At 47.3% G+C, this 56,990-nt stretch carries 62 protein-coding genes and 1 tRNA gene (1 of these 63 running past the window's edge); 40 read left to right on the forward strand and 23 right to left on the reverse strand.

Annotated elements, in window-relative coordinates; all coding sequences use genetic code 11:
• On the forward strand, positions 1-251 hold a 251-nt coding region (locus tag CDA54_RS19740; protein ID WP_218962407.1), incomplete at its 5' end, for a hypothetical protein.
• 3 nt (positions 252-254) lie between these two features.
• A complete protein-coding gene (locus tag CDA54_RS12755; RefSeq protein WP_099035410.1) occupies positions 255-782 on the forward strand; it encodes a gamma carbonic anhydrase family protein in 528 nt (175 codons plus the stop codon).
• A gap of 1 nt (position 783) precedes the next feature.
• On the opposite strand, the gene aroE is transcribed toward CDA54_RS12755, so the two are convergent.
• Positions 784-1,602, reverse strand: coding sequence for a shikimate dehydrogenase (gene aroE / locus CDA54_RS12760; protein WP_099035411.1), 819 nt, complete (start codon positions 1,600-1,602; stop codon positions 784-786).
• Between aroE and CDA54_RS12765 the strand changes: the two genes are divergently transcribed.
• Positions 1,601-2,038 carry a group II truncated hemoglobin gene (locus CDA54_RS12765; protein WP_099035412.1) on the forward strand — a complete coding sequence of 146 codons (438 nt, stop codon included), beginning with the start codon at positions 1,601-1,603 and terminating at the stop codon, positions 2,036-2,038. The two genes, aroE and CDA54_RS12765, sit on opposite strands and share 2 nt — an antisense overlap.
• A gap of 52 nt (positions 2,039-2,090) precedes the next feature.
• Here CDA54_RS12765 and hemF read toward each other — a convergent pair whose 3' ends face one another.
• The 6 genes from hemF to CDA54_RS12795 form a co-directional block, all read right to left on the reverse strand.
• On the reverse strand, positions 2,091-2,999 hold the full coding sequence (hemF, locus tag CDA54_RS12770) for an oxygen-dependent coproporphyrinogen oxidase (RefSeq protein WP_099035413.1): 909 nt from the start codon (positions 2,997-2,999) through the stop codon (positions 2,091-2,093).
• Between the two features lie 6 nt (positions 3,000-3,005).
• Positions 3,006-3,578: an L-threonylcarbamoyladenylate synthase type 1 TsaC gene (gene tsaC, locus CDA54_RS12775; protein WP_099035541.1), complete on the reverse strand. Its 573-nt coding sequence runs from the start codon at positions 3,576-3,578 to the stop codon at positions 3,006-3,008.
• A 63-nt stretch (positions 3,579-3,641) separates the two neighbouring features.
• Positions 3,642-4,208, reverse strand: coding sequence for a topoisomerase DNA-binding C4 zinc finger domain-containing protein (locus tag CDA54_RS12780; RefSeq protein WP_099035414.1), 567 nt, complete (start codon positions 4,206-4,208; stop codon positions 3,642-3,644).
• 71 nt (positions 4,209-4,279) lie between these two features.
• The gene (locus CDA54_RS12785) at positions 4,280-4,756 is read right to left on the reverse strand and encodes a DUF494 family protein (protein ID WP_099035415.1); all 477 of its coding nucleotides are present in this window, start codon (positions 4,754-4,756) and stop codon (positions 4,280-4,282) included.
• Position 4,757: 1 nt separating this feature from the next.
• Complete coding sequence (gene dprA / locus CDA54_RS12790) at positions 4,758-5,876, reverse strand: DNA-processing protein DprA (RefSeq protein WP_099035416.1); 1,119 nt, start codon at positions 5,874-5,876, stop codon at positions 4,758-4,760.
• A 30-nt stretch (positions 5,877-5,906) separates the two neighbouring features.
• The gene (locus CDA54_RS12795) at positions 5,907-6,971 is read right to left on the reverse strand and encodes a LysM peptidoglycan-binding domain-containing protein (RefSeq protein WP_099035417.1); all 1,065 of its coding nucleotides are present in this window, start codon (positions 6,969-6,971) and stop codon (positions 5,907-5,909) included.
• A 269-nt stretch (positions 6,972-7,240) separates the two neighbouring features.
• On the opposite strand from CDA54_RS12795, the gene def reads away from it, so the two are divergent.
• The 5 genes from def (at position 7,241) to CDA54_RS12820 (ending at position 12,110) form a co-directional block, all read left to right on the forward strand.
• Complete coding sequence (gene def / locus CDA54_RS12800) at positions 7,241-7,750, forward strand: peptide deformylase (protein WP_099035542.1); 510 nt, start codon at positions 7,241-7,243, stop codon at positions 7,748-7,750.
• A 9-nt stretch (positions 7,751-7,759) separates the two neighbouring features.
• Positions 7,760-8,695: a methionyl-tRNA formyltransferase gene (gene fmt / locus CDA54_RS12805; protein ID WP_099035418.1), complete on the forward strand. Its 936-nt coding sequence runs from the start codon at positions 7,760-7,762 to the stop codon at positions 8,693-8,695.
• On the forward strand, positions 8,692-9,990 hold the full coding sequence (rsmB, locus tag CDA54_RS12810) for a 16S rRNA (cytosine(967)-C(5))-methyltransferase RsmB (RefSeq protein ID WP_099035419.1): 1,299 nt from the start codon (positions 8,692-8,694) through the stop codon (positions 9,988-9,990). The genes fmt and rsmB overlap by 4 nt, the downstream gene beginning before the upstream one ends.
• Before the next feature lie 85 nt (positions 9,991-10,075).
• Entirely contained in the window at positions 10,076-11,455 is a 1,380-nt protein-coding gene (gene trkA / locus CDA54_RS12815; RefSeq protein ID WP_099035420.1) for a Trk system potassium transporter TrkA, read from the forward strand.
• A gap of 103 nt (positions 11,456-11,558) precedes the next feature.
• Positions 11,559-12,110, forward strand: a complete 552-nt coding sequence (locus CDA54_RS12820) for a DUF2780 domain-containing protein (RefSeq protein ID WP_099035421.1) — start codon at positions 11,559-11,561, stop codon at positions 12,108-12,110.
• Between the two features lie 53 nt (positions 12,111-12,163).
• Here CDA54_RS12820 and CDA54_RS12825 read toward each other — a convergent pair.
• From CDA54_RS12825 to elbB, 5 genes are all read right to left on the reverse strand, one after another.
• Positions 12,164-12,250: transfer RNA gene (locus tag CDA54_RS12825), tRNA-Leu, on the reverse strand.
• Between the two features lie 72 nt (positions 12,251-12,322).
• Entirely contained in the window at positions 12,323-13,570 is a 1,248-nt protein-coding gene (locus tag CDA54_RS12830) for an EAL and HDOD domain-containing protein (protein WP_099035422.1), read from the reverse strand.
• Positions 13,571-13,683: 113 nt separating this feature from the next.
• Positions 13,684-15,135, reverse strand: a complete 1,452-nt coding sequence (locus tag CDA54_RS12835; RefSeq protein ID WP_099035423.1) for a TrkH family potassium uptake protein — start codon at positions 15,133-15,135, stop codon at positions 13,684-13,686.
• Entirely contained in the window at positions 15,136-15,573 is a 438-nt protein-coding gene (locus CDA54_RS12840) for a YtoQ family protein (protein ID WP_143452293.1), read from the reverse strand.
• A 189-nt stretch (positions 15,574-15,762) separates the two neighbouring features.
• Positions 15,763-16,416 carry an isoprenoid biosynthesis glyoxalase ElbB gene (gene elbB, locus CDA54_RS12845; protein ID WP_218962411.1) on the reverse strand — a complete coding sequence of 218 codons (654 nt, stop codon included), beginning with the start codon at positions 16,414-16,416 and terminating at the stop codon, positions 15,763-15,765.
• A 469-nt stretch (positions 16,417-16,885) separates the two neighbouring features.
• On the opposite strand from elbB, the gene polA reads away from it, so the two are divergent.
• The gene (polA, locus tag CDA54_RS12850; protein WP_099035426.1) at positions 16,886-19,621 is read left to right on the forward strand and encodes a DNA polymerase I; all 2,736 of its coding nucleotides are present in this window, start codon (positions 16,886-16,888) and stop codon (positions 19,619-19,621) included.
• 295 nt (positions 19,622-19,916) lie between these two features.
• Here the strand turns inward: polA and yihA are convergent, their stop codons facing one another.
• Positions 19,917-20,537 (reverse strand): ribosome biogenesis GTP-binding protein YihA/YsxC, encoded by a 621-nt coding sequence (gene yihA, locus CDA54_RS12855; RefSeq protein WP_099035427.1) that lies wholly within the window; start codon positions 20,535-20,537, stop codon positions 19,917-19,919.
• A gap of 209 nt (positions 20,538-20,746) precedes the next feature.
• On the opposite strand from yihA, the gene CDA54_RS12860 reads away from it, so the two are divergent.
• From CDA54_RS12860 to CDA54_RS12875, 4 genes are all read left to right on the forward strand, one after another.
• Positions 20,747-21,364 (forward strand): c-type cytochrome, encoded by a 618-nt coding sequence (locus CDA54_RS12860; protein WP_099035428.1) that lies wholly within the window; start codon positions 20,747-20,749, stop codon positions 21,362-21,364.
• Positions 21,365-21,769: 405 nt separating this feature from the next.
• The gene (locus CDA54_RS12865) at positions 21,770-22,405 is read left to right on the forward strand and encodes a methyltransferase domain-containing protein (RefSeq protein ID WP_099035429.1); all 636 of its coding nucleotides are present in this window, start codon (positions 21,770-21,772) and stop codon (positions 22,403-22,405) included.
• Between the two features lie 59 nt (positions 22,406-22,464).
• Positions 22,465-22,971: a Der GTPase-activating protein YihI gene (yihI, locus tag CDA54_RS12870; protein ID WP_099035430.1), complete on the forward strand. Its 507-nt coding sequence runs from the start codon at positions 22,465-22,467 to the stop codon at positions 22,969-22,971.
• Complete coding sequence (locus CDA54_RS12875; protein ID WP_099035431.1) at positions 22,968-23,435, forward strand: DUF2489 domain-containing protein; 468 nt, start codon at positions 22,968-22,970, stop codon at positions 23,433-23,435. Before yihI ends, CDA54_RS12875 begins: the two co-directional genes overlap by 4 nt.
• Here the strand turns inward: CDA54_RS12875 and CDA54_RS12880 are convergent.
• The gene (locus tag CDA54_RS12880) at positions 23,405-23,986 is read right to left on the reverse strand and encodes a DNA-3-methyladenine glycosylase I (protein WP_099035432.1); all 582 of its coding nucleotides are present in this window, start codon (positions 23,984-23,986) and stop codon (positions 23,405-23,407) included. The genes CDA54_RS12875 and CDA54_RS12880 overlap by 31 nt on opposite strands.
• Positions 23,987-24,103: 117 nt before the next feature.
• Here CDA54_RS12880 and glyQ point away from each other — a divergent pair, with 117 nt between their 5' ends.
• Genes glyQ through CDA54_RS12895 form a run of 3 tightly spaced genes read left to right on the forward strand, consistent with a single transcriptional unit; the run spans position 24,104 to position 27,574 of the window.
• Positions 24,104-25,012 (forward strand): glycine--tRNA ligase subunit alpha, encoded by a 909-nt coding sequence (gene glyQ / locus CDA54_RS12885; protein ID WP_099035433.1) that lies wholly within the window; start codon positions 24,104-24,106, stop codon positions 25,010-25,012.
• Positions 25,012-27,078, forward strand: a complete 2,067-nt coding sequence (gene glyS / locus CDA54_RS12890) for a glycine--tRNA ligase subunit beta (RefSeq protein ID WP_099035434.1) — start codon at positions 25,012-25,014, stop codon at positions 27,076-27,078. The genes glyQ and glyS overlap by 1 nt, the downstream gene beginning before the upstream one ends.
• 52 nt (positions 27,079-27,130) lie before the next feature.
• Complete coding sequence (locus tag CDA54_RS12895; RefSeq protein ID WP_099035435.1) at positions 27,131-27,574, forward strand: early set domain-containing protein; 444 nt, start codon at positions 27,131-27,133, stop codon at positions 27,572-27,574.
• Between the two features lie 82 nt (positions 27,575-27,656).
• On the opposite strand, the gene CDA54_RS12900 is transcribed toward CDA54_RS12895, so the two are convergent.
• The 5 genes from CDA54_RS12900 to dnaA all read right to left on the reverse strand — a co-directional run bounded on the left by CDA54_RS12900 (position 27,657) and on the right by dnaA (position 34,518).
• Positions 27,657-28,142 (reverse strand): hypothetical protein, encoded by a 486-nt coding sequence (locus CDA54_RS12900; protein WP_099035436.1) that lies wholly within the window; start codon positions 28,140-28,142, stop codon positions 27,657-27,659.
• A 300-nt stretch (positions 28,143-28,442) separates the two neighbouring features.
• Positions 28,443-30,860, reverse strand: coding sequence for a DNA topoisomerase (ATP-hydrolyzing) subunit B (gene gyrB, locus CDA54_RS12905; RefSeq protein ID WP_099035437.1), 2,418 nt, complete (start codon positions 30,858-30,860; stop codon positions 28,443-28,445).
• 7 nt (positions 30,861-30,867) lie between these two features.
• Positions 30,868-31,956: a DNA replication/repair protein RecF gene (gene recF, locus CDA54_RS12910; RefSeq protein ID WP_099035438.1), complete on the reverse strand. Its 1,089-nt coding sequence runs from the start codon at positions 31,954-31,956 to the stop codon at positions 30,868-30,870.
• Positions 31,957-31,978: 22 nt separating this feature from the next.
• Positions 31,979-33,082, reverse strand: coding sequence for a DNA polymerase III subunit beta (gene dnaN, locus CDA54_RS12915; RefSeq protein WP_099035439.1), 1,104 nt, complete (start codon positions 33,080-33,082; stop codon positions 31,979-31,981).
• Positions 33,083-33,102: 20 nt separating this feature from the next.
• Positions 33,103-34,518, reverse strand: coding sequence for a chromosomal replication initiator protein DnaA (dnaA, locus tag CDA54_RS12920; protein ID WP_425319651.1), 1,416 nt, complete (start codon positions 34,516-34,518; stop codon positions 33,103-33,105).
• 464 nt (positions 34,519-34,982) lie between these two features.
• On the opposite strand from dnaA, the gene rpmH reads away from it, so the two are divergent.
• The 6 genes from rpmH to mnmE all read left to right on the forward strand — a co-directional run bounded on the left by rpmH (position 34,983) and on the right by mnmE (position 39,314).
• The gene (rpmH, locus tag CDA54_RS12925; protein ID WP_082633349.1) at positions 34,983-35,117 is read left to right on the forward strand and encodes a 50S ribosomal protein L34; all 135 of its coding nucleotides are present in this window, start codon (positions 34,983-34,985) and stop codon (positions 35,115-35,117) included.
• Between the two features lie 14 nt (positions 35,118-35,131).
• Complete coding sequence (gene rnpA, locus CDA54_RS12930) at positions 35,132-35,488, forward strand: ribonuclease P protein component (protein ID WP_099035440.1); 357 nt, start codon at positions 35,132-35,134, stop codon at positions 35,486-35,488.
• On the forward strand, positions 35,455-35,706 hold the full coding sequence (yidD, locus tag CDA54_RS12935) for a membrane protein insertion efficiency factor YidD (protein WP_099035441.1): 252 nt from the start codon (positions 35,455-35,457) through the stop codon (positions 35,704-35,706). The genes rnpA and yidD overlap by 34 nt, the downstream gene beginning before the upstream one ends.
• A 6-nt stretch (positions 35,707-35,712) precedes the next feature.
• Positions 35,713-37,350 (forward strand): membrane protein insertase YidC, encoded by a 1,638-nt coding sequence (gene yidC, locus CDA54_RS12940; RefSeq protein WP_099035442.1) that lies wholly within the window; start codon positions 35,713-35,715, stop codon positions 37,348-37,350.
• 108 nt (positions 37,351-37,458) lie between these two features.
• Entirely contained in the window at positions 37,459-37,941 is a 483-nt protein-coding gene (locus CDA54_RS12945; RefSeq protein ID WP_099035443.1) for a YajQ family cyclic di-GMP-binding protein, read from the forward strand.
• A gap of 8 nt (positions 37,942-37,949) precedes the next feature.
• The gene (gene mnmE, locus CDA54_RS12950) at positions 37,950-39,314 is read left to right on the forward strand and encodes a tRNA uridine-5-carboxymethylaminomethyl(34) synthesis GTPase MnmE (protein WP_099035544.1); all 1,365 of its coding nucleotides are present in this window, start codon (positions 37,950-37,952) and stop codon (positions 39,312-39,314) included.
• Between the two features lie 7 nt (positions 39,315-39,321).
• Here the strand turns inward: mnmE and CDA54_RS12955 are convergent, their stop codons facing one another.
• A complete protein-coding gene (locus CDA54_RS12955; protein WP_099035444.1) occupies positions 39,322-39,834 on the reverse strand; it encodes an STAS domain-containing protein in 513 nt (170 codons plus the stop codon).
• Positions 39,835-39,849: 15 nt separating this feature from the next.
• Positions 39,850-41,157, reverse strand: a complete 1,308-nt coding sequence (locus tag CDA54_RS12960; RefSeq protein WP_099035445.1) for a PP2C family protein-serine/threonine phosphatase — start codon at positions 41,155-41,157, stop codon at positions 39,850-39,852.
• Between the two features lie 180 nt (positions 41,158-41,337).
• On the opposite strand from CDA54_RS12960, the gene mioC reads away from it, so the two are divergent.
• The 16 genes from mioC to CDA54_RS13040 all read left to right on the forward strand — a co-directional run bounded on the left by mioC (position 41,338) and on the right by CDA54_RS13040 (position 55,249).
• Positions 41,338-41,811 (forward strand): FMN-binding protein MioC, encoded by a 474-nt coding sequence (gene mioC / locus CDA54_RS12965; RefSeq protein ID WP_099035446.1) that lies wholly within the window; start codon positions 41,338-41,340, stop codon positions 41,809-41,811.
• Positions 41,808-42,452, forward strand: a complete 645-nt coding sequence (locus CDA54_RS12970; RefSeq protein WP_099035447.1) for a DnaT-like ssDNA-binding domain-containing protein — start codon at positions 41,808-41,810, stop codon at positions 42,450-42,452. The genes mioC and CDA54_RS12970 overlap by 4 nt, the downstream gene beginning before the upstream one ends.
• Positions 42,433-43,248 carry an ATP-binding protein gene (locus CDA54_RS12975; protein WP_099035448.1) on the forward strand — a complete coding sequence of 272 codons (816 nt, stop codon included), beginning with the start codon at positions 42,433-42,435 and terminating at the stop codon, positions 43,246-43,248. Before CDA54_RS12970 ends, CDA54_RS12975 begins: the two co-directional genes overlap by 20 nt.
• A gap of 566 nt (positions 43,249-43,814) precedes the next feature.
• Positions 43,815-45,731, forward strand: a complete 1,917-nt coding sequence (gene mnmG, locus CDA54_RS12980) for a tRNA uridine-5-carboxymethylaminomethyl(34) synthesis enzyme MnmG (RefSeq protein WP_099035449.1) — start codon at positions 43,815-43,817, stop codon at positions 45,729-45,731.
• A complete protein-coding gene (gene rsmG / locus CDA54_RS12985) occupies positions 45,731-46,363 on the forward strand; it encodes a 16S rRNA (guanine(527)-N(7))-methyltransferase RsmG (protein ID WP_099035450.1) in 633 nt (210 codons plus the stop codon). Before mnmG ends, rsmG begins: the two co-directional genes overlap by 1 nt.
• Positions 46,364-46,379: 16 nt before the next feature.
• Positions 46,380-47,198, forward strand: a complete 819-nt coding sequence (locus CDA54_RS12990) for a ParA family protein (RefSeq protein WP_099035451.1) — start codon at positions 46,380-46,382, stop codon at positions 47,196-47,198.
• Positions 47,199-47,239: 41 nt separating this feature from the next.
• Entirely contained in the window at positions 47,240-48,133 is an 894-nt protein-coding gene (locus CDA54_RS12995; protein ID WP_099035452.1) for a ParB/RepB/Spo0J family partition protein, read from the forward strand.
• Between the two features lie 158 nt (positions 48,134-48,291).
• Entirely contained in the window at positions 48,292-48,672 is a 381-nt protein-coding gene (locus tag CDA54_RS13000; RefSeq protein WP_229748161.1) for an ATP synthase subunit I, read from the forward strand.
• Positions 48,673-48,688: 16 nt separating this feature from the next.
• Positions 48,689-49,549 (forward strand): F0F1 ATP synthase subunit A, encoded by an 861-nt coding sequence (gene atpB / locus CDA54_RS13005; RefSeq protein ID WP_099035453.1) that lies wholly within the window; start codon positions 48,689-48,691, stop codon positions 49,547-49,549.
• A gap of 43 nt (positions 49,550-49,592) precedes the next feature.
• A complete protein-coding gene (gene atpE / locus CDA54_RS13010) occupies positions 49,593-49,826 on the forward strand; it encodes a F0F1 ATP synthase subunit C (protein WP_062483651.1) in 234 nt (77 codons plus the stop codon).
• Between the two features lie 51 nt (positions 49,827-49,877).
• Positions 49,878-50,348, forward strand: coding sequence for a F0F1 ATP synthase subunit B (gene atpF, locus CDA54_RS13015; RefSeq protein WP_099035454.1), 471 nt, complete (start codon positions 49,878-49,880; stop codon positions 50,346-50,348).
• A gap of 14 nt (positions 50,349-50,362) precedes the next feature.
• Positions 50,363-50,896: a F0F1 ATP synthase subunit delta gene (gene atpH / locus CDA54_RS13020; RefSeq protein ID WP_099035455.1), complete on the forward strand. Its 534-nt coding sequence runs from the start codon at positions 50,363-50,365 to the stop codon at positions 50,894-50,896.
• 13 nt (positions 50,897-50,909) lie between these two features.
• On the forward strand, positions 50,910-52,451 hold the full coding sequence (gene atpA, locus CDA54_RS13025; RefSeq protein ID WP_099035456.1) for a F0F1 ATP synthase subunit alpha: 1,542 nt from the start codon (positions 50,910-50,912) through the stop codon (positions 52,449-52,451).
• Positions 52,452-52,501: 50 nt separating this feature from the next.
• Positions 52,502-53,362, forward strand: a complete 861-nt coding sequence (gene atpG / locus CDA54_RS13030) for a F0F1 ATP synthase subunit gamma (RefSeq protein ID WP_099035457.1) — start codon at positions 52,502-52,504, stop codon at positions 53,360-53,362.
• A gap of 29 nt (positions 53,363-53,391) precedes the next feature.
• Positions 53,392-54,777 carry a F0F1 ATP synthase subunit beta gene (atpD, locus tag CDA54_RS13035; RefSeq protein ID WP_099035458.1) on the forward strand — a complete coding sequence of 462 codons (1,386 nt, stop codon included), beginning with the start codon at positions 53,392-53,394 and terminating at the stop codon, positions 54,775-54,777.
• Positions 54,778-54,829: 52 nt separating this feature from the next.
• Positions 54,830-55,249 (forward strand): F0F1 ATP synthase subunit epsilon, encoded by a 420-nt coding sequence (locus CDA54_RS13040; protein WP_099035459.1) that lies wholly within the window; start codon positions 54,830-54,832, stop codon positions 55,247-55,249.
• A gap of 167 nt (positions 55,250-55,416) precedes the next feature.
• Here CDA54_RS13040 and CDA54_RS13045 read toward each other — a convergent pair whose 3' ends face one another.
• Positions 55,417-55,989 (reverse strand): tRNA-uridine aminocarboxypropyltransferase, encoded by a 573-nt coding sequence (locus CDA54_RS13045; protein ID WP_099035460.1) that lies wholly within the window; start codon positions 55,987-55,989, stop codon positions 55,417-55,419.
• Positions 55,990-56,003: 14 nt separating this feature from the next.
• Between CDA54_RS13045 and CDA54_RS13050 the strand changes: the two genes are divergently transcribed.
• Positions 56,004-56,348, forward strand: a complete 345-nt coding sequence (locus tag CDA54_RS13050) for an MGMT family protein (RefSeq protein ID WP_099035461.1) — start codon at positions 56,004-56,006, stop codon at positions 56,346-56,348.
• An 88-nt stretch (positions 56,349-56,436) separates the two neighbouring features.
• Complete coding sequence (locus CDA54_RS13055) at positions 56,437-56,874, forward strand: nuclear transport factor 2 family protein (protein ID WP_180237215.1); 438 nt, start codon at positions 56,437-56,439, stop codon at positions 56,872-56,874.
• Positions 56,875-56,877: 3 nt separating this feature from the next.
• Here CDA54_RS13055 and CDA54_RS13060 read toward each other — a convergent pair whose 3' ends face one another.
• Positions 56,878-56,990, reverse strand: partial view of a choice-of-anchor H family protein gene (locus tag CDA54_RS13060; protein ID WP_099035463.1) — the 3' portion only. Its footprint extends 568 nt past the window's final position; 113 of the gene's 681 nt are visible here — the last part of the coding sequence; its start codon lies beyond the right edge, outside the window — the gene reads right to left on this strand; it ends in the stop codon at positions 56,878-56,880.

Consider the following 56,990-nt stretch of genomic DNA (forward strand, 5'->3'; position numbering starts at 1 on the left):
GGACGCGCATTTTACGCTATCCTTTGGTAAAGTCAAGCAGCCTAAATAATTTATTTTGCTTTGTTTACCGTTCAGGTTTGTCGTTGCCGATGTCCCCTGAAGAGAGCGCGCATTCTACAGATCCCAATTTTATCGTCAATGACTTTTTGCTATTTTTATGTGGTTTATTTGGCTTTGAGCAGGAAACAGGCACTAAACGCCTATTTTTGCTACTATTTCAACACTTTCAGCGCTATTTACTATGGAGATAAGCTATGAATTTATATAAAGGTAAGGCCCCAGTCCTGGGGAAAGGCTGTTATGTGGAAGATAGCGCCGTGATCAAAGGGGATATTACGCTGGGTGATGATTCGAGTATCTGGCCCTTGGTTGCGGCAAGGGGTGATGTTAACTTTATCCGCATTGGTGCGCGAACCAATATTCAGGACGGCACGGTATTGCATGTTACCCGGAAATCTAACCATAACCCGGACGGCTATCCTTTGTTAATTGGCGATGACGTAACGGTAGGTCATAAGTGTATGCTGCATGGTTGCATACTTGGCAACAGGATATTGGTGGGTATGGGCGCTATTGTCATGGATGGTGCCATCATAGAAGATGATGTCTTTCTCGGTGCCGGCGCTTTGGTTCCGCCGGGAAAAAAATTGGAGTCAGGACATTTGTATGTAGGCAGCCCGGTTACCCAGTCCAGACCTTTACGGCAAGAAGAAATAGACTTTCTCAGGCAATCAGCACTAAATTATGTAGAGCTCAAAGATGACTACCTGTCCCAGTCATAATTCAATTAAACAGGTGCTGACGCAAAGCTTCACGCACAGCCTGGGTTTCGGGCATAACACCTCGCCATAAGTAGAAACTTTGCGCCGCCTGTTCCACCAGCATTCCCAGTCCATCAAGTTGTCGTGCCGCGCCGCTTTTTTTTGCCCACAAATTAAAAGACGTCATGCCCTTACCATATACCATGTCATAGCAAACACTGTCATTGTTAATGAGAGATTGCGGAATCTGCGGTCTGTCTCCGGACAACCCCGAAGACGAGGCATTAATGATCAGAGCATAGTTGTCAGCGGGGATCTGCTCCAGTCCTCCACCGGATACGTTGCCATAATCCGCGAATTGCCTGGCCAATTCTTGTGCTTTTGTAGCTGTACGATTGGCGATATGCAGGGAGTCTGGCTGCTGTTCCAGTATCGGCAAAATAGCGCCTCTCGCCGCACCGCCGGCTCCCAGCAAGAGTATAGACTTTTGCCTGAGACTGATATTGTGAAAGGCTAAGTCCCTGACCAGACCCACGCCGTCAGTGTTATCCCCCCTTATCCGCCCCCGGTCGTAAAGCAAGGTATTGACGGACCCAGCAAGCTGAGCTGCATTCGATAACTCATCAGCCAGCTCATAGGCCTGCTGTTTAAAAGGAAGGGTGATGTTGGCCCCTCGCCCCGATTGTCCGAAGAACTGCTGTACCTTCTCTTTGAAACCCTTTAAAGGTGTTAAGATCGCCTCATAATGCAGCAATTGCCCTGTTTGCTGTGCAAACATGGTATGGATAAAAGGCGATTTGCTGTGTGCAATAGGATTACCAAAAACGGCGTATTGATCCATGAAGTTTACCAAGCTTAACGACTGGCTGGGCAGATTAAACCAGAAGTCAGCAAAATCCAAACCGGCCAGCTTATATGAAATGATTGGCGGGGAAGAAACCACACTGAATTTATGTCAGCGCTTTTATGACATTATGGAGCAGGATCCCAAGGCAGCCCAACTCAGGGCAATCCATTCAGAAGATCTGCGCACCACCCGGAAAAAGTTCTTCGAGTTTATGACGGGCTGGTTGGGAGGTCCTTCACTGTATGAAAAGAAGTATGGACACCCTCAACTTCGGGCAAGGCATCTGCATGTCAAAGTGGACGAGTCGATGATCAGCCAATGGTTGTACTGCATGAATCGTGCACTAGAGGAATCGGTTACAGACGATCAGCTAAGACAGGTTATCTGGAATAATCTGGTCCCTCTGGCCAGGCATATGAAAAATCAATGATTCCAGCCGTAAAAGAAAGTCAAACTCACAAAGTAAAAGAGATAAGGGTGTTCTAGAGCCAGTCTCTCGGCTTTAGGAAGTGCTGATAGAGCTGATCTTCGCGGCTCCCGGGCATCGGCTTATAATCATAGGCCCATCTGGCCAGGGGCGGCATAGACATCAGAATGGATTCAGTGCGACCACCGGTTTGTAAACCAAAAAGTGTGCCTCTGTCATAGACCAGATTAAACTCAACATAGCGACCACGGCGGTAAAGCTGAAACTGACGCTCCTGCTCCCCAAAAGCCTGACTTTTACGCGCCTCTACAATCGGCACATAGGCATCCAGAAAACCATTGCCTACCGCCTGCATATACGCAAAGGAAGTGTCGAACCCCCATTCATTCAAATCATCGAAGAACAAGCCACCGACACCACGGGTTTCTTTTCTGTGCTTAATATAAAAGTAATCATCACACCATTTTTTATACTTAGGATAAACCTCTTCACCAAAGGGCAAACAGAGATCCCGGGCCACTTCATGCCAGTGCTGAACATCTTCTAAATAAGGATAAAAAGGCGTCAAATCGAAGCCTCCGCCAAACCACCAAACTGGCTTCTCTCCCGGCTTCTCGGCAACAAAAAATCGCACGTTCGCATGCGACGTTGGCACATAGGGATTGTTGGGATGGATCACCAGAGACACACCCATCGCCTGAAAACTTCGGCCTTGCAATTCAGGTCTTGCAGCTGTAGCAGAAGGGGGTAGTGAATCACCATAAACATGGGAAAAATTAACCCCCCCCTGCTCAATCACCTGGCCACCAGCCATTACACGGGTACGGCCTCCACCGCCTTCCTCTCGTTGCCAGTTGTCTTCGACAAAATTACCTTTTCCATCCACCAGTTCCAGGGTCTGGCAGATGCTGTTTTGTAAACCCAGTAAAAACTGTTTGACCGAATCCAGATTAACTTCAGACATACGACTCTACTTTCCCGGCCTGATGATCTTGCCAGTCAGACCATGACGAATTTCAGAAGGCTTTAAACTTCCTCCCAGCTCTCCCGGCACCAATAGCACCTTATCGGCAAAGGTATGCACAATCTCGCTCGCTTCGGTAACCGGTCGCTGACCTGTGAGATTCGCACTGGTAGAGACCAGCGGCTTATCAAACAACTCGCACAGCTGGGCTACCACCGGATGCGCCGAAACCCGCACGGCGATCATATCATTGCCACCGGTTATCCAGTCAGGCGCACTATCCGATTTCGGCAATAACCAGGTAACCGGGCCCGGCCAACTTGAAATAATACCGGTACGCCTGTCCAGTGGAATAGCGGAATCTTTCACATAAGGCAAAAGCTGCGAATAGGTTTTTGCAACCAGAATCAACCCTCTTTCCAGCGGCCGCTGTTTTAATGCCAGCAGGCTCATCACCGCGTACTGGTTATCCGGATCACAGCCCAGACCAAACACTGCTTCCGTGGGGTAAGCGAGCAGTTTGCCTTCCGAAAAGGCTTGTCTGGTCTCTTCGTGCCAGTGGATATGTGATTCATTCATCTGCGATGCCATTTGATAACAATCCCGGGATTATACAGCCTTAAAGTTCCAGTTTCAGACCAATCACTCAGAGGATAAGATCTTATACTGGCATCGGCGCTGAGGGCACTGAAGATATTCTCCATGAGCCCCATTCTTTTTTAACATCAGCGGCCATTCACATTCAGGACAAGCCTCCAATACCGGCGCATCATTCAGCAAATACTTACAGGAAGGGAAACGATCACAGGCAAAAAACCGTTTACCGAAACGGTTTGTACGCTCCTGCAGTTGCCCCTTGTTACAGGAGGGACAGCCAATGGCCGTTTCCGCTTTTTGATTTATTTTTTCGATATGGTGGCATTGAGGAAAATGAGTACAGCCAATAAATAATCCATAACGACCCTTTTTCACCGCCAGACTGGAGCCACACTGTGGACAAGCGGAATCCTCGATGACCTTAAGCTCATGATACTGATACTCATGCAATGGCTTACTGAATTCACATTGCGGATAACCGCTACAGCCGAGAAACGGACCACTGCGGCCGGACCGTATCTGGAGTCTGGCGTCACATTTGGGACAATTGCCGTAGGCATGCTCAAGCGCATGCTCATCGGCTTTAAACAAGGAATGATCGATCTTAGACATCTAAGAATTATGTCATAGGTATATTGCAATGGCCCGCTTAATATCCGGGCGCCACTGCCTTTCCTTCCGGGTCAGTGCAACAACCCTTCAGGCTCTTCAAACAACAACTCTTCCATCTGCGCATAGGCATTTTCCTTGCCTGGCACATTGAACAGTACCATCAGCACGACCCATTTCAGATCTTCCAGACAAAATTCTGACGTATCGATCTCCATGACCCGATCTAAAACCATTTCCCGGGTACAGGCATCCAGTACATTAATCTGCTCCAGGAACATCAGAAATCCTCTGCACTCCACATCCAGGCGCATCTCCTCCTGGGCTGTATATATGCGGGTCAGGACTGATGTTGATGCGTTAGCCAGATAGGGATGGATATCTGACTCCTGCAATGCCGCCAACTTTTCTAGCCAGGAAAGCGCTTTGTAGATCTCATCATGATGAAAACCGGCACGTACAAGCTCGTCAGTCAACTCGTCCTGGTCAACACGAATTTCCGTTTCACTATGAATAAAGTTTTCGAACAGATACATGAGGATGTCAAACATACTATTTTCCCCTCAATTTTATGTAACCACCAGGGGCGGTGATTACCAGACCGCGCAATTCGTATTCTAATAATTCTGACAACACTGCCTTGAGTGGCAGGCCGCTGCGCTGTGTGATCACATCAACAGGCGTGATCTCGTAATCAACACTATCTAACAATCTGTCCCTTGCCAAGACATTGTCACTATTTTTTTCGGCATCATTATCACTTACTTTACCCCCCAGGCTAACAACATTTTGATATTCCTCAATAATATCTTCAGCGCTCTCTACCAGCCTGGCGCCTTGCTTAATCAAATAATGACAGCCTTTGGACAGCGGGTTGTAAACACTACCGGGAACGGCAAAAACATCCCGGTCCTGCTCCAGCGCATATCGGGCAGTGATCAGCGAGCCACTCCTGATAGCGGCTTCTATCACCACGGTACCCAGACTCAGGCCACTGATAATACGGTTACGCCGGGGAAAGTGATCAGCACAGGCCCTTTGCCATGGCGCGAACTCGGACAACAGGCAACCCTGGCTTTGTACGATTTGATCTGCTAACTGCAGGTGACGTTTAGGATAAATCTGTTCGAGACCCGAGCCCAGTACGGCAATAGTTTTTCCGCCTTGCTGAACAACCCCTTTATGAGCCCAGCCATCGATTCCCAACGCCATACCACTGGTAATAACGAAGCCAGCCTGACTGAGCTGAGAAGCCAGCTCAAAAGCTAACTGGCGCCCTTGCAAAGTCGGATTACGGCTGCCGACAATGGCAACTTGCGGCGCATTCAGACAATGACGATTACCCTGACCATAGAGGAGCAGCGGCGGACGGGACAATTCTCTTAACTGTTGCGGATAATCGGCACTGTCATAGCCAAGCAGAAAGTACTTAGAAGAGCGAGCTTCCCAGGCAAAATTTCTGTCCAGCCAGTCCTGATTCGGATGCCTGAGAATTCCAATCTGATCTTTGCTTAAACCGATGCTGGTGAGTTGAGCATCGGTTAAATCAAATAAACCCGGCAGATTACCTTCAGTCTTTTGTTCAAGCGCTGCCAGGGTGGCCGCTCCAAACCTCGGTAGCTGTTCGAGAGTCATCCACCTGGCTAATTTTAACTTCACATCCTGTGACATATCGCTGTCCTCTGTCAGACTGCCAGCCCCTCAGGGTCTGGCAATAATATCTCCCCTTCGAACGATATCGGAGCTGTCTAAGATCAATGCGTAACTTGTGCGCGCAAACGTCTTGAATACCACCAACTCCCCGGTTTTGATGGCGGGTAGCTGCGGACCTTCCTCACTGTCAAAGATTTCCGGAAGCCAACTCTTGTCAACATTGTCACGACTATCGCCCTGCACAACCGGGCCACGTTTGTAAATACCCATGACGGTGCCAGGAGCAACGTGTTGTTGACCCAGATCGATTACAATCACATCGAGGCGTCCCATAAGATCATGCTCCTGCAGGTTCCCCAGAATGTGCCCTCGCTGGTTTTCAGCAGAACGAAGCTGAATATCCTCAGGCTCAGGCATAATAGATACGGGGGCCAGTCGATCTCCAGTGCGGGTCTCCATTCGCGACTTGTCCAGTTTCAACAGGCTATATTGCTGATTCTGGGTGGGTATCAATGTGGCGCTGGCCAGGTTACGTATCTGAACGCCGATCTTATTATCCTGCATATCATAGATAGAGCGCTCCTGGCGTAACACCAGCATTTCATCTGAGACAATGCCCTTCTCGCCCACCACCACATCTTCAGTCGCATATCTGACCGTATCATCATAATCAATGAGAACTTTTGGCAAGGCGTTAAACTCTTCTTCAGTCAGCACCACTGCGTTTTTTACAAAAGGCGCAATGACCGACCAGGGCAATACCGGCACAGGAGTATTACTCTTGTTAACCAACCGCCCCTCAGGGCTCAGTTTCTTTTGTGGTTTGTCTGTGGTCTCACGTGACAACACCAGTTCAGCTTCACCGTCTTCATTTATAACAAGCCGCAACTCATCGCCCGGAAATATCAGATGTGGATTGGTGATATGGCTATTGGTACGCCACAGTTCAGGCCACAGCCAGGGTTGAGTGAGATACATGGCGGAAATATCCCAAAGGGTATCGCCTTTCTTTACCCTGTATACTTCAGGTGCATCCGGCCTGATAACCACAGCCATACACCAGACTGGTAAGAACAAAAGTGTGACCAGCCATTTAGATAGATTAAACCGCATATTTCCCCCGGCAGCTTGCTTAATAAGATTCCGACCACACTGAATATCCTGGCGGCAAGTGAGTCATTAACAATATAGCCTTCTCTGTCGCATTTAAGCTGAAGTTTCATCACTGTTACATGCAATAGATCCGCACTATTATTTTTTGACCTCATTTGAGCTAGAATAGCGGGTATTCTCAGGTATTAAATAGTCTTTTAGCTAGTTTCGTATGTTAATTGATATTTAACGCCTTCAATTTCATGAATTTAAGTGTAGCTGATTACGCCATGGCCAAATTAGAAGTTCTGCGCTTCCCCGATGAGCGCTTACGCACTGTTGCTAAACCGGTAGCAGTGGTTGATGACAAAATACGTACTCTGATCGCGGATATGTTTGAAACAATGCGTGAAGAAAATGGCATAGGCCTTGCCGCCACTCAGGTTAATACGCATCTGCGTGTCGTCGTTATGGATGTTTCAGAGGACCAGAGTAACCCACTGGTATTTATCAATCCGCAGATCACGGAAAAAGATGGCTCTACAATCAGCGAAGAGGGCTGTCTCTCAGTGCCGAACAATTATGCCAAGGTTGAGCGTGCAGAAAATATCAAAGTGACGGCGCTGGATATCAACGGAGAATCGTTCAGTATGGAGGCCGATGGTCTGCTGGCCATTTGTATCCAACACGAGTTGGATCATCTGCGTGGTGTGCTCTTTGTTGATTACCTTTCGCCCCTGAAACGCCAGCGCATACGCAAAAAGCTGGAAAAGGAAGCCCGCCAGTTGACCCGAGCCTGAGGCCCACCATTGAAAAAACCTTATAATATTGTTTTTGCCGGTACACCGGATTTCGCCGCCAAGCATCTACAGGCTTTGATAGAATCACACCACCACGTGGTCGCCGTTTATACTCAGCCCGATCGCCCCGCTGGCCGGGGTAAGAAACTTCAGGCCAGTGCCGTCAAGCAATTGGCCCAATGTCATAGCCTGCCGGTTTACCAGCCCGCATCGTTGCGTACAGAGGAAGCACAACAACAAATCCATGAGCTCAATGCAGACATTATGATTGTTGTCGCCTACGGCCTGATATTACCTCAGGCGATTCTGGACATACCCGCCCTGGGTTGCCTGAATGTCCATGGCTCTTTACTACCCCGATGGCGCGGTGCGGCGCCAATTCAGCGTGCTCTGTGGGCGGGTGACAGTCAAACCGGAGTAACCATCATGCAAATGGATAAAGGGTTAGACACCGGCGATGTCCTGCAAAAACAATCTGTCGATATCACCCCAACTGACACCAGTGCCACTTTGTATGAGAAGCTTGCAGCAGTGGGTCCTGACGCTCTGCTGGACACGCTGGCATCCCTGTCAGAAATCACAGCGGTACCACAAGACAGTCAACAGGCAAGCTATGCTCAGAAGCTTACCAAGGAAGAGGCCCGTATAGACTGGCAGACCGATGCCGCACAACTGGAGCGTAATATCAGAGCCTTTAACCCCTGGCCGGTGTCTTATTTTGAGCTTGAAGGAAATCCCATTAAGGTCTGGAAAGCCAGTGTCAGTAACGATCAGGGCCAGCCAGGTGAGATTCTTAGTGCTGATAAACAGGGGGTTCTGGTAGCCACAGGCACCGGTGCTTTGCGCCTTGAGACAATTCAGCTTTCCGGTAAAAAGGCCATGTCAGCAGCGGAGGTACTTAATGCCCGTCGGGAGCTGTTTGCTCCGGGAATCATTCTGCCATGAGTGCAAGTAAACTCAGAGCCGATGGGGCTATTGCGCTGTTTAATGTCCTGGAGCAAGGTCAATCTCTGCGTCAGAGCTTCACGCAGTTGCAAGCCCAGCATACTGAAAGAGATCGCGCCTGGCTGCAGGAAATGGTTTATGGCGTATTGCGTAACCTGCCTCAACTTCAGTGCTGGCTGCGACTGTTACTGCAAAAACCACTTAAGAAAAAACAGAAAATAGCTGAGCATTTATTACTGTTAGGAATATACCAGTTAGCCTTCACCCGGGTGTCTGCCCATGCCGCAGTATCAGAAACTGTAGGAGCTTGTGACAAGCTCAAATGTAACGGTCTAAAAGGATTGGTCAATGCCTGCCTGAGAAACTTTATTCGCCAGGACATGGCAAGCCGGCGCTCAGAAGATATCCAGATCGCCTCAGGCATGCCCAAATGGCTTTATCGACACCTTAGCCAGATCTACCCGCAGAATTTAGAGAAAATACTGGCAGCAACAAATGAGCGGCCCCCCATCTGGCTTCGCGTTAATCAGCAACAGATCAGTACAGATGAGTTCTGTGAGGCACTGACAGAACAGCAAATTCAGTTCGAATCCAATATTGCGGACGCTCCCTATGCCGTTATTTTACGCAAAGGGTATGATCTGACGACCTTGCCTGGCTACCAGCAAGGCTGGTTTTCCGCTCAGGACGGTGCGGCGCAAATGGCCGCTGGTTTGCTATGCGCAGAACCTTCAGACAGAGTGCTGGATGCCTGCGCTGCTCCTGGTGGAAAAACCTGCCATATTCTGGAAATGCAGCCTCAGTTAGGTGAATGTATAGCGCTGGATCTTGACTCCCAGCGTCTGCAGAAGGTAGCTGAGAATCTTCAGCGCCTGAAACTCAAAGCCACACTTTTGCAAGGTGATGCAGCACAACCCGAGAGCTGGTGGGACGGCAGAGAGTTTGATCGTATATTGCTGGATGCACCCTGTTCGGCAACGGGAGTGATCCGCCGGCATCCGGATATCCGGTGGCTGCGAAAAGACAGCGATATACCACAATTAGTTAAGACCCAGCGGCAGATACTTGAGGCGCTGTGGCCATTGTTAAGAACCGGCGGTACGTTTTTATATGCCACCTGCTCGATACTTGAGCAGGAAAACCGTCTGCAGATACAAAACTTTTTAAGCAATCTTGAAGATGCAAAGCTATTACCTGTCACTGCCGATGAGGGAACAGAACAGCCCGGAATGCAGATATTACCCGGGGACAGGGAAATGGATGGTTTCTATTATGCCAGGCTGATAAAGTGCTGATAATTAAGGAAACTTGCATTACTATTAACCCGATGTCGCAACGACAAATGACATCTCAGTTCATAACCATAAGAATCGTAACAATATGAAGATCATCATAGTGGGGGCCGGCCAGGTTGGCGGAACGCTTGCGGAAAATCTGGTTGGTGAAAAAAACGAAATCACCGTTATAGATTCTGACTATGATGTTCTCAGAAATCTGCAGGATCGTCTCGATTTGCAGGTAATATCCGGATACGGCTCGCATCCTGATGTTCTGAAAAAGGCTGGAGCCGAAGACGCTGACATGCTAATCGCTGTCACCAACAGTGACGAGTCTAACATGCTGGCCTGTCAGATTGCCCATACCCTGTTTAAAACCCCGACCAAGATCGCCCGCATCCGTTCCGGTCAGTATCTGGCATACCAGGAACAATTGTTCAAACATTCAGATATTCCGGTCAATCACATGATTGCACCTGAGCAGTTAGTCACACAATCGATCAAACGATTGATCGATTACCCCGGCGCATTACAGGTCGTCGAGTTTGCCGATGGCAAAGTCAGCCTGGTCGCAGTTAAGGCCTATTACGGCGGGCTGCTCGTAGGTCATGCCCTGTCTGCACTCAAAGAACATATGCCCAATGTTGAAACACGGGTGGCAGCTATTTACCGCAGAGGCAGACCAATACGTCCTTTGGGCACTACCGTGATTGAAGCTGATGATGAAGTGTTTTTTATCGCTGCCACTAAACATATCCGCGCAGTGATGAGTGAACTGCAAAAACTGGAGTCCAGCTATAAACGGATCATGATTGCCGGTGGAGGACTTATAGGTGCTGGCCTGGCAACGCAACTGGAAGAGAAACATAAAGTTAAACTGATTGAGTTTAATCAGGAAAGAGCAAAGTACCTTTCATCTAATCTGAAAAAAGCCACGGTTTTTTGTGGTGATGCTTCAGATCAGGAACTGCTCAATGAAGAACAGGTAGAGCAAACGGACGTTTTTATCGCCGTTACCAATGATGACGAAGCCAACATAATGTCAGCAATGCTCGCCAAGCGTATGGGCGCCAAGAAAACCATGGTACTGATTCAGCGCAGCGCTTATGTGGACCTGGTACAGGGCGGCGAGGTGGATATCGCCGTATCCCCTCAACAAGCCACTATTTCCGCACTACTAACCCACGTAAGGCGTGGAGACATAGTAAATGTTTACTCACTTAGAAGGGGCGCAGCAGAGGCTATTGAAGCCATTGCCCATGGTGACGAACATACGTCAAAAGTAGTAGGTAAAGCCATAAACGACATCAGGTTACCCCCCGGGACCACCATTGGTGCTGTGGTTCGTAAGGATGAAGTTATCATCGCCCATGGAGATACCGTTATTGAGGCAGATGATCATGTGATCCTGTTCCTGGTTGATAAAAAGTACATTGACCATGTGGAGAAGCTGTTTCAGCCCAGCGCCTTTTTCTTCGGCTAACAAACAAAGGGCTTTTCTGTCCTCTACATCTCAACTCTCGGTTTCCTGCTAAGTTGGGCTATACTGGCAGCACTTTCAAAATTGAATATAAGGGATTACCTCAATGTCGCGCACAATATCTTTGCTATTAACTGTATTACTGTTTTCATCATCGGCTCAGGCAGAAGGTTGGATGGATACACTAAAAGGCTGGTTTGGGATGGAAGCCCATGAGGCCTCACCTTCGGGATCCACCGAAGTACCAGACATCAATCAGTTAGTCGCCACACTGACCAGAAATTTGGATGTATCAACTGAACAGGCAGAAGGGGGACTCGGTGCACTGCTGGGTTATGTTGAGAAAAGCTTATCTTCATCTCAATTCGAACAGCTAAGCCAACTACTGCCGGGTGTAAAAGAAATGATATCTTCTGCGCCGGATGTCAGTAATCTGAAGAGTGCTGAGGGGCTTGACAGTCTTATCGACAGTATCAGCGAACACAATGATTTATTAAAATCGATCAACGAAGTGAAGAAACAGTTCAATACTCTGGGACTATCCACGGAGCAAATCGGACTGTATATACAGCAACTTCAACAATACCTGGATTCTGAGCAGGGGCAACAAATAAGGGTGTTGATCAACAAAGGGCTGGGGCAGTTAGGCTACAGTTGATATTTCTAATACAAAAAAGCCCTGACGATAATCGTCAGGGCTTTTTTAAGAATTGGTGCCCAGGAGAGGACTTGAACCTCCACGGGGTTTCCCCCACTAGCACCTGAAGCTAGCGTGTCTACCAATTCCACCACCTGGGCAAGAAGAGCGCGTACTTTAGTGATTAGGTGGTAAAAAGTCAACGGTCTCTGACATTTTTTTATGTCATTCGCTCAATTTGCAACCTTGCTTCTTGGAAAGTGCGGTGAAATCGTTTGTCTGATCCCATTTCCCCAGACAATCGCCTCGTTAAACAGCCCGTGCAACATCTTCTGGCTAAGCTCAAGTTGTCCCGACAACTTAATTAACGCCAACCAATTAGCACTCTCAAAAGCTTTTGCCAGACCAAGATAGTTTTTAAGCCTGCCGTCACTGCCACACAAAGCGGAACGGATTTCATCATCTATAGGCAACTTCCCAACCAATGACCCCATATCCTGGTCCAGTAGTGCATCTAACAAAGAGAATAATCCAACCAGAAAGCCTTTCGGCGGGTTATCTTTATCTTTTTTAGCGATACTCACCAGCTCACAGAATTTTGCTCTCACCAGCGAAAGATGCAGTAATTCGACAGGTTTATCTTCGCCCATGTTCGCCAGAGCAAGAATAGAAATAAATTTCTTCAGTTCCAACTCACCCAGATAGTTCAATGCATGGCGCAATGAGGATATTTTGTAGCGCTTATTAATAGTTGGATTATTGATAAACCGGAGCAGCATATAAGACAACCCCACATCCCGCTCAAAAATGGCATTGACGCGCTCAAAGCTGAATTCACTGTTGGAACTTTCCTGCAATAATTCAAGCAGCGCCAATTTTGACGTGGGAAGGTTGCGTTGGCGTATCACTTCAGGCTTGGAGAAAAAGAACCCCTGAAAGTAATCAAACCCCATATCCCGGTAACAGTTAAAATCCTCATAGGTTTCAACTTTTTCAGCAACCAGTTTAACCTTGGCCTGCTGAAACTTGGGCAGATTGCGGGCAATCGTATCTATATCACTGCGCAGAGTATCGACTTTGATGATGTCCACATAAGGCAAAAACGCGTCCCACCTGGGATCGAAGTTATGATCATCCAGTGCCAGCTTATAACCCATGTCCTTAATCTGTTTGCAGGCTCCCACAAGGCTGCTGTCAGAGGGTACCGTATCAACAATTTCTACCACCACCGATTCGGGATCCAGCATGGTCGGAAAACCATTTATCAGTGTCTCTTTGTGGAAGTTTATAAAAGAGGTTTTATGACAGGCAATATCTTCTAAACCAAGCGTCAGGTGGCTGGCCGTAATAATTTTGGACGTCGCCTCATCAGGCTTTATATCCGGAAAACAGTTTTTACGACCATCCCTGAACAGCAATTCATACGCGTAGACATTTTTATCTGTGTCCAGTATCGGATGTCGGGCTACATAAGCAAACATGGGTCTGACCCTCAGACGAAATTATTATCTGAACTTCCGACGCGTCGCCGGATGTCCTGCATCGACTGTATCAGATGATGAACAGAAAACCAGCAGAATTAATACCAATTGAACTAACTTCGCCAGAAAGTTGGGGAAAACAAAACCAACAGAGAAAACACTTCCAGGCGGCCAAATAACATTGCCAGAACCAATAGCCATTTTCCAACCGATGTGACATCGGCAAAGTTGGCAGCAACAGCGCCCAGACCGGGGCCAAGGTTATTCAGACAGGCTGCAGTAGCGGTGAAAGCCGTCAGGTTATCCATACCTGTTGCCACCATGGCAATCATAATAATGATAAAAATCAGTGCATAAGCAGAGAAAAAGCCCCACACAGCTTCCACAACCCGGTCCGGTAAAGCCCTGTTTCCCAGCTTCACTGAATAAACGGCCTTGGGATGTACCAATCTATCAACTTCCCGCTTTCCCTGCAGGAACAACAGTATCACCCGGACCACTTTCAGGCCCCCACCCGTGGAACTTGCACAACCACCTATAAAGCTGGCAAAGATTAGCATAATAGGGAGGAACACCGGCCAGTCTGCAAAGCTATCAGCAGCGAAACCTGCGGTAGTACTGATCGAAACGGCATGAAAGAGTGCCTGATCGAAGGCGGTTTCAACGTCCGCATACCATTGATGTGCGGTAAGAACAGCAAAACAGACTAGTACCAATACCAGCTGAATGGCAAAAAACGCCCTGAGCTCAGGATCACGCCAGTACGCCTTGATGCTGCGGTTGTTGACAGCATGAAAGTGCAAGGCGAAGTTCAGTGCCGATATCCACAGAAACACAACACAAATGGCGTTGATCAGTGAACTGTCAAAATGGCCAATGCTGGCATCGTAATTTGAAAACCCGCCGATGGCTACAGTTGAGAATGCATGACAAATGGCGTCAAACCAGCTCATTCCCGCCAACCAGTATGCGAACATGCAAGCAAGCGTCAACACCAGGTAGATGTACCACAGATGCTTGGCCGTATCGGCGATTCTTGGTGTCATCTTTGAGTCTTTGACCGGGCCGGGAATTTCGGCCCGATATAACTGCATGCCGCCTACTCCCAGAATAGGGAGTATTGCCACAGCCAACACGATAATCCCCATACCGCCCAGCCATTGCAATTGTTGACGATAAAACTGAACTGCCCTGGGGAGATAATCAATGCCATCAATAACTGTAGCGCCTGTAGTGGTAAGGCCGGAAAAAGCTTCAAAAAAAGAATCGGTAACAGATAATTCAGGCTGCTCAAGAAAAATAAAAGGTAGTGAGGCAAAACTCGCCAGCACAGTCCAGAACAACGCAACAATAAGAAAGCCTTCTTTGGCGCGGAGCTCTGAACGATGACGTCGATTTGGATACCAGGATAAAAGACCGGTTATCAGACAAAGAAAAAAAGCGAGCAAAAAGGGCAACCCGCCACCGTCACCATAAATGACGGACACCAGAGCAGGAGGCAGCATTGTTACACTGAACAGTGCCACCAGCAGGCCGAGAATTCGGATGATTGTGCGATACTGCATTTAGTTGTTATCTGTCGCTTTATTAGTAGTACTCCAGATATCCAGCAGTGACAGCAACTGCGCGAGATCCCCCGCAACAGCTGTAGCGACTCTGGGTATACTGGAAAATTTATCCGCCATTTCGTTATCGTACAGCACCATCACAGACTTTCCCCTGACGATGGCTTGTGCAACCGCCACAAGATTTGAACGGTGATCCGAATCTTCACTAAAACGCACAATAATCAGCTCAGCCCTACTCAGCAGAGCATCGTTCAGAGCTTCAACACGGCGAGCTCCAGCCATTGCACTCCCGGCTTCCATAGCAATTGAGTCAGACTCAACCTGTTTGTAGGAACACCTGAAACTAATGGCCAGCCGCGCTTTCCGGGCCTGGGACTGCAACTCCTGTTGCCAGCAGGAGTGATTGTCTCCTGCCAAGTATACGCGCTTGTACATTCAATAACCGAGGCTAATGGGATATCTAATTATTGACTGTATGGCCTCAGATCAAAAGGGGTAAATTATAAAAAACCAATAATTACCAGTATTTAGCTTAAAGGATTTGAGCGGAGCCTGATTTTGAGACAACGACTAAGCTGATTCATGCAATACCGGGTTATTGACAGTTCATTCGCCAATTGTTCGCTACGCCATACCTAATACCTTATCCACCAGTTTATTAATGCCTTTGGCCGCTTCGCCAATATTCTGAGCCAGCATATAAGCCGGGCTCGTCACCAGTTTATGATCCGTATCTTCGACCACATCCGTCACGGCACAATTAATGTGTTCAGCCCCCATGTCTGTAATCGCCTTCGCTGTTTCAGCATCATTGCCGATGGTCAGTTTTACATCACGACCATAAATGCGTGCCAACATCGCCGGTGCGATACACAGGTAACCGGCAGGTTTACCTTTCTCAGCGAATGCTTTACACACTCTTTCTACCTGAGGTTGTACGGTACAGTCGGAGCCCTTAAGTGCAAAGTCACTGAGGTTTTTCGCCGCACCAAAGCCGCCCGGCAGGAGGAGTGCGTCAAAATCTTTCACATCAAGATCTTCGAGTTTATTTATTTCTCCCCGGGCAATACGAGCCGCCTCAACCAGAACATTGCGGCGCTCCCCTTCCATCTCCTCTCCGGTCAGATGATTAATCACATGGTACTGCTGCATATCTGGAGCAAAACATTGGTATTTGGCACCGTGCGTATCAAGAGCCAGCAAGGTGAGTACAGACTCATAGATCTCAGCTCCATCGAATACACCACAACCACTTAAAACAACCGCTACATTTTTCATCATTACGCTCCAGTCCAGAAGAATTCTTACTTATGCCCTTTACTCGGAACCTTCATAGCCAATAATTCTAAGCCTTGGGCAATCAGCGCTTTTCAAATAACAAGGTTGTGTTAGAGTAACGTCTCGTTTTGCCCGAGGTCAAAGATCTTTGCAAAGCGTTATCCACAAAGGAAAATAAAAATTATAAACGGTCCCGCTGTTATCCGTTAGTTATCAAAACCGCTATATATAAGCATTTCAAACACTTCACTGTATTCTTCGTGAGGTGGGTCTTGTCGTGGGAAAAAAGATAATTAACAGGGTTATCCACAGGACAACAAGGCTGTGCATAACCCTGCGATAATCCGTCACCCTGTCGACACCAAATGGAATAGATTACCGGCTCCTTTGTAAAGGGAGTGAGTCAGTTATTTATTCCATTTGGTATTATGGCATCCTACTCATTATTTCCGGCAAAAAGCGAAACACTATGGCTAAACTTCCTGATAACCCTCTCATTCTGGTAGATGGCTCGTCCTATCTGTTCCGGGCTTTCCATGCCATGCCTAATCTGACTAATGAAAAAGGCGAGCATACCGGTGCAATATACGGTGTTATCAACATGCTCAGAAGTATGATCAAGCAAATTAGCCCTACCCACATTGCCGTCGTATTCGATGCTAAAGGTAAAACCTTCCGGGATGATATCTACGACCAGTACAAGGCAAACCGACCGCCTATGCCTGATGACTTGCGTGAGCAAATTGCGCCTCTGCACAACATCATTCAGGCCATGGGCCTGCCGATCATTGTTGAAGATGGCGTAGAGGCTGACGACGTTATTGGCACCTTATCCTGCCAGGCCAGCGCTGCTGGCATTGCCACACTGATTAGCACCGGCGACAAAGACATGGCCCAACTGGTTGATAATAATGTCACCCTTATCAATACCATGACGAATACGTTACTCGACCCCGAGGGTGTTGTTGAGAAATTTGGTGTTCCACCAGAGCTGATTATTGACTTTCTCGCACTCAAAGGTGACAGCTCGGATAATATTCCGGGAGTACCCGGAGTGGGTGATAAAAGTGCCTTAGCCATGCTACAAAACCTGGGTGGCCTGGATAAGATATTCACTGACCTGGACAAGATTGCCACCTTAAATTTCCGTGGTGCAAAGACCATGGCAGAGAAAATGCGGACCCATGAAGAACAAGCCCGTCTCTCCTATCAACTGGCGACCATTAAAACCGATGTTTCATTGAACGTTGCGCCAAAGGATTTGGTTCCCTCAGAGCCTGATACCGGGCAACTTGCAGAATTGTACAGCCGTTATAACTTCAAACGCTGGCTGGAAGAGATTGAGCAAGGCGACACCACGGCACCTGAAAAAACTGAGCAACATAATATCAGTCACAAAAACTATGAAACCATTCTCAGTAAAGAGGCGTTAAAGGTCTGGATAGATAAATTGGATCAAGCCCCATTGATAGCACTGGATACCGAGACCACCAGCCTCAACTATATGGAGGCAGAGCTGGTAGGTTTTTCCTTTGCAGTATCCCCCGGTGAGGCGGCTTACCTGCCTGTAGGCCATGATTATGCCGATGCCCCACAACAGTTAGAGCGCGACTGGGTATTAGAACAACTGAAACCGTGGCTGGAAAACTCCCAACGCCTCAAAGTGGGTCAGCATCTAAAGTACGATAAGAATGTACTGGCTAACTATGGCATCCAGTTAAATGGCGTTGCCTTTGATACTATGCTTGAGTCCTACGTATACAACAGCGTAGCCGGCCGTCATGACATGGACAGTCTGGCCAGCCGCTATCTGGATTTTCAGACAATAAAGTTTGAAGACATTGCCGGAAAAGGTGCCAAACAACTGACCTTTAACCAAATCGCCCTTGAGCAAGCCGCACCATACGCGGCCGAAGATGCAGATATCACCTACCGTTTACACCAGGAAATCTGGCCAAAGATCGAGCAAGAAGCGGGTCTGAAGCATGTGCTTACTGAAATAGAGGTGCCACTGATCCCCGTATTATCAAAAATGGAATTTACCGGTGTACTCATAGACAGCCAACAATTGCGCGAACAGAGTCAGCACATCGCCAGCCGAATTCTGGAACTGGAAAAAGACGTTTATGAACTGGCTGGCGAAGAATTTAATCTTGGTTCAACCAAGCAGTTGCAAAAAATTCTGTTCGACAAGATGCAGTTACCCGTGGTCAAGAAAACGCCAAAGGGGGCACCGTCCACATCAGAAGATGTGCTGCAGACACTGGCAATGGATTACCCTTTACCAAAGCTGCTTATGGAATATCGGGGATTGAGCAAACTTAAAAACACTTACACCGACAAACTGCCGAAAATGATCAATCACCGCACAGGGCGAGTACACACCTCTTATCATCAGGCTGTGGCTGCCACGGGCAGATTGTCTTCCACCGATCCGAACCTGCAGAATATTCCAATCCGCACTGAACAAGGCCGAAAAGTCAGGAAAGCATTTGTCGCACCCGAAGGCTGCAAGATTGTGGCCGCTGATTACTCTCAGATAGAGTTGCGAATCATGGCTCATTTATCGGGAGACAAAGGATTACTGGATGCCTTTGCCAACGGCCTCGATATTCACAAAGCAACTGCAGCAGAGGTCTTTGGTGTCAGTCTGAATATGGTAACCAGCGAACAGCGCCGCAATGCCAAGGCAATTAATTTTGGACTGATATATGGGATGTCAGCCTTTGGCCTGTCCCAACAACTGAATATCCCCCGGCATGAAGCACAGGAGTATATGGATCTGTACTTCGAACGTTACCCTGGCGTATTGACCTACATGCACGATACCAGAGAGCAGGCTAAGTCTCAGGGCTACGTTTCCACTGTTTTTGGGCGTAGGTTGTATTTACCTGAGATTAAATCCAGCAATGGAGCAAGACGAAAAGGCGCTGAACGTGCAGCAATCAACGCACCGATGCAGGGCACAGCAGCCGACATCATTAAGAAGGCCATGCTGGCAGTCGACCAGTGGATTACAGAAAATGCAGCCAGCGAAGTCAAAATGATCATGCAGGTGCATGATGAACTTATTTTTGAAATAAAAGAACATAATATCGAAGCGCATCGACAGCATATCACCGAACTGATGGAGAACGCCTCAAAGCTTGATGTGCCGCTACTTGTAGAAGCCGGAATTGGCGATAACTGGGATCAGGCACACTAAACTAAAACGACATAAATGTAATTTAATTACAAAAAAGCTTGCATTGAGACAAGATTGAACATAGTATTTCTTCCGTAGGGTACAGAGGTATGATGTTCTATCTTTCAAACCTTTGCTTTAACCCCGGTCTCTGGCCGGGGTTTTTTTATGTCCTGATGAATCCTTCAGGCCTGAATAGTTTGCGTATTTAAATTTCATAAAAGAAATTTACTTTCCCAGTGAACTTTTGCCTGAGGGCATACTCTGACTTTACGGTTTATGTGTGTCCCTGAGTGTGTTTGCCCTGGCCTTTTGGTCAGGGCTTTTCTTTTTCTTCGGCGGTATTTAAACCAAACCAGGCATTCAGAACCCCCTCGGCTTCTGCCATACCAATACCATTGAGGGAAGAAAACGCATGTACTGTTACATCACCGCAGAATGCAAGGCTTGCCTCCCGGGCCATCAATAACTGTGCTTTGCGTTTACCTGACTTTAATTTATCGGCTTTTGTGAGTAACGCCAACACTGGTAATTCACTGCTGACAGCCCACCGAATCAGATCCTGATCCAGGTCCTTAAAAGGATGACGGATATCCATCAGCACCACTAAACCCTTGAGGCTTTCTCGCTGTTGTAAGTATTCTGCCAAAGACTTTTGCCACTTTTTTTTCATTTCCAGAGGAACCTGAGCAAAGCCGTATCCTGGCAAATCAATCAGCCGCCGATTCTCATCCAGTTCAAATACATTAATCAGTTGAGTTCGCCCCGGTGTTTTGCTGGTTCGGGCCAACCCTTTCTGGCGACTGATGCGATTCAATGCGCTGGATTTACCAGCATTTGAGCGACCCGCAAATGCCACTTCAATGCCCTCATCCGCGCCCAGATGCCGAATGTCTGGCGCACTCATTATAAAACTGGCCTGGCTGTAATAGCTCACGGTGACTCCATCTCTTTGATTAAAATAGCATAAAAGGCTTATGTGCCCTGTTTTGCCGATTGTTTCTGTGGCACATTGTAGCATCATCAGTTGCACCCGTATGAGTGCTAAACCCCTATAAATCCATGGAAATTATTTTCCTTCCGGTTTAAATGTGTAAAATACTGCATGACCAGTAGCCAGCCACACTAAGCTCAACGAGAATCAATATGAAAAAACTATGCACAATACTTTGCTTTATTTTTACACTCCCTGTTTTTGCCGCAGGGAATGCTGAAGCAGGTAAAGAAAAATCCACCAGTTGTGCTGCCTGCCATGGTGCAGATGGCAACAGTGCGGTAGACATGTACCCTTCTCTGGCCGGACAACATCAGAAATATCTGATTAAACAGCTTCAGGAATTCCGCCTAGGATCCAAAACCGGTGGTGAAGAGGGCCGTTATGATCCGGTAATGTCAGGTATGGCTGCCCCCCTTTCCGACCAGGACATATTAGACCTTGCAGCCTTTTACAACGAGCAAAAGCCCAAGCCTGGCAGTGCGCCTGAAAACGTTATAGAGAAAGGACAGAAACTCTATGTCGGTGGTGATGTGGAACGTGGGTTAACGGCCTGTGCGGCTTGTCATGGCCCCAGGGGCGACGGCATGGCTCTGGCTAATTTTCCGGATATCAGCGGGCAGCACGCCACCTATATCAAAAAGCAATTGGAAGATTTTCGTGCCGGGAAACGAAATAATGACATGAACGGTATGATGCAGGACGTCGCAAAACGCCTTACCGATGAAGAGATCGAACTCCTTTCTAAGTTTCTGGTTGGACTGTATTGAAGAATAACAGGCCCCATAATCGGGGCCATACAAGCCTCTGGCTCTCTGTTGTCAATAATATGATACAAAAGTTCAACTTTTTTTTGTAAATGAGTTGTAAAATAAATTCGATACTGTATTCTTTTGCCTCAAACAACAGGGAAGCAGTGCCCCAGGAAGGGATCAAGACGAAAGCCGTGTGTTTGACTCTACTCTTAAATTTTCAGGGATGGTAAAAATAAAGCGCCTGGATGGCCGATAATAAACAAGCTTCGCGAACAACAACAAAAAGAGAAGCACTCAGATAAGGTTGTCGTAACACGTTTAGGGAAAAGCGGAATAACGGGAGAAGTGTCATCTGGCACTTGGTTATACGAGAGGCGATAGCTAAACTATCGCCTTTTCTTTTTCTGGTGTATCACCTCAATGCATTGCCCCCTCTGCCAACAACCTACCTGTGCGCATTACTGGCAAGATCGGCGCAGAGATTATTGGCAATGTGCCACCTGCAGGCTGGTTTTCGTTCCCCCTGAGCAACGACTGTCGGCTCAATCTGAAAAAGCAGAATATGACCTGCACCAGAACCGCCCCGATGATGCCGGATATATCTCTTTTTTGAACCGTCTGGTAAAGCCCCTGGGGCAATGTCTTTCACCTCACAGCAAAGGTCTGGATTATGGTTGTGGGCCGTCACCGGTTCTCGCCAGTTTGCTCATTAATCAGGGGCATTATGTGGATTATTACGATCCCTTTTACTTTCCGGATGAACAGGCATTTAGTCAAACCTACGATTTCATCACCTGCTCAGAAGCTATAGAGCATTTTTTCTATCCTGGTCAGGTATGGTATCGCTGGATGTCCATACTGAAAAACCATGGCTGGCTGGCCATTATGACGAAGAGAGTGATTGACAGAGACGCATTTTCAACCTGGCATTATAAGAATGACCCGACCCATGTATGCTTTTTCAGTGAAAAAACATTTCATTGGTTAGCCCATCAGTTCAATATGCGCCTCGAAGTAAGTGGCCCTGATGTAGTACTACTGCAAAAGCTCGCGTAGAATATGCGACCGAGAGATTCATCAACACGCAACCTCAGTGGTTGTCAGAGTGAAATACCATGGCTAAAGCTCCAAGAACAAAACGAATATCAGAAAAGGCCCATCAGGCAAATATTGCAGATAAGAAGTCCAGAAAACACAAAGGCCATGCGCCAGGCAGCCGTCACAGCGAGCCCGCTGACAAATCAACGTCGCAAAACCATAACGCAAAAGCCGATCCACGGCTGGGTAGCAAGAAGCCTGTGCAGTTGCAGGTTTCTGAAACGAAGCATAAAACCCAACAGAAATTCTTTTCTCCGGCAAAAGAGTTGGCAGCCATTGAGCAGGACTCGCGACTCGAAGACCTGCTGGACAAAATTGAGCAGGAGCAAAGTCTTAGCGCCGAAGATCAACAATATGTGGATCAAAAACTGGCACGTCATCGTCAGTTGTGTGAGCTATTGGACATCGACAGCACCAGTGAGGGCAATAGCGATCCGAAACCACAACATCGCCGTAATCCTGACAATGAAGAAGATGCATTACTGGATAAATTTATGAACAGCGATATAAAAGATCATAAATGATGACGTCACTGCAATTGGCGCTGCTGATAACAGGCGGCCTGATCATTGTTGGTCTGGCTTTTTACGCAGGCAGATTACTGTATTTACTGCACCTTCAGAACAAGTCCAGACATAGCAAACAATCTGCTCGTCGCAGTTATCTGGACGAGAGTATCTACACGATTTCCATGGCTGTGACTCAACAGCAATGTTCGTTATCTGAGGCCAGTATCAGGCTCTGTGTATTGTTAGATCATATGGATGATGAACGTCACTATCCAGATACCTATCCAGCTATTCACGAGCTGTATGCACGCATAAGACATATGCCGACTCATGAAGCCTGGAAGGCTCTGCCCAAACCTGAAAAACGTAAGATGGAACAGGAAAGAGAACAGCACGAAGCTGAACTCGAATCAAAGATTCTCAGGGAAGCAGAACAGCTGATGCAGAATCATCTGCCCAGTGCAGACACCTCCTCATAGCAATGGCAGTCCGTCAGATGGTCATTAACCATCCCCACTGCCTGCATAAATGCATAGCAGATAGTGCTACCAACAAAATTGAAGCCCTGCTTTTTCAATGATCTGGACATGGCGTCAGAGGCGTCAGTTGTAACAGGAACCTGTTCAGGTAACTGCCAGGCGTTCCGGACTGTGTGCCCCCCGGTGAAATGCCAGATGAAATCGCTGAAATCGATACCCTTTTCGCTCATGGCTACGTAGGCCCTCGCATTTCTGATAATCGATTCAATTTTCAGCCGGTTCCTGACAATGCCAGCATTTTGCATCAGTCTTTGTATATCATGCTCATCGAATCGGGCAATCTTATCGGCATCGAAATGATCGAACGCCAACTCATAGTTGGCTTGTTTTTTGAGTATCGTAAGCCAGCTCAGACCGGCTTGCTGGCCATCCAGACATAACTTGGCAAACAGTTCCCTGGCATCACTCACTGGTCGGCCCCAGACATTGTCATGGTATTCCAGATACAGCGGATCCTGAGTTACCCAGTGACATCGACGTGGATCTGACATATTTCCTCCTAAATCAACCTAAGATAAACTTTTGTCTGCAATTTAGCCTACATTCACAACACTGCAAAAGGTATACTTGGCAGCATTTTTCCGCAATCACCAGCAAATCGGGATGTTATGCAAAAATTTGACATCAAGACCTTTCAGGGGCTGATACTCGCCCTGCAGGACTACTGGGCGCGTCAGGGATGCGTCATCATACAACCATTAGATATGGAAGTCGGTGCAGGTACCTTTCACCCTATGACGTTTTTACGGGCTATCGGCCCGGAACCCATCAGTAGTGCCTATGTGCAACCCTGCAGACGGCCCACTGACGGCCGCTATGGCGAAAATCCCAACCGACTGCAGCATTATTACCAGTTTCAGGTCATGCTCAAACCTTCACCAAAGAATATACAGGAACTTTATCTTGGTTCCCTTGTGGAAATGGGCTTCGATCCACTGGTGCATGATATCCGCTTTGTCGAAGATAACTGGGAATCCCCTACTCTTGGCGCCTGGGGTCTGGGCTGGGAAGTATGGCTCAATGGTATGGAAGTCACCCAGTTTACCTACTTTCAGCAGGTTGGCGGTCTCGAATGCAAACCGGTAACCGGCGAAATTACTTATGGTCTGGAGCGACTGGCCATGTATATTCAGGGCGTCGACAGTATTTATGACCTGGTCTGGACAGACGGTCCTATGGGTAAAATCACCTACAGAGACGTTTTTCACCAGAATGAAGTCGAGCAGTCAGCCTATAACTTCGAGCATGCTGATGTACAGGCGTTGTTCAGGACCTTTGACCAATGTGAACAGGATAGTCAGAAGTTAATCGAAGCAGGCCTGGCGTTGCCGGCATATGAACAGGTAATGAAGGCCTCCCATGCGTTTAACCTGCTCGATGCCAGACACGCTATTTCGGTTACTGAACGTCAGCGCTATATTCTCAGGGTCCGGGCACTGGCGAAAGAGTGTGCGAATAGCTTCTATGAAGCCCGTCAGGCACTTGGCTTCCCTTTATGTAAACAGGAGGTGGTTTGATGCGCCAGGATGATCTGTTAGTGGAAATCGGCACCGAAGAGTTACCCCCGAAAACGCTCAGGAAACTCGGACAGGCATTTTGTGAACTTATCAGCAACGGCCTTAATAAAGCAGAACTGACATTCACCGATTCACGCTTCTATGCCTCTCCCCGTCGGTTAGCCGTATACGTGAGCGGATTAGACTACCTGCAGCAGGATAAAACCGTAGAAAAGCGCGGCCCTGCGGTACGCGCCGCTTTCGATGATGAGGGCAATCCCACAAAGGCTGCGCAGGGTTGGGCAAAGGGTTTGGGAATTGCCCCTGCCGATGCTGACAGGCTCAAGACAGACAAAGGGGAATGGCTGGTATATCAGGCTGAAGTCAAAGGTCAGGCGCTTCCTGAATTGCTGCCTGCATTGGTGAAAAGTGCGTTGTCTGCTTTGCCCGTTCCCAAAATGATGCGCTGGGGTAATAGTGAGCATCCCTTTATTCGTCCGGTGCATACTCTGTGCATGCTTTATGGCGATCAGCTGATTGCCGGTGAGTTGTTCGGCATTAAGGCTTCACAGCAGCTCCAGGGGCATCGCTTTCATCATCCTCAGCCCGTTGAACTTAAACAGGCTTCCGACTACGTGTCTTGTCTCAAAGAGGCTTACGTAATCGCTGATTTTGATCAACGGCGCAATACCATTCAACAGGGTCTGCAGCGCGTGGCTGAAGCACACAATGCAAAAATAGAAGTCGATGAGGATCTGCTGGATGAAGTGACTGCACTGGTAGAATGGCCGGTAGTACTGACAGCTGAGTTTGACAAAGACTTTTTGCAGGTGCCCAAAGAGGCGCTGATTTACACCATGAAAGGCGATCAGAAATACTTCCCTTTGCTCACCTCTGATGGTCAGTTACTGCCTGTTTTTGCCTTTGTAACAAATATTGACAGCAAAGACCCTGAACAGATTGTAAACGGCAATGAACGCGTTATCAGGCCGCGCCTTGCTGATGCTGAATTCTTTTTTAACACTGACAAAAAGCAGTCTCTGGAAAGCCGCCTGGATAGCCTGGAAACGGTGTTATTTCAGAAGCAACTGGGTTCATTGAAAGACAAGGCGCAACGCATTGCGTCATTGGCGCAGTCTGTTGCCAGGGAACTGGGAGCCGAACCAAAGTTCGCTTATCGGGCCGGATTGCTGTCCAAAGCAGATCTGATGACGCAAATGGTGATGGAATTCCCCGAAGTTCAGGGAACTATGGGGGAACACTATGCGATTCATGACTCAGAGCATACTGAAATTGCGACGGCAATTGGTGCTCAGTATCTTCCCCGCTTTTCAGGAGATACTCTTCCGGACTCCCCTGTCAGCTGTGCTGTAGCTCTAGCCGACAAGCTTGATACCCTGGTTGGAATATTTGGTATTGGCCAGTTACCTAAGGGCGACAAGGACCCGTTTGCATTGCGACGTGCCGCCATTGGCTTATTGCGTATTTGTGTGGAAAAGAAACTGGCGCTGGATTTAGCCGTGCTTATTGACCATTCCATGGATACATTCGGTGACATACTAACCAATAAAAACGTAAAACAGCAGGTTCTCGAATTTGTTCTCGGCCGCTTCAGAGCGTGGTACCAGGAGCAAGGCATAGAAACCGATGTGGTTCAGGCTGTACTCAGTCGACAACCCACGTCGCCGTTGGATTTTGATGCACGAATTCGGGCAGTTCAGCACTTTAAGTCTCTGGATAGTGCCCTTGCTCTTGCTGCGGCGAACAAAAGAGTGGCGAATATCCTGGCGAAGAATGCCCATGAAAGCAAAGCTCCTGTTAACCCTGACCTGCTCAGCGAGAAGGCAGAGGTGGATCTGGCTCAGCATCTGCAACGCACGGAACAGGACGTTGCAGACGCAATGGCGAGACTCGATTATAAGTTGGTACTGGAAAAATTATCTGCATTACATCAGGTCGTCGATGACTTCTTTGACCAGGTGATGGTGATGGCTGAAGATGAGCGGTTAAGAAATAACAGACTTGCCCTGTTACAAAAACTAAGAAGTCTGTTTCTTCAGGTGGCAGACATTTCGGTACTTAACTAAACATCGGATAGAGATCGGCCAGGGACGGTAAAGCTTTTTTCAGGACAATAAAATGAATAATCTTTGCAGAAAAACAGTCCAGCTGTTTCTACTCTTTTTAGTAACAGCCTGTTCTTCCCTGCCGCAGGTGATAGCTCCGGCAGATCCGCCAGACGAACTTTACTTACGAGGCGTTTTCAACTGGTGGGAAGCGGAAGAGGCATACAAACTTTATAAGGTCAGTGAACGACTCTACACTGCAGAAATAGAGCTTATTGCTGATGGACAACCTTATGACTTCAGGATTGCCGATGCAGACTGGTCTAAAGGCGCAAATTGTGGATACGCAGAAAAAGAGACAGATGAAGTTGTCAGATTAAACCGCAGTGTTGACGCCGATTGTTATGCGATCAACAACAACTTTAAATTTACCCCAAAGGAAACCGGGATCTATCAGTTCTTTATCGATTTCAATGATGTGCAATCTCCGACAGTCAGAATAAGACGTAAGAAATGACCAATTTCAGCATCATAGATAAAATTTAAGCTATTGATAATATAAAAAACCGGGCTTGGCCCGGTTTTTTCTACTAAGGGTTTTAATCAACGAATTGCATCAGATCCATCGCTGAAAACGCCCTTCCGGAAGATGTAAGTGGGTCAGTTCGAAAAGCGACTAATAGCATTTCTTTGCTCCTGCAAACTTTTTCATCAAATGGAAAAGTGCAAGGATTCTCCAGAAAGACATCGTATTTCTCAGACAGATTCTCTAGTATTTTGGGTATATCATCGCGAGAAACCGGTCTGTTGATATTCTTATCAAGGTGCCGCCTAATTTCATTGAACACATCGTCTTGTCTGTAAATTTCTAGTTCTTCCGAAACGAGCCCTGGTTTGGGTGGCTTAACTAAGCATGCGTTGCTGTCTAAGATGTCTTTGGGGATTTGATAATTTTTATATGTACTATCAAACTCAATCCACTCTTTGAGCGTCATTTTCTCTTGTTCACAGTCTTTTGCGCTCACATTAGCAGAGAGAAAAATTATTAGTAAAATGGCACTTATGCTTAGCGATTTACTGTTCATGTCTTTTGCTTTTTTTATAGCCCCAAGCTGTAGAGTATAGTCTTTTCAGTTTAGTCGTAAAGCCAGTGGTGAAATCAGATGCCACTCATATTTATCTCAATAAAAACAATGAGTTATCAGGTTATCATGCACACTTTCACTAGTAAGATAATTATCAGATAGTACCAGTCTTACCTTACTGTCCTGATACAAAAAAGGCCACCCTATCCGGGGTGGCCCTTCATTTTCAGGGTTTCTGATAATAATTTTCACGCATGTGATAATTACTATCAGGGATTATGAGAACCCACAGAGACTATACTATACGTCCAGGTTAGCCACCCTCAGTGCATTTGCTTCTATAAAGGCACGACGAGGCTCAACCTGATCTCCCATCAGTGTGGTAAAGAGCTGATCAGCTCCGATAGCGTCCTCAATGGTAACCTGCAACATTCTGCGTCCTTCCGGGTCCATCGTTGTTTCCCACAACTGATTAGGGTTCATCTCACCCAAACCCTTATAACGCTGCACATAGACGCCACGTTTTGATTCGGTCAGTAACCAGTCTAAGGCTTCTTCGAAATACTGAATCGGCTGGGTCTTTTCACCCCTTGCAACATAGCCTCCTTCCTCAATCAAACCATTGATAGCAAGGTTTAACTCTCTGATTCGTTTGTATTCCGTTGAATCGATGAAATCATGATCTAACCGGTATTCAGTATCAATACCGTGCTGGCGAATTATGATGGCCACATAGTTGTTGCCACGCTCTTTATCTTCGCGAATGTGGTAACTGTAGAGCGCCCCATCGTTTTCGAATTCTTCCAGTCTCTCCACCAGAACCTTACCCAGGTTATCCAGCTTTGTGGAATTGTCGAGATCTTCCAGCGTGAGAACATCCGTGTAGACCAGACGATTAAGCAGGTTCTTAGGCATAATACGACTGATTCTGTCGATCATCGCAACGGTACTTTGATAAAGCTTAACCAGAGACTCCAATGCAACACCTGTAATCGCCGGTGCGTCAGGATTAACGTGCAGAGCCGCATTATCTAACGCCATGGATGTCAGATAGGCAGTCAAGGCAGGATCATCTTTAATATACTGCTCTTGTTTGCCCTTCTTCATTTTGTATAGTGGCGGCTGAGCAATATACACATGACCACGCTCTATAATCTCCGGCATCTGCCGGTAAAAGAAAGTCAGAAGCAAAGTACGGATATGAGAACCATCAACATCCGCATCGGTCATGATAATAATGCTGTGGTATCTCAACTTATCCGGATCATATTCATCCCGGCCAATGCCACAGCCCAATGCTGTAATCAGGGTAGCCACTTCCTGTGATGACAACATTTTGTCAAAACGTGCCTTCTCGACATTCAGGATTTTACCTTTAAGAGGCAGTATAGCCTGATTCTTTCTGTTTCTGCCCTGCTTAGCAGAACCTCCTGCAGAGTCACCCTCCACTATATATAGTTCTGAAAGGGCAGGATCTTTTTCCTGACAATCGGCCAGTTTGCCCGGCAAACCCGCTAAATCGAGTGCGCCCTTTCTACGGGTCATTTCTCTGGCTTTTCTGGCGGCTTCCCTGGCTCTTGCTGCGTCAATGATTTTAGATACGATGACTTTCGCATCAGATGGGTTCTCCAGCAAAAACTCCTGGAGTTTCTCATTCATAGCGGTTTCAACAGCCGGTCTGACTTCTGAAGAAACGAGCTTATCTTTGGTCTGTGAAGAGAATTTCGGGTCTGGAACTTTAACAGAAACAACCGCCGTAAGACCTTCTCTCGCGTCATCACCACTGGCATTTGTTTTCGCTTTTTTGTTCAGCCCTTCATTTTCCATAAAGGTATTCAGTGTTCTTGTCAGCGCGCCCCTGAATCCGGCCAAATGTGAGCCACCGTCTCTTTGTGGGATATTATTGGTAAAACAGTATATGTTTTCCTGAAAGCTATCATTCCACTGCATAGCCACTTCAACACTGATACCGTCATCGCGTTCGGTGAGGAAGTGGAAAGCCTTCTGATGAACAGGGGTCTTGTTCTGATTGAGGTACTGGACAAAGGCCTTCGTTCCTCCCTCATAACAAAAATGATCTGTTTTACCATCGCGTTCATCAAGAAGAATGATCGACACACCAGAATTCAAAAATGATAATTCACGCAGGCGCTTAGCCAATATATCGTAGTGGAATTCTATGTTGGTAAAAGTTGCAGGGCTTGGCCAGAATCGAATCGCCGTACCTTTTTCATCAGTGTCTCCCATTTGCTTAAGGGGAGCTTGTGGCACACCATGATGGTATTCCTGCTCGAATATTTTTCCATTGCGTCTGATACGCATCAGGAGTTTCTCTGACAGCGCGTTCACGACTGATACACCTACACCGTGAAGGCCACCAGATACTTTGTACGAGTTATCATCAAACTTTCCGCCTGCATGCAGAACTGTCATGATAACTTCTGCAGCCGAGACCCCCTCTTCTTCATGGATCTCAGTAGGTATTCCACGACCATCATCTCTGACACCCACGGAGCCGTCGGTATGGATTGTCACGCGAATATCTGAACAATGTCCCCCCAGAGCTTCATCGATTGAGTTATCAACGATTTCAAACACCATATGGTGCAAGCCCGTACCGTCATCAGTATCACCGATATACATACCGGGACGTTTGCGCACCGCATCAAGTCCTTTCAGGACCTTGATACTGGACGAATCATACGTGTTGTCAGACATTCTGTTTTTACTCCTCTCTCACCTGGCCATGTTCCACGTGAAACACTTTTATGTCTTTATAGTTCTCTACGAAACTAACTTGTTGTTTGTCAATTGCCGTAATGAACACTTGAGCCGATGTCTTTAATAATGCATCGACAAAAACTTTTCTCTTCTCTTCGTCAAGCTCTGCACCTATGTCATCTAACAGGAAAACACATGAGCGGCTCTTTAGACGATGTAGGAGCTGTGATTGTGCTAACAGCAATGCAGCCATCAGCATTCTCAATTGCCCCCTGGACAACACCTCATGTGCCGAAACACCATCTGCCTTCAGGCGCAGATCTGCTTTATGTGGGCCGCTTGAAACATGCCCGAATCGCCTGTCCTTTTCCTGTTGAAGATGCAGAACATCTGAAAGTTTATTATCGCTATCCCAGCCGCTATGATACGAGATTTCGAAGCAAAACTCAGGTAGAAATTCTCCAAGATTAGCGATTAGATAGGGTTTAAGGCTTAAAAAGAACGCTTTTCTGTACCGGTCAAGCACCTCACCGGCATCACCTAGCTTACAAAGCCAGTAGTCCAACATATCATCCTTTGACAATGACTTCTTTCTCAACAGAGCATTACTTTGCCTGAGTAGGTTCTGGTACGTTACAGAAGCGCGGAGAAAGCCATGTTCCACGTGGAACACACCCCAATCAAGAAAACGTCTTCGCATTCTTGGTGCGCCTGTAATGACATCACTGCTGTTTGGCATAAATAGCTGAACCGGAAACAACCTGGCAAGCTCGGATACTCTATTCAGAACCTCTCCATTTGCCTTTATCACGGGTTCGCCGATACGGTTTCTCTGATACCCAAGTTTAACCGTGGTCCCGCTTTCATCTGTGGCTCGGCAGAACAGAGTGAAATGTTGTGACTCTTTATTGATCACATGGGTATGCTTAAGAGTACGGAAAGACCGCCCGAAGCCCAGATAGTGTATGGCTTCAAGAACAGATGATTTACCACTTCCGTTATCACCAATTATCAAATTCAGATCAGTAGCCGGATGTATTCTTACATCCGACAGATTTCTGAACTGGCTAATCTGGACATCGTCCAGCCTCATAAGGATCTTCGCAACGTTAGAATCAAAGTCTCATGGGCATGATAACGTACAACGCAGAATCATCTGCAGCATCTTCAATCAACGCGCTGTTGTTTGAGTCTGACATCGTCAGCTTTACTTTCTCGGAAGATAACGCATTGAGCACATCAATCAGGTAGGCGACATTAAAGCCTATTTCAAGGCTATCACCCTGGTAATCAACATCTACTACTTCTTCTGCTTCTTCCTGTTCCGGGTTATTCGCGGTGAGCTTTAATTCGCCACTTGCCAGATTTAAACGGACACCCCGAAATTTTTCGTTAGACAGAATAGACACTCTGGAAAAAGCCTGCTTCAGCGTTTCTTTAGAAGATAACACTGTTTTATCGCCCTCTTTCGGAAGTACCCGGCGATAATCAGGAAAGCGTCCATCAACCAGCTTGCTGGTAAAAATAAATTCGGTAGAGAAGATACGGATGTGATTTGAACCGATCTGTACTTTCAGAGGTTTATCTTCGTCTTCGATTAGACGAGAGATTTCCATCACTCCCTTACGGGGCACAATAACCTGACGCTCAGGGAGATTACCGTCTTCATAAGCGATGCGACACAAAGCAAGACGGTGCCCATCTGTTGCAACAGTACGGATCAGGTTAGGCTCCGTTTCAAAAGACATACCGTTCAGATAATAGCGAACATCCTGCTGCGCCATAGAAAAATGCGTACTGTCGATCAAACGCTTAAGGTTAGCCTGTGATATTTCAAATTCCACCTCGCCCTGCCAGTCCTCGAGATTTGGGTACTCTTCGGCAGGTAAAGTAGATAACGAGTATTTTCCGCGTCCAGCCTTGAGAATGGCCTTACTACCATCGAGGGCAAACAGAATTTCACTGTTATCGGTAAAACCCTTGCAAATATCTAATAATTTCTTTGCCGGCACTGTAACCTCACCGTCTTCGAAATCACCACTGAGGGCCACGTTAGAAATTAATTCCACCTCTAAATCTGTACCCGTCAGCCAAAGTGTGCCCTCACTTACCTTAATAAGCACATTGGAGAGTATGGGTAGTGTATGCCTCCTCTCGACGGCTCCGGCAACCAGCTGCAAAGGTTGTAAGAAGTTTTCCCTGCTAATTGTAAATTTCATGAGCGACTCGTTATTATTTTTTAAGACGACAGTGTGCGAATAAGATTTTGGTAATCTTCTTTAATATCATGACTCTCTTCACGAAGTTGAGCAATCTTTCTGCAAGCATGCAGTACAGTTGTATGGTCTCTGCCACCAAACGCGTCTCCAATCTCCGGCAGACTGTGATTGGTCAGTTCCTTTGCCAATGCCATAGCCACTTGTCTGGGCCTCGCTACACTGCGACTACGGCGCTTAGAAAGTACATCTGCGACCTTTATCTTATAATATTCAGCTACCGTTTTCTGTATGTTATCTATGGTGACGAGTTTTTCCTGTAAGGCCAACAAATCCCGGAGAGCTTCTCTGACAAAATCGATAGTTATGGGGCGCCCGGTGAAATTCGCATTGGCAATTACCCTGTTCAGCGCACCTTCTAGCTCCCGAACATTAGAACGCAGGCGCTTGGCGATAAAAAACGCCACTTCGTCCGGCAGCTGGATACGGTTCTCGAGCGCTTTACGCATTAAAATTGCTACCCGCGTTTCCAGCTCCGGAGGCTCAATAGCAATGGTCAACCCCCACCCAAACCGAGACTTGAGTCTATCCTCGACACCATCTATTTCTTTGGGATACCGATCTGAAGTCAGTATAATTTGCTGATTACCTTCGAGCAGAGCATTAAAGGTATGAAAAAACTCTTCCTGAGAACGGTCTTTCTTGGCAAAAAACTGGATATCATCAATCAGCAGGGCATCAACAGAGCGATAGTAGCGCTTAAACTCCTCAATCGCATTATTCTGCAAGGCTTTAACCATATCCTGCACGAATCGTTCAGAATGCATATAAACAACTGTTGCATCCCGATTACGCGCAAGCAGACCATTGCCCACAGCATGCAGCAAATGAGTTTTACCCAGACCCGTACCGCCATAGATAAAGAGGGGATTATAGGCGCCACCGGGATTGTCAGCGACCTGGGTCGCTGCAGCTCTGGCTAACTGATTGGATTTACCTTCAACAAAGTTATCAAAGGTATAGGTACGGTTTATATTACTCTTATGCTCTACTTTCACAGGTTCCGGAGCAGAACCAGACAGCGGCCCATTAACAGGATAAGACTGCCTAGATTGCACAGGTGCCTGGCGCTCTTTTTCCGCTGAATTGCCACCCACAGTGGCCTTTCCCGCCATACCCACATCGAAATGCAGGGTTGGTATCTTCTCAGGGGTGCACAGCTCTGAAAAAAGTTCGGTAATCCGTCCTATATACTTATCCCTGACCCAATCCAGCACAAACCGGTTGGGAGCAAAAAGTGTCAATGTTGAATCCTGCTGTTGTGCCTGAAGCGGCCGGATCCACATACTGAACTGTTGTGTGGGCAACTCCTGTTGTAACCGTTCGAGACATTCTTCCCACAAAGCCATTAAAAAAACCTCTACAGAACACATCGCCATGTTCTGCAATCTAAAAGTGTATTTAATCCAGAATTTGATTTTCGCCTGAAGTGCAGCGCTATGAATTATTGCCGATCTTTATCCACAACTTCAATCTTGATCTTTTACATATTTATGCTCTGTGCTTTAAATAAACCTATCTTTATGTTTTTAATACCATTATTTTTTCTTCAACTACAAGTTTAGTGGCTATCATCGGGATAGCCTGGTGGATAAAAACTGAGTTAAATTTGAACAGTTTATCGTTATTGAAAAGACATTTTGTGGATAAGATGCGTATTAACGAGAATGTTACACACAATGTGTTGCCACTGATACAATAAAAGTGCTCAATTTATTATCAGTCTGAGCAAACAAAGCATTGACAGAAGGCGTCTTCGTCTCTAGAATTCAGCGTCCTTTTTTGAGCGCCATGCAGGTGTTCAGGATGTTAACTAAAGTTATAAACAGCGGCGGACTAGGTTATGAAAAGAACATTTCAACCAAGTAATTTAAAGCGTAAACGTTCACACGGTTTTCGTGCCCGCATGGCGACAAAAAATGGCCGTAAGGTTCTTGCCAGTCGTCGTGCTAAAGGCCGTGCACGTCTATCAGCCTGATTGCATTTATCGAAGTGGGTGAAAATCAATTTTCTCGGGAGCTAAGGCTACTTACTCCCGCCCATTTCGAAAATGTTTTCCAGCAAGCCATCCCAGCGGTCTCCCCGCAACTCACTTTACTTGCCAGAGCCAATCAGCTTTCTCACCCAAGATTGGGTATTACCCTGTCCAAAAAACGGGTAAGAAAAGCCCATGATCGCAATCGCCTGAAAAGAGTGATACGAGAAAGTTTTCGTCTGCATCAGCATCAATTGCCGAAAACTGATATCGTTGTGGTTGGCAAGACCGGGCTGGCACAATTATCCAACCAACAACTTTTCACTCTGCTGGAACGCTTATGGAAAAAACTCAGTCACCGCTGCAATCCATAAGTATTTGGATAATACGCCAGTATCAAAGATGGATATCCCCTATACTGGGGCCCAGATGTCGGTTCGAGCCCTCTTGCTCACACTATGCAGTGGAAGCAATTAAATTACATGGCGTGATAATGGGTTGTTGGTTAAGCATCAAACGCATATTAAAATGCCACCCTTTACATCCGGGCGGGTCTGATCCCGTTCCGTCCCGAAGCAAAGAGAATAAGTAATCTGTTATGGAATCCCAACGTAGTTTTCTCCTCATCGGTCTGGCCCTGGTAAGCTTCTTACTCTGGCAACAATGGCAACTGGACTATGCTCCACAACCCGTTGAACCTGCCAGCCAACGTTCTGAATCAAGTCCGTCATCAACCACATCAGCACAACGTGCGGATGTACCCAGTGCCGATCCGTCTGGTCCTTCACCGCAAGCCGCTGCGAAAGGCCAGCTGGTTTTTGTTAAAACCGATACCCTCGACATCCGCATAGACACCCATGGTGGTGATGTCATCTCTGCTGCACTGCCACAATTCCCGGTAGAACAAGGTGGTGACGAGAGTCTCGTTCTGCTCAGTTCTGAGCCTGGAATATTTCATATCGCACAAAGTGGTTTGATTGGTCAGGATGGACCCGACGGTGCGGCCTCAGGGCGTCCTATGTACCGGGTTGAAGCCACCGAATATGAGATGAGCGGTGATACGCTGACAGTACCACTGGTATGGCAGTCGGAACAGGGTCTGAAAGTAACCAAGACCTTTAATTTTACCCGTGGAGAGCATCATATCCGGGTTGACTATCACGTAGAGAACCAGGGTTCTGAAGTTGCTCAGTTGCAACAGTATGCGCAGCTTAAGCAAACCACTATGGGTGAAGAAGGCAGTATGTTTATGCCCACCTATAGAGGCGCGGCCTATTCAACGGAAGATGACAGGTACACTAAATACAGTTTTGACGATATCGCCGATAAAAACCTGCGTACCTCAACGCCGGGGGGTTGGGTTGGCATGTTGCAACACTATTTTGTGGCCGCCTGGGTTCCACCGCAAGAACAGCAAAATACGCTCTATAGTCGTCTGCTACCGGGCGGTTATGCCAGCATTGGTTTTACCGGTACACCGGTGAGCGTCGCAGCCGGCGAAACAGTAACCCTGTCCAGCACCCTATATACCGGTGCCAAAGACCAGGAAAAACTGGCTGAACTCGCCAATGGGCTGGACTTAACAGTTGATTACGGTTTCCTGTTTTGGTTATCACAGCCTCTGTTTTCACTGCTCAAGTTCATCCATGGCCTGGTCGCCAACTGGGGTCTGGCCATCGTCATCATCACCGTTCTCGTCAAAGGCCTGATGTATCCCCTGACCAAGGCGCAGTACGAGTCCATGGCCAAGCTACGGGCACTGCAACCCAAGATGAAGGCGTTAAAAGACAGATATGGCGATGACCGTCAGAAAATGTCCCAGGCGATGATGGAAATGTACAAGAAGGAAAAAGTAAACCCTATGGGGGGCTGTTTCCCGCTGTTACTGCAAATGCCCATCTTCCTGGCCCTCTACTGGGTATTACTGGAAAGTGTGGAATTGCGCCATGCTGACTTTTTCCTGTGGATTACGGACTTGTCCGTCAAAGACCCTTATTTTGTGCTGCCGATATTGACCGGCGCCAGCATGTACCTGATTCAGAAACTGCAGCCTATGACGATTCAGGACCCCATGCAGCAGAAGATCATGCAATTTATGCCGGTAATGATGAGCATCTTCTTTCTGTGGTTCCCGGCCGGGCTGGTGCTGTACTGGCTTATCAGTAACGTTATCACTCTGGTACAGGCTAAGCTCATCTATGCCTCCATGGAAAAACGGGGCCTGAAGACTAAGTAGTCAGAATGATTGCGTAAAAAGGCCCGTTAAAACGGGCCTTTTTTATTCCTGTTAGTTAAAATTCCTTAATATCAATCCTGTCAGAACCTTACTTTAAGGAGTGCTCCTATGCCCTCATTCGATATTGTCTCAGAAATTGACCAGACTGAAGTCAGAAATGCCGTCGATAATGCTAACCGGGAACTGGACACCCGCTTTGACTTTCGTGGTGTTGAAGCCAGTTTCGAACTCAAAGACGGTCAGGTAACCATGTCCGCAGCATCAGATTTTCAGCTTCAGCAAATGCTCGATATACTGCGCGGCAAATGTGCCAAGCGCGGCGTGGACACAGCTGCACTGGAAGAAAAAGACGTTGAGCATATTGGAAAAACCTACAAACAGGTATTGTTGTTTCGTCAGGGCATCGAGCAATCCATGGCAAAAAAAATCATTAAGCTGCTAAAAGAAAGTAAGGTGAAAGTGCAATCTGCCATCCAGGGTGACCAGGTACGCGTCAACGGTAAGAAACGGGATGATCTACAACAAGCCATTGCTCTGGTTAAAGAAGCCAATCTCGGTCAGCCTTTCCAGTTTAATAACTTTCGGGACTAATGCCTCTTATGCCGCAACAACAAACCATTGTCGCCCAGGCTACGGCTCCGGGCCGAGGGGGCGTAGGGATAATAAGGGTATCCGGTACCCGGGCCTCAGAGGTAGCAGAAAAAATTCTGGGAACCACACCAGCAGCACGCAAAGCCGAATATCTGCCTTTTTATGATCAACACGGAAAGGTCATCGATCAGGGTATTGCCCTGTTTTTCCGCGGGCCAAACTCTTTTACCGGAGAAGATGTGCTGGAATTGCAGGGCCATGGTGGGCAAGTGGTTATGGATATGCTGATCAGCGCCATTGTTAATATTGATGACATTCGCCTTGCGCGGCCCGGGGAGTTCAGCGAACGGGCCTTTCTGAATGACAAACTGGATCTTGCCCAGGCAGAAGCCATCGCTGATCTGATCGACGCCAGTTCAGAACAGGCTGCCCGCTCCGCCCTTCGTTCATTACAGGGCGAGTTCTCAAATCAGATACATACACTGGTGGAACAGGTTATCCACCTGCGCATCTATGTGGAGGCCGCCATCGACTTTCCCGATGAGGAAGTGGACTTTCTCAGCGATGGTAAAGTACAGGGCGATCTGGAAGCCATCATAGACCAGTTGCAAGAGGTACAGGATCAGGCACGACAGGGCAGTATTCTGCGCGAAGGCATGCAGGTGGTGATTGCGGGTCGCCCCAATGCCGGCAAATCCAGTCTGCTCAACGCATTAGCCGGAAAAGACGCGGCCATTGTCACCGATATTGCCGGTACCACCCGGGATGTACTCAAAGAACATATTCACATTGATGGCATGCCGTTGCATATCATTGACACCGCAGGCCTGCGCGACAGCCCCGACAAAGTGGAACAGATAGGTATTCAGCGCGCCTGGGACGAAATAAACAGAGCCGATATGGTTTTGTTTATGCTTGATAGTCAACAAAGCCAGGAGACCGACCCCCATAAAATCTGGCCGGAATTTGTTGATCGTCTTCCCGAACGCATCAGAATGACGGTGATACGAAATAAAATTGATTTGTCCGGAGAAACACCAGGGCTGGAAAAGCACTCAGATCACACGGTAATACGCCTCTCTGCCAGCCACAAAACCGGCATCGACCTGCTCGCCACTCATCTTAAAGATGCTATGGGATTCAATGCGGCATCAGAAGGGCGCTTTATTGCCAGAAGACGCCATCTGGATGCCCTCGAACAAGCCCTTGAGCATCTGCAACAGGGGTATACCCAATTACTGGATAATCAGGCCGGAGAATTGGTGGCAGAAGAACTGCGACTGTGTCAGCAGCACTTAAATGAAATCACTGGAGAATTCAGTTCTGATGATTTACTGGGCAGAATTTTTTCCAGTTTCTGTATCGGTAAATAGCCAGACTTTATTGCTGGTCCTCTTTAGACTGTAACTCTTGTTTAAGCAGATCCACCACTGGTTGGAAGGTTTGTCGGTTGCTTTTCCCCAGCTCAAGCAGTTCTTCATGGGCAGCAAGGATCATTTTCGCTCTTTGCTGTTCATCGGCACTTTGATCTGACACCAGAACAAACGCATCAGGCGTATCCAGTGGTTTGTTCAACATCGTAAAAACCTGATCCAGACACATACTTTGCAATAAGGTGGTCATGTCTTTGTCGGTGGATATCAACGTCGGTTTACGTTGATGATGTTCAAGCATTTTACGGGCAATCATCGCCAGAAGCCCCAGATTAGTGCTGTCCAGATACCTGGCCTGACTAAGATCCACCACCACATCCTGGCAAACACTTTCCTTGCCTTCGAACAGGCCGTTAATCAGCACTTCCAGCCCACTACTCTGAGTATGTCTGACTTCACCAATAAACCTGAAAAAACATACGCCCTGCAAATTGGCATAAAGAATCTGGTTATTCTGCATAACTCACCTTAGTGTCTAACGCTCTACTGACAGTAATGTCAGATCATCCGGCAATTTGCCTTCCTCTGTTGCGCCAATACGCTTCGCCAGCTCGTATAAGTTCTCTGGTAATGGGGATAAAATCGTTCTCAACTCCGACAATTGCTGATCCAGTGACTTACCCTGAATACATTCCAGAACGCCATCAGAAAAGACATACAGAGAAAAATGAGACTGCAATACACAAATCTTTTCCTGATACTCGGAAAAATCGAATAATCCCGCCGGCGTACCTTTACACTCCATCTCTTCGATTTTGTCGTCCTGTAACAATAATGGCCATGGGAAAACACCGGCATTTGTAAAACGCAGCAGATCTTTGTGGCTATCCAGAACCCCGTAAAACAGGGCAACATGTTTACCCATATCTTCTTTGATCAGGGTCTGATTCAGGTCATCCAATAATGCTGCAGGATCAATAATAATGGTGCTCTCTTGCCGACGATATCGGTCAAGAGCCGCGGAAATAAAGCGTTTCAGATATACCGTCACAAAAGCTGATGACACACCATGGCCTGATACGTCCGCCATATAAAAACCCACATATCTGTCATCAATAGCAAAGTAATCAACAAAATCACCACTCATGTAGTCTGAAGGCAGTAACAGGTGGCTAAATCTGAATCCATATACCTGAAGCTTATCTTTTGGCAACAGCTTGAACTGAATGCGCCGACCCGCCTTTTCACCTTCTTCAAGCTCACTGAGAGACGACTGCAATCTGATATTGGCCTCCTCCAGTTCCCGGGTACGTATTCTGACTTTTTCTTCCAGTTGTTGATTCAGCTCCACGATTTGTTGAATAAAATCATAGCTGCGTAATGATGCGATCACAGCTGTCACCAGTTTTTGTGATGTCAGCTCAGTTTTTTCTTTATAGTCATTGATATCGTAATCCAGGATCACCCGTTTTTCAGGCGCATGGCCAGCCTGGCCCGTTCTGAGAATAATGCGTACCGCATTATTATCGAGCTCCCTGCGAATATAATGAACCAGCTGCAGCCCGGCATCATCGGATTCCATTACCACATCGAGCAAAATAAGACAGAAATCGGCTTGCTGATCCAGCAACTCTTTTGCCTGCCCACCACTTCTGGCGCTAATAAGTTCAACTGAACGGTTGTCAAAAACCAGATCTCTGAGTACCAGTCTGGTCATGACATGAACTTCTTCATCATCATCTACAATGAGTATTTTCCAGGGCGCAAGCTTAGCTTCCTCGTGTTCCGGTGCATCGGCTTCTTTAAAAAACAGTATTTCATCCTGTTCGTCACTCTGTGTCATTAGCCCCTGCTATCCTCACTAAATTCTTCAGGATTGAATTTTTACTATAGCGTCCAAATACTGATGCTGACAGTATGAAGTCATAAGGTCACCCCGAAGTGGCATTAAAATCATCAGACCGACACCACCAGAATGTAAAGCACTGGTATAATAGCGAACCATTTATACGAAGGCAGACACGTGAGTTCATTTGAAATAATTGTAGGATCTATGCTTGGTGCCACTGAATATGTGGCCGACGCACTGACAGAAAAACTCACTAGTTATGGCGTTAACAGCACCATCCACCTGGCTCCGGAACTGGACGAACTGAATCCGCAGGCTATCTGGCTAATCTGCACCTCTACCCATGGTGCCGGTGATTTTCCCGATAATATCCAACCCTTTGCCAGACAACTACAGAATGCCAGTCTGAACGATACGCGATATATGTTGATAGGTCTGGGAGACAGTAGCTACGACACGTTCTGTGAAGCGGGCAAAACCATGCACCGACTGATGCAAAACGCCGGTGCCCATAACCTGTCGGAACCCTGTTATATTGATGTTCTGAGTCATCCTATTCCTGAAGATGAAGCTGTTGACTGGCTTGAAAGTCATCTGCAACGGGATAACTTTATTCAAACAGTTAACCATACAAGGGTGGGAGTTTGAACCAGACCGAAGTTGATGCCCTGAAGTCGCCTGTAAGCAACGAAGCGCGGGTACTATACATACTGGGTCTGCGACCGGATTCAGATAAAACCACTGGTGTCAGTGCACCGTTAAACTATCGGGCTTTGTTGACCTTACTGAATAGCAAAACCACAGCATTTACCCGCGGCAGACAAATCAATGAACTCCTTGCTGAGCTTGCTGAGGCTGGCCTGATAATGTATCAGCAAGAATCCTTATCCGAGCGTAGCCTAAATGGTGAGACGTTATTACTGCCTTTGCTCAGATCTGACTCGCAGGACTATCAGCAATTACACTTGCATTGGAAAGCAATGACAGCGGACTGGATGCCTGATGAGGGATTATTCAAACAACTGGCAACTCTGGTAGGATTACTGGATAAGAGTTACCAACAGCAGGATGTAGGGGAATTTGCAGCCTACTGGCTGGGTCGGCCGGAAGTTAACCTGACCTTATTCCAGTGGACACAAAAGTTTGTTTTACATCTGAAAAACAGACGGCAGGCCTATGGTCATAAGCAACAGGTGGGGCATCAAATCGTGCCAACAACTGCCGGAATTACCGTCGACGATAATGCCAGAAAACTGGTGGAGAAATATCATGCAAAGCCTAAAGGATAAGATTCAGAATTTGGCTAAGACCATGGGTAAAGCCACACCTGAAGGCCCGGTAAAGGACTATTCGACCCTGCGTCAGGAATATGAAAAACAGGCCAATAAAGAAATTCAGCAGATACAATTAGAGGCTAAAAAGCAGCGTATTGAAAACATTCACGGGCGTTCTGATCTGAATCCGGCGTGGACATTTAACAATCTGGTAGAAGACACTGCCGATGTAAAAGAAGCCGTCAGTATTGCTAAATCCTTCATTGCAGCTCATGGCGATCCCAGCTGGCGACGCAGTGGTTCGCATATGATGTTATTTTACGGCGATTATGGTCGTGGAAAATCCCATATTGCCGGTGCTATAGCCCACGAATTGATTGAGAAATATGAGATTTCAGTACTCTACCGTCAGCTTTCCAGTCTGCTGGAAATGCGTTATTTCTCCTATGATTTCAACGCTAAAGACGATGCCGGGCAGAAATTCAGGGAGATCACACAGGAACTGATGAGTGTAGATCTATTGATTCTCGATGAAGTTTGCGTGAATGAATCACAACTTAAAAAAAGTGCCCAGGGCTGGTTAGGTACATTATTACGTCAGCGCTACAGCCAGAATAAAAACTGTATTCTTATTACTAACCATGATCTTGCCAGCCTTGAGCAAGCCATCGGACCTTACTGCTTTGAATCAGTCAAAGAATACGATACCTATAAGGTCCGATTCAGTGGCCCCAGCCGTCGTAAAAATGTTGAAGATGATATCCCTTCAACGCCTAAAACAGGTGGATATGTACCTAACCAGGTCCGCTGAAACATGAAAAAAATAGCCCTGAATATAATGCAGGGCTACAATCAGCAACGATTCCTCTTTTCTCAATCTATTCCCTGGATCATTGTCTGCTTATAACAGCATGATAGCTTTCTGATCTTATCCACTGCTGATCCTGAGGATCTTCCCATCGATCGGTAAAGATACTGAATTATTATACATACTTATCCACATTTAGTGTTTAATAAAATTTAATATGTGGATAAAAACAAGTTTATCCTGTTAAAAACCTCTTTTTACTACCTGAACAACTTTTCATTTTAAATCTCTTGTGGATAAAACCCCTTTTTGATCCCAGCTTATACCCAATAGATCAGATCTTACACACAACCTTAGATCTCACTTAACCACTTGATTTAATAGGTTTTAAAAGGGTTATCCAATGGATCGTGCGTGCTTAATAGTAATAACAGTAATCTAATAGATCCATAAAGATCTTAGATCTATTAAGCAGGAACATTCTTACTCTTGTTCGAATTTTAATCGTTTCGTTTCGGACATAAAGTCTATAGAATATGCGCCCCTATTCAGGCAGCTAAGAGGTCATAATGTTTTATACCGAAAAATTTGATGTCATCGTCGTTGGTGGCGGTCACGCTGGCACTGAAGCTGCACTCGCCAGTGCGAGAATGGGTGTAAAAACATTATTACTCACACACAATATCGATACCCTTGGACAAATGTCCTGTAATCCTGCAATTGGCGGTATAGGTAAAGGCCATCTTGTAAAAGAAATCGATGCGTTGGGTGGTGTTATGGCGTTGGCAGCGGATCGAGCAGGGATCCAGTTCAGAACCCTGAATTCCAGCAAAGGGCCTGCCGTGCGTGCAACGCGGGCTCAGGCCGATCGCAGTTTGTATAAAACTGCAGTTCGATACCAGCTAGAACAACAGCCAAATCTGACCTTGTTCCAACAATCCTGTGATGATCTTATCGTCGAGCAGGATCGGGTAACCGGCGTTGTTACTCAAATGGGACTGAAATTCCATGCCAAAACTGTGGTAATGACAGTGGGCACGTTCCTTGGCGGTGTAATCCATATAGGTCTGAATAATTATCAGGGCGGCCGTGCCGGAGATCCGCCGGCAAATGCTCTGGCGCAGAGACTACGTTCAATGCCGTTCAGAATATCCCGCCTGAAAACGGGCACACCAGCCAGGTTGGACGCCCGGAGTCTGGATTTCAGTAAAATGCAGGAACAGCCTGGTGATAATTCGTTGCCGGTTTTTTCATACATTGGCAAGGTCTCTGATCATCCGCGACAGATCCCCTGCTACATCACGCATACCAATGAAAAAACCCATGAGGTGATCCGCAATAATTTACACAAATCACCGATGTATGCAGGTGTCATCGATGGTATTGGTCCTAGGTATTGTCCGTCGATAGAAGACAAAATAGTACGCTTTGCAGATAAATCGTCACATCAGATTTTTGTAGAACCAGAGGGGCTCAACAGCATTGAAGTATATCCGAATGGCATTTCAACCAGTCTGCCCTTTGATGTTCAATACGAATTAGTGCGTTCAATTCAGGGCTTTGAAAATGCTCATATAATTCGTCCAGGTTACGCCATAGAGTATGACTTTTTCGATCCCAGAGATCTGAAGCAATCTCTGGAGACCAAATTTATTAAGGGATTGTTTTTTGCTGGTCAGATCAATGGAACCACAGGCTATGAAGAGGCAGGAGCTCAGGGATTAATAGCCGGGATGAATGCAGCACTGCAGGTACAGGGCAAAGAGAGTTGGACACCCAGACGTGACCAGGCCTATATGGGTGTACTCATTGATGATCTGGCTACCATGGGTACACAGGAGCCCTATCGGATGTTTACCAGCAGAGCGGAGTACCGGCTGCTGTTACGCGAAGATAATGCCGATTTGCGTCTGACTGAGAAAGGCCGGGAGATTGGACTTGTAGACGATTATCGCTGGCAGCAATTTAATCTTAAGCTGGAAGCCATTGAGCAGGAACGTCAGCGTCTGGCCAGTAACTGGGTTCATCCTCACCACATTGCAACAGGTGAACTGAATCAGCTACTTAAAAATCCGGTCAATCGGGAACACTCCTTAGAAGAGTTGATTCGCCGTCCGGAGATGAGTTATGCCAAATTGATGCAGATAAAGGATCTTGGGCCGGGCCTGGATGATCCACAGGCTGCTGAACAGGTAGAAATTCAAATCAAATATGCAGGCTATATTGAACGCCAGAAAGATGAGATTGAACGGGCGTTGCGCAATGAAAACACCTTGTTGCCAATGGATTTTGATTACAGTCAGATTTCCGGCTTGTCTAACGAAGTGATTGCTAAGCTCAATGACACAAGACCTGAAAGCATCGGTAAGGCGTCACGAATTTCAGGTGTCACCCCGGCCGCAATATCGCTGTTGCTGGTGCATCTGAAAAAGCAGGGTCTGTTACATAAAAATAACCTGCGCAAAAATGAGAAAGTCAGCGCCTGATGTCAGCTACAGTATTACTCCGGCAGCTGCAGCTCGGACTGGCGCAAACAACACTGGATCTCAATGAGATACAACAGCAAAAACTGATTGCCCTGGTTGAACTGATCCACAAATGGAACAAGGCCTATAATCTCACCTCAGTAAGAGACGCCGAGGATATGCTGACCAGACATATTATTGATTCTGTGGTTGTGGCACCGCATATTCAGGGGCAGAGTTTTATAGACGTCGGAACCGGGCCCGGATTGCCAGGGTTGCCTTTGGCTATCGTGATGCCAGAACACAAATTTGTGTTGCTGGACAGCCTGGGAAAACGCATTCGTTTTATCAGGCAAGCTGTGTTTGAGCTGGGTCTTGAGAATGTTACCGCGGTGCAGGCACGGGTCGAAGATTATCATCCGGACTCATCTTTTGATGGTGTTTTAAGCAGGGCTTTTGCCAGCATAAAAGATATGTTGCACTGGTGTCAGCATCTGGTAGATTCACAAGGGACTTTTTTGGCGCTCAAGGGGCAGGTTCCCTCACACGAGCTGGAATCCCTGCCAACGGGCTTTACCGTCGGGGATATCATCAGGCTTGAAGTACCAGGGCTACAGGCGGAGCGCCATCTTATAAAAATTATTAAAAACTAATACAGGTGTTCGGGTTTTGGGAAAGGTCATTGCCATAGCGAATCAGAAAGGTGGAGTGGGAAAAACCACCACGGCAGTTAACGTTGCCGCCTCTATGGCGGCTACCAAACGCAAGGTCTTATTGATCGATCTTGACCCTCAGGGAAATGCCACCATGGGCAGTGGCATCGATAAATACAATGTTGACGCTACATGCTATGAGTTGCTGATTGAGGAGAAACCTGCCGATGAGGTGATCATTACCGAGACCAGTGGTAAGTATCATCTTATTGCCGCGAACGGTGATGTGACGGCTGCAGAAATTAAGCTAATGGAACAGTTTGCCCGGGAAGTGCGCCTGCGCAACGCACTGAAACCAGTGCGGGATTACTATGATTTTATTTTTATCGATTGTCCGCCATCGCTCAATCAGCTAACGGTCAATGCTATGGCTGCTGCAGACTCTGTTCTGGTGCCAATGCAATGTGAGTATTATGCACTGGAAGGTCTGACGGCATTAATGGATACCATCGGTAAACTGGCTTCAGTGGTAAACCCCCAACTCAAGATTGAGGGGGTGCTGCGAACTATGTATGACCCCAGAAACCGGCTTGCCAATGATGTTTCTGAGCAATTGAAACGGCATTTTAAAGACCAGGTATACCGTACTGTGATCCCCAGAAATGTACGACTGGCGGAGGCTCCAAGTTTTGGTACCCCGGCTATGTATTACGAACGTTCCTCCACGGGTGCTAAGGCCTACCTGGCACTGGCCGGCGAGATTCTCAGACGCCGGGATCAGGAACAAAAAAAACTGCGGCGTGAAGAGGCAGCTGAATCCGGGCATAATGGCTGATTCGGTGTCTTCAATTGGTCTAATTTGTATTTGAGGAAATCATGTCCACTAAGAAACGCGGCTTAGGCAGAGGGCTGGATGCCTTGCTGGCAACCAGCAGTCAGCAAAAAAATACTGATTCAACTGAAGAGCAGACCAATTCACAAACCGGTGAGTTGCAAAAGCTGCCGATTGAATATCTGCATCCGGGTAAATATCAGCCTCGCAAAGACATGTCACCGGAGGCGCTTGAAGACCTGGCCTCCTCTATTCGTTCTCAGGGTGTGATCCAACCCATAGTAGTGCGTAAAACGGGTGAACATAAATTTGAAATCATAGCCGGTGAACGCCGCTGGCGTGCATCACAAATGGCCCATTTGGATCAGGTTCCCTGCATTATAAAAAATGTGCCTGATGAAGCGGCTGTGGCCATTGCCCTGATTGAAAATATACAGCGCGAAGATCTCAATGCGATGGAAGAAGCCCAGGCGTTGCAGAGACTGCTCACCGAATTCGATTTGACCCATCAGGAAGTTGCCGAAGCGGTGGGAAAATCCCGCGCCAGCGTGACCAACTTACTGCGCCTGAATAATCTGGCCGAAGACGTTAAACTGTTACTCGAATATGGCGACATCGAGATGGGCCATGCCCGTGCCTTACTGGCGCTGGAAGGCGAAAGTCAGACTAATGCAGCCAGAACAGTAGTAGCTAAGGGCATGACAGTGCGCGACGCGGAGAAACTGGTACGTAAACTGCTCGAGCCTGTTGCACCGAAACCAGAGTCAAAGCCTGATCCCGATATTAAACGCCTCGAAAACCAGCTCGCAGAGCAGATAGGTGCAGCGGTTTCCATTAGCTGCAATGCTAAAGGCAAAGGCAAGCTGACGATTAACTACAGTAGTCTCGATGAGCTCGATGGCATTATTGCTAAAATTAAAACTCAGGGGCGTGCCTGACCACCGGTCAGTTAACCTGTTCAGGGATCAGCTAACCGGGCTGAAAAGCGCGTTCAATGGCCTTATCTGAGGCCTCCGAATATGGTTGCAAAACATAGGCAGATCAGTATACTTCGGCAGGTTTTTGACGCCTGTTTTACAGGTAGAAAGGTTTCATATTGACAAAAAATACTGTGGTCAGTGAGAGAAAATCGGCGTACATGGCGATACTTTTTCAGGCTGGCATTGCCGGTTTAGTCACGTTTGTCGTGTGGGTGCTGTATGATCCTCTGTCGGCAAAATCAGCCCTTAAAGGGGGGCTGGTTGCAGTAATACCAAATTTTGTCTTCGCGTATCTGGCATTCCGATATATTGCCTCAGAACACGTGGAGCGGGTAAAGGCCCTGATGTTGGGGGGGCACACCCTGAAAATAATTTTAACTGTCGTGTTATGCGCTCTGGTGTTGTCTCAGTCTTCTTTAGCACCGGGCTTTTTTATTGCAGGTTTTGTTATCACCCTGCTGACACAATTGACAGCATCGTTTTTCTTTAAACATTAAACAATTAGGATGAAACATGGCTGCAGGTGAAGAACTGACACTATCCAGTCATATTCAGCACCACCTGACTAACGCAAAAGTCTGTACTACCGAAGCCGGTGTCAGCTTTAACAAAGCGTGTAGTGAGGCAGGGTTCTGGACATGGCATATCGACACCCTGGCCTGGTCTGTTGGACTGGGTATCTTGTTTTTATGGCTATTCCGCTCAACGGCGAAAAAATCCACTACCGGCGTGCCCGGTAAATTACAGTGTTTTGTGGAAATGCTGGTGGAGTTTGTTGCTGATAACGTTAAAGATACCTATCACGGCAGAAGTCGGTTGATTGCGCCACTTGCGCTGACCATATTCGTCTGGGTATTCCTGATGAACCTGATGGATCTGGTGCCGGTAGACTTCCTGCCAGCCTTTGCGGGCTTTGTGGGTGAGACGGCCTTCGGTATGGATTCTCATGACGTGTACATGAAGATAGTACCGACCACGGATATCAATATGACCGCCGCTCTGGCGCTGGGCGTATTTATTCTGATGATTGGTTATTCCATTCGCATTAAAGGCGTGTTGGGTTTTGTTAAGGAACTGACCTTACATCCTTTCAGTACCAGTAATCTGCCGCTGCAGATTGTATTGATTCCTTTCAACCTGCTACTCGAACTGATCGCTCTGGTTGCCAAGCCGTTCTCACTGGCACTGCGTTTGTTCGGAAATCTGTATGCCGGTGAAATGATATTTATCCTGATTGGCGCAATTGGTTTAATGCAGTTGCCCCTTCACTTTACCTGGGCCGTGTTCCATATCCTGGTCATTGTGTTGCAGGCTTTTGTATTTATGATGCTGACCATCGTGTATTTAAGTATGGCCAGTTCGGATAATCACTGATTTTTTAACTCGTTACTTTAACTTTTGATAATTGGAGAAAACAATGGAAATCGCAGTTGCAATTAAACTTATCGCTGTTGCTTTATTGATCGGTTTCGGTGCTATCGGTACTGCACTGGGCTTTGGTAACATGGGGGGTAAATTCCTCGAAGCCTGTGCCCGTCAACCCGAACTGGCCCCTTCCCTGCAGGTGAAAATGTTCATCCTTGCTGGTCTGATCGACGCCGTAGCCATGATCGGTGTGGGTATCGCCATGTACATGTTGTTCGCAATGTAAGAAAACGACTTTAGTCACTTTACGAACAACTGTTAATAAGGAGGAGGGGTTGTGAATCTTAACGCCACTCTAATTGGAGAACTCATCGCTTTTGCCGTCTTCGTGCTGTTTTGCATGAAGTTCGTATGGCCGCCACTGATGTCGGCCATTGAAGAGCGTCAGAAGAAAATTGCTGACGGGCTGGCTGCCTCTGAGCGCGCAGATAAAGATCTGCAGATCGCCCAGGACAAAGCGAAAGAGCAATTGAAAGAAGCGAAGCACCAGGCTGCTGAAATTGTCGAACAGGCTAAAAAACGCGCCGCTGAAATCGTTGATAGCGAAACCCAGCGAGCGAACCAGGAGCGCGAGAAAATCGTTGCTGCCGGTCAGGCTGAAGTCGAAGCAGAGCGTAATCGTGTTAAGGAAGAGCTGCGTCAGCAGGTTGCTACCTTGGCCATCGTTGGTGCAGAGAGAATATTGGCGCGTCAGATTGATGCGGCGGCACAAAGCGACATAGTTGAAAAACTGGTTGCTGAACTTTAAGGGGTAATGGGCCTATGTCTGAACTGGCAAATATTGCTCGCCCCTATGCCAAAGCAGCGTTTGAGTATGCGGCGGACAACAAAGCCATTGCCCAGTGGCAAGAAATGCTGGGCTTTGTGGCTGCTGTTGCACAAAACGACTCGATGCAGCAGGTATTGAAAAGTGCCGTGGCAGCCAACAGGCTGTCGCAGCTGTTTATTGATGTATGTGGCGAACAACTCGACCCGCTCGGTCAGAACCTGATTAAGGTGATGGCTGAAAACGGACGCTTGAATACGCTCCCTGATGTATTGGTGATGTTTAATCAGCTCAAATCTGACTATGAAAAAGAAGTGACCATCGACGTAACTTCTGCCACAGAACTGAGCGACAAACACATCGCTGATCTCAGCGCGTCTCTTGAAAAACGTCTTGCACGAAAAGTACAGCTGAATTGTAAGGTGGATCCGCAGTTAGTCGCAGGCATGGTAATCCAGGCCGGTGATAACGTTATCGATGGTTCCATCCGCAGCAAATTGACCCGTCTAGCCGACGCGTTGCAAGCATAATGGGGAAAAGAGCATGCAACTGAATTCCACAGAAATTGCAGAACTGATCAAAAAACGTATTGAACAGTTTGATGTTGTAAATGAAGAACGAAACGAAGGTACTATTGTTGGTGTCACCGATGGTATCATTCGCATTAACGGATTAGCCGACGTGATGCAGGGGGAAATGATCGCCCTGCCCGGTAATCGTTATGCTATCGCCCTTAACCTGGAAAGAGACTCTGTCGGTGCCGTAGTGATGGGCCCGTATGCAGATTTGCAGGAAGGGGTTAAGGTTAAATCCACTGGCCGTATTCTTGAAGTACCGGTAGGTGAAAAACTGCTTGGCCGGGTAGTAAACACCCTGGGTGCACCCATTGATGGAAAAGGCTCTATCGACGCCGATCGTTTTGAGCCGGTAGAAAAAATTGCACCTGGTGTTATCGAACGTCAGTCAGTCGACCAGCCTGTACAGACAGGTTACAAGTCAATTGATGCGATGATCCCGGTTGGCCGTGGCCAGCGTGAGCTGATCATCGGTGACCGCCAGACTGGTAAAACAGCACTGGCGGTGGACACCATTATCAACCAGAAAGATTCCGGTATTAAGTGTGTATACGTTGCTGTAGGTCAGAAGGCTTCTACTATTGCTAACGTGGTACGCAAACTGGAAGAGCACGGTGCCCTGGCGCATACTATTATTGTCGCGGCATCAGCATCAGAATCGGCAGCATTGCAGTATCTGGCGCCCTTCTCTGGCTGTACTATGGGTGAATATTTCCGTGACCGTGGTGAAGATGCACTGATTATCTATGATGATTTGTCTAAGCAGGCTGTTGCTTATCGTCAGATCTCACTTCTGCTGCGTCGTCCACCTGGTCGTGAAGCCTATCCTGGTGATGTGTTCTATCTCCACTCCCGTTTGCTAGAGCGTGCAGCCCGCGTTAACGCGGACTATGTCGAGAAATACACTAAGGGTGAAGTGAAAGGTAAAACCGGTTCATTAACGGGCTTGCCGATTATCGAAACCCAGGCCGGTGACGTGTCTGCCTTCGTACCGACCAACGTGATCTCCATCACCGATGGTCAGATCTTCCTGGAAACCAACCTGTTTAACGCGGGTATCCGTCCTGCGGTAAATGCGGGTATCTCGGTATCCCGGGTAGGTGGTGCAGCACAGACTAAGATCGTCAAGAAACTGGGTGGCGGTATTCGTCTCGCCCTGGCTCAGTATCGTGAACTGGCGGCCTTCTCGCAGTTTGCCTCTGACCTTGATGACGCAACCCGTGCTCAGCTTGAGCATGGTGAGCGTGTTACAGAGTTGATGAAACAGAAGCAGTACTCGCCTATGTCAGTTGCGAAGATGGCTGTTTCACTCTTCTCCGTTGAAAAAGGTTACCTGAAAGATATCGAGCTGAACAAAGTCCTCGACTTTGAATCGGCCCTGCAATCTTTTATGGAAAGTGAATACGCCGATTTGATGAAGACCATCAATGACACAGGTAACTACAACGACGAAATCGAAGCGTCTCTGAACGAAGCATTGAAGAAGTTCAAGGAAACGCAAACTTGGTAATCACAGGATGCGCTTAGGCGCATCCGTCGTTGAGTAATCGGGAGAGTGTCATGTCCGGTGGTAAAGAGATAAAAGGCAAGATCGGGAGTATCAAAAATACTCAGAAGATCACCAGCGCAATGGAGATGGTTGCCGCGTCGAAAATGAAAAAGGCGCAGCAACGAATGGCCTCGAGTCGTCCCTATGCGCTGAACATGCGTAGCGTGATCGGTCGCTTAGCCAATGCCAACCTGGAATACCGCCATCCTTATATGGAAGAAAGGGAGATAAAAGCCGTTGGCTATATCGTCATTTCTACTGACCGGGGATTATGTGGCGGACTGAACACCAATGAATTCAAAGCGGTGGTTAAAGAAGCAAGAGAATGGCAGGGCAAAGATGTCAAAGTGCACTTTTCTGCACTTGGCTCTAAAGCTTGTGGTTTCTTTGACCGTTTTGGTGGAAAGGTAATGGCAGCTGAGTCTGGTCTGGGAGATAACCCCAGCGTCAGCGATATCATTGGCCCGGTAAAGGTCATGCTGAACGCGTTTGATGAGGGGGAGATCGACCGCCTGTATCTGGTATTTAACAACTTTGTAAATACTATGACTCAGGAACCCAGAATCGATCAGTTACTTCCTTTGCCTAAGTCTGATGAAGATGAATATAAGCACAGCTGGGACTACCTGTACGAACCAGATCCGAGGCCTATCCTGGATAGGTTACTGGTTCGTTTTATTGAATCTCAGGTGTATCAGGGTGTGGTGGAAAATCTGGCCTCAGAACAAGCCTCCAGAATGGTGGCAATGAAGGCAGCAACAGATAACGCCGGTAACCTGATAGATGATCTGCAACTGGTTTACAACAAAGCCAGACAAGCGGCAATTACACAGGAAATCAGTGAAATTGTCAGCGGCGCCGCAGCTGTGTAGGCAAAGGTTTAAAATTAAGAGGACAAATTATGAGTAAAGGTAAGGTCGTCCAGATTATAGGTGCCGTTGTGGATATCGAATTTCCACAGGATTCGGTACCTAAAGTCTATAACGCACTGACAGTGACCTCCGGTGAACTGGAGGGGCTGACACTGGAAGTTCAGCAGCAATTGGGTGGTGGTGTTGTACGTACCATCGCTATGGGTACCACAGACGGTCTGCGTCGTGGCCTGGAAGTTGAAGATGTCGGTCATGCGATTGAAGTCCCCGTGGGTAAAGCCACACTGGGACGCATCATGGATGTATTGGGTAACCCTATCGATGAAGCTGGCCCCATAGGTGAAGAAGAAAAATGGTCTATTCACCGTGAAGCGCCAAGCTACGAAGAACAGTCCACAGCCGTTGAGCTGCTTGAGACAGGTATTAAGGTTATCGACCTTATCTGTCCTTTCGCCAAGGGTGGTAAAGTGGGTTTGTTCGGTGGTGCCGGTGTAGGTAAAACCGTTAACATGATGGAGCTCATCCGTAACATCGCCATCGAGCACAGTGGTTACTCAGTGTTTGCCGGTGTGGGTGAGCGTACCCGTGAAGGTAACGACTTCTATCATGAAATGAATGACTCTAACGTACTGGATAAAGTATCCCTGGTGTACGGTCAGATGAATGAGCCGCCCGGCAACCGTTTGCGTGTGGCCCTGACCGGTCTGACCATGGCGGAAAAATTCCGTGATGAAGGCCGTGATGTATTGTTCTTCGTTGATAATATCTACCGTTATACCCTGGCCGGAACCGAAGTATCCGCTCTGTTAGGCCGTATGCCATCAGCGGTAGGTTATCAGCCTACTCTGGCTGAAGAAATGGGTGTGTTGCAGGAACGTATTACCTCAACCAAAACCGGTTCAATCACCTCTATTCAGGCGGTATACGTACCGGCCGATGATTTGACTGACCCGTCACCTGCTACAACCTTCGCCCACCTTGATGCGACCGTGGTATTGTCTCGTGATATCGCTTCGTTGGGTATATACCCTGCGGTTGATCCACTGGATTCGACTTCTCGTCAGCTGGACCCATTGGTTATTGGCCAGGAGCATTACGATGTTGCTCGTGGTGTACAGTCAGTGCTGCAGCGCTATAAAGAGCTGAAAGACATCATTGCCATACTGGGTATGGACGAATTGTCTGAAGAAGATAAGCGTGCGGTATCCCGTGCCCGTAAGATCCAGCGCTTCCTGTCTCAGCCTTTCTTTGTTGCTGAAGTCTTTACCGGAGCGCCTGGTAAATATGTGTCTCTGAAAGACACTATCAGTGGCTTTAAAGGGATTCTGGACGGTGAGTACGATAGCCTGCCAGAACAGGCATTCTATATGGTAGGCTCGATCGAAGAAGCGGCCGAGAAAGCCAAAGGCATGTAAGGGTTTTCCGCCGTTAATAACGGCGGAAATAAACTAACCGTTAGGAGGTGAAATGGCAGCTATGACTGTACATCTCGATGTGGTAAGTGCCGAGGAGAACCTGTTCTCTGGTCGGGTCGAAACCATCCAGGTTACTGGTAGCGAAGGTGAGCTGGGTATTTATCCCGGTCATGCCCCGTTACTGACTACCCTGAAGCCAGGTATGGTAAGGCTGGTAAAACAGCACGGCCATGAAGAGTTAATCTATATTGCCGGTGGTGTACTGGAAGTACAACCCGGTACGGTGACTGTAATGGCTGATGTGGCGATCAGGGCAGATGACCTGGATGAACAGGCCGCACTGGAAGCCAAGAAACGTGCTGAAGAGCACATTGCCGATCCAAGTAGTGATCTTAACTATGCAGAAGCTGCTGCTGAACTGGCCGAGGCGATCGCGCAATTGAGATTGATCAAGAGTTTACGTCGCAAATAAGCGCATGATAAACCCTCTCAAAAACCCCGCTCAAACGCGGGGTTTTTTATATCCAGGCGTTTATACCCAGGCTTTTATACCAATCCGTATAGATTATTGCCCGCACTTCCATTCTTCCTGAATAATTCTGGCCAGGGTTCGCCGGTTAACAGTGCTTGCGATAGTGGCTAACCTGGAAATAAAAATTGCTGACGAGCGTTAAGCAGATCAATCAGCGGTTGTGTGTCGGTGCCTTCGAGCATTTTCAAAGCCTCAGCAGTGGCCTCCAGCGTTGACAGGCTATTGCTAATACCAGCCTTACGTCGATAGACGCTTTGAGGTACATGTTCCAGGTGAAAGCTTTTAAGCTGTTGTAACCAGGGGTTAGAGTGCCATATTTTATAAGCCTTGCGCCATGTGCCGTCGATCAACACTAAACCTTTCAGAGAATAAATGTTCTCTATCCCACCCTCTGTTAACGGTTTACTCTTTCGATTAGGATAGAGCACCGCAATATCTTGCTTATTGTCATTGCACCAACGCCTTGGTTCCAGAAAATCAGCGGGTGTTTCGCCGCTGTATACGCCTATGTTTTTCAGCGAGAGTTGTAGCAGTGGTACCGTATTTTTAGCGTGTTTCTCTTCACTCGGATGGCGCAGAATAAGTATTCTGGTCCGGTTTTCAATCATACGGATGGCGTGACAGAGGCATACTGATTGCGGATAACCGCAGCTTAGGCAATATTGTCGTGAAGTACGCATAAAGGAGACGACTCATTAACAGCAATGACAAGTATAAAAGGATATGGAACACGGTGCAGCAAATCCCGTCAGGAACTGTGGCCAGTTATGGTCAGATTGCCGACCTGGCCGGTTTGCCTGGTCGTGCGCGTCTGGTAGGTAAAGCGTTAGGCCGGGCACCAAAAGAAATGAAGCTCCCCTGGCAAAGAGTTTTGCGCTCAGATGGGCAACTTGCCTTTCCTCCCGGTAGCCTTTCAGCACAAACGCAGAAGGGCCTGCTACAGGAAGAAGGTGTGGTGGTATTGAATAACAGAGTCAGACTAAAAGACTTCCAGTGGCAACCCGGTTTTGCGGAGCTGCTATTTGAGCTTAAATACTGACAAACTCCACCATTGTATAACGGGGCGGTTTTTATTCCTGAGCTTTGCGGTTAAGCTGGACTTACAGATGATTACCGGAATGCATCCTATGAGACATTTTACCTTCCTGACTTCGATAACTATCTTGCTGCTGTTATCGCCACTGGTGGCAAAGGCTACAGAACAACAACTATTAAACAAACTTGATGCCTTTCTATATGGTGCCAGCATTAACGATGCCAGCGTTCACAATACGTTCTGGCATGAGGACCTTGTTTATACCAGCTCTGGCGGTACCCGTTTTGGCAAAGCTGAGCTTATGAAAGGCGTGCGCGAAACGGGCCCTATTGTGAAGACCGAGGTGACTACCTGGTTCAGTTCACAGGACGTCAAGGTCAGGCTATATGACCACCTGGCTATCGTTAACTTTAAACTGGTTGCTAAGACAGACGAGAGTGAAAAGTATTACCTGAACAGCGGCACGTTTGTCAGAAAAAATGAACAGTGGCAGGCGGTAAACTGGCAGGCCACTAAAGCCGCTGATTAATATTCAGGAACTTGATCTTATCCGTCTGTAGCCAGCCAGTAGCATAAGAGAGGCAATGGTAGCAAAACTGTAGCTGCCGCCCCCATGATTTATTACCACCTGGGATTCAGTGTATT

Source organism: Lacimicrobium alkaliphilum, assembly GCF_002591895.1.
GTDB lineage: Bacteria > Pseudomonadota > Gammaproteobacteria > Enterobacterales > Alteromonadaceae > Lacimicrobium > Lacimicrobium alkaliphilum.

Excerpts from the sequence above, each read along its gene's own strand:
- CDA54_RS12755 (WP_099035410.1), top strand. The coding sequence starts at position 255 with ATGAATTTATATAAAGGTAAGGCCCCAGTCCTGGGGAAAGGCTGTTAT.
- CDA54_RS12765 (WP_099035412.1), top strand. The coding sequence starts at position 1,601 with ATGAAGTTTACCAAGCTTAACGACTGGCTGGGCAGATTAAACCAGAAG.
- aroE (WP_099035411.1), bottom strand. The coding sequence starts at position 1,602 with ATGGATCAATACGCCGTTTTTGGTAATCCTATTGCACACAGCAAATCG.
- hemF (WP_099035413.1), bottom strand. The coding sequence starts at position 2,999 with ATGTCTGAAGTTAATCTGGATTCGGTCAAACAGTTTTTACTGGGTTTA.
- tsaC (WP_099035541.1), bottom strand. The coding sequence starts at position 3,578 with ATGAATGAATCACATATCCACTGGCACGAAGAGACCAGACAAGCCTTT.
- CDA54_RS12780 (WP_099035414.1), bottom strand. The coding sequence starts at position 4,208 with ATGTCTAAGATCGATCATTCCTTGTTTAAAGCCGATGAGCATGCGCTT.
- CDA54_RS12785 (WP_099035415.1), bottom strand. The coding sequence starts at position 4,756 with ATGTTTGACATCCTCATGTATCTGTTCGAAAACTTTATTCATAGTGAA.
- dprA (WP_099035416.1), bottom strand. The coding sequence starts at position 5,876 with ATGTCACAGGATGTGAAGTTAAAATTAGCCAGGTGGATGACTCTCGAA.
- CDA54_RS12795 (WP_099035417.1), bottom strand. The coding sequence starts at position 6,971 with ATGCGGTTTAATCTATCTAAATGGCTGGTCACACTTTTGTTCTTACCA.
- def (WP_099035542.1), top strand. The coding sequence starts at position 7,241 with ATGGCCAAATTAGAAGTTCTGCGCTTCCCCGATGAGCGCTTACGCACT.
- rsmB (WP_099035419.1), top strand. The coding sequence starts at position 8,692 with ATGAGTGCAAGTAAACTCAGAGCCGATGGGGCTATTGCGCTGTTTAAT.
- trkA (WP_099035420.1), top strand. The coding sequence starts at position 10,076 with ATGAAGATCATCATAGTGGGGGCCGGCCAGGTTGGCGGAACGCTTGCG.
- CDA54_RS12820 (WP_099035421.1), top strand. The coding sequence starts at position 11,559 with ATGTCGCGCACAATATCTTTGCTATTAACTGTATTACTGTTTTCATCA.
- CDA54_RS12830 (WP_099035422.1), bottom strand. The coding sequence starts at position 13,570 with ATGTTTGCTTATGTAGCCCGACATCCGATACTGGACACAGATAAAAAT.
- CDA54_RS12835 (WP_099035423.1), bottom strand. The coding sequence starts at position 15,135 with ATGCAGTATCGCACAATCATCCGAATTCTCGGCCTGCTGGTGGCACTG.
- CDA54_RS12840 (WP_143452293.1), bottom strand. The coding sequence starts at position 15,573 with ATGTACAAGCGCGTATACTTGGCAGGAGACAATCACTCCTGCTGGCAA.
- elbB (WP_218962411.1), bottom strand. The coding sequence starts at position 16,416 with ATGAAAAATGTAGCGGTTGTTTTAAGTGGTTGTGGTGTATTCGATGGA.
- polA (WP_099035426.1), top strand. The coding sequence starts at position 16,886 with ATGGCTAAACTTCCTGATAACCCTCTCATTCTGGTAGATGGCTCGTCC.
- CDA54_RS12860 (WP_099035428.1), top strand. The coding sequence starts at position 20,747 with ATGAAAAAACTATGCACAATACTTTGCTTTATTTTTACACTCCCTGTT.
- CDA54_RS12865 (WP_099035429.1), top strand. The coding sequence starts at position 21,770 with ATGCATTGCCCCCTCTGCCAACAACCTACCTGTGCGCATTACTGGCAA.
- yihI (WP_099035430.1), top strand. The coding sequence starts at position 22,465 with ATGGCTAAAGCTCCAAGAACAAAACGAATATCAGAAAAGGCCCATCAG.
- CDA54_RS12875 (WP_099035431.1), top strand. The coding sequence starts at position 22,968 with ATGATGACGTCACTGCAATTGGCGCTGCTGATAACAGGCGGCCTGATC.
- CDA54_RS12880 (WP_099035432.1), bottom strand. The coding sequence starts at position 23,986 with ATGTCAGATCCACGTCGATGTCACTGGGTAACTCAGGATCCGCTGTAT.
- glyQ (WP_099035433.1), top strand. The coding sequence starts at position 24,104 with ATGCAAAAATTTGACATCAAGACCTTTCAGGGGCTGATACTCGCCCTG.
- glyS (WP_099035434.1), top strand. The coding sequence starts at position 25,012 with ATGCGCCAGGATGATCTGTTAGTGGAAATCGGCACCGAAGAGTTACCC.
- CDA54_RS12895 (WP_099035435.1), top strand. The coding sequence starts at position 27,131 with ATGAATAATCTTTGCAGAAAAACAGTCCAGCTGTTTCTACTCTTTTTA.
- CDA54_RS12900 (WP_099035436.1), bottom strand. The coding sequence starts at position 28,142 with ATGAACAGTAAATCGCTAAGCATAAGTGCCATTTTACTAATAATTTTT.
- gyrB (WP_099035437.1), bottom strand. The coding sequence starts at position 30,860 with ATGTCTGACAACACGTATGATTCGTCCAGTATCAAGGTCCTGAAAGGA.
- recF (WP_099035438.1), bottom strand. The coding sequence starts at position 31,956 with ATGAGGCTGGACGATGTCCAGATTAGCCAGTTCAGAAATCTGTCGGAT.
- dnaN (WP_099035439.1), bottom strand. The coding sequence starts at position 33,082 with ATGAAATTTACAATTAGCAGGGAAAACTTCTTACAACCTTTGCAGCTG.
- dnaA (WP_425319651.1), bottom strand. The coding sequence starts at position 34,518 with ATGGCGATGTGTTCTGTAGAGGTTTTTTTAATGGCTTTGTGGGAAGAA.
- rpmH (WP_082633349.1), top strand. The coding sequence starts at position 34,983 with ATGAAAAGAACATTTCAACCAAGTAATTTAAAGCGTAAACGTTCACAC.
- yidD (WP_099035441.1), top strand. The coding sequence starts at position 35,455 with ATGGAAAAAACTCAGTCACCGCTGCAATCCATAAGTATTTGGATAATA.
- yidC (WP_099035442.1), top strand. The coding sequence starts at position 35,713 with ATGGAATCCCAACGTAGTTTTCTCCTCATCGGTCTGGCCCTGGTAAGC.
- CDA54_RS12945 (WP_099035443.1), top strand. The coding sequence starts at position 37,459 with ATGCCCTCATTCGATATTGTCTCAGAAATTGACCAGACTGAAGTCAGA.
- mnmE (WP_099035544.1), top strand. The coding sequence starts at position 37,950 with ATGCCGCAACAACAAACCATTGTCGCCCAGGCTACGGCTCCGGGCCGA.
- CDA54_RS12955 (WP_099035444.1), bottom strand. The coding sequence starts at position 39,834 with ATGCAGAATAACCAGATTCTTTATGCCAATTTGCAGGGCGTATGTTTT.
- CDA54_RS12960 (WP_099035445.1), bottom strand. The coding sequence starts at position 41,157 with ATGACACAGAGTGACGAACAGGATGAAATACTGTTTTTTAAAGAAGCC.
- CDA54_RS12975 (WP_099035448.1), top strand. The coding sequence starts at position 42,433 with ATGCAAAGCCTAAAGGATAAGATTCAGAATTTGGCTAAGACCATGGGT.
- mnmG (WP_099035449.1), top strand. The coding sequence starts at position 43,815 with ATGTTTTATACCGAAAAATTTGATGTCATCGTCGTTGGTGGCGGTCAC.
- rsmG (WP_099035450.1), top strand. The coding sequence starts at position 45,731 with ATGTCAGCTACAGTATTACTCCGGCAGCTGCAGCTCGGACTGGCGCAA.
- CDA54_RS12995 (WP_099035452.1), top strand. The coding sequence starts at position 47,240 with ATGTCCACTAAGAAACGCGGCTTAGGCAGAGGGCTGGATGCCTTGCTG.
- atpB (WP_099035453.1), top strand. The coding sequence starts at position 48,689 with ATGGCTGCAGGTGAAGAACTGACACTATCCAGTCATATTCAGCACCAC.
- atpE (WP_062483651.1), top strand. The coding sequence starts at position 49,593 with ATGGAAATCGCAGTTGCAATTAAACTTATCGCTGTTGCTTTATTGATC.
- atpH (WP_099035455.1), top strand. The coding sequence starts at position 50,363 with ATGTCTGAACTGGCAAATATTGCTCGCCCCTATGCCAAAGCAGCGTTT.
- atpA (WP_099035456.1), top strand. The coding sequence starts at position 50,910 with ATGCAACTGAATTCCACAGAAATTGCAGAACTGATCAAAAAACGTATT.
- atpG (WP_099035457.1), top strand. The coding sequence starts at position 52,502 with ATGTCCGGTGGTAAAGAGATAAAAGGCAAGATCGGGAGTATCAAAAAT.
- atpD (WP_099035458.1), top strand. The coding sequence starts at position 53,392 with ATGAGTAAAGGTAAGGTCGTCCAGATTATAGGTGCCGTTGTGGATATC.
- CDA54_RS13040 (WP_099035459.1), top strand. The coding sequence starts at position 54,830 with ATGGCAGCTATGACTGTACATCTCGATGTGGTAAGTGCCGAGGAGAAC.
- CDA54_RS13045 (WP_099035460.1), bottom strand. The coding sequence starts at position 55,989 with ATGCGTACTTCACGACAATATTGCCTAAGCTGCGGTTATCCGCAATCA.
- CDA54_RS13055 (WP_180237215.1), top strand. The coding sequence starts at position 56,437 with ATGAGACATTTTACCTTCCTGACTTCGATAACTATCTTGCTGCTGTTA.